Genomic DNA, 54,264 nt, shown 5'->3' with positions numbered 1-54,264 from the left:
CGCAGATCACGACCGGCAAGAGCGACGACTACGAGCCCGCGGAGATCGACTCGCCGGTGCCCGTCGGCGCGGTCGACCCGGACGAGGGCACCGAACCGGCGGCCGCGGATGGCGGGGCCGCGGACGGGGACGCGGTGCTCGACACGGCGGTCGAGGCCGAGCGCGAGCGCGTCGAGGAGCTGCTCGACTCGGAGGGGATCAACCACGCGGAGGTCCGCTCGGAGGTACAGGAGACGATGACGGCCAACGTCAACGTCTTCCGCGAGGAGGAGGGACTCAAGCAGGCGCTCGCGGACATCCGCGACGCCCGCGAACGCTACCAGGAGGTCGGCGTCTCGGACCCCTCGCGGACGTTCAACACGGACCTGATCCACACCATGGAGACGCGGAACATCCTCGACATCGCGGAGGCGCTCACCGTGGGCGCGCTCGCGCGCAACGAGTTCCGCGGCGCCCACTGGCGCAAGGAGAACCAGCACCGCGACGACGAGAACTGGCTCAAGCACACGCTGATCACGTGGAACGACGGCGAGCCGGAGCTCGGCTACAAGCCGGTCATCCTCGAGGGCGAGGACAAGACCTACGAGCCGAAGGTCCGCTCGTACTGAGCGGGCTCCGGGCCGCGCAGGACCGGGCGCCGTGAGAGCGGCTGTCCGTCACGGGTCGAACTTTTCGCCCGCATTGCGGCGATCGCGGCGCGAACCGCGACTAACTCGAACGCGGATTAGTTCTGTATCCCCCGTCAGGCGGCCGCTCGTGGCGATACTCCCGTTTTCGACGTTCGTTGAATAGGGGGTTTATTATCGTCGAACCACAGTGGTCGAGTATGATGATGGAACCCGAGACAGCGACGGGCGCCACGACGCCGGCGCTCCCGCCCGAACTCCAGTCGCCGCGTGCGAAGCTGGTCTATCTCTACCTGACGACGAACGACGGCGCCAGCGTGGCGGACATGGCCGAGTCGCTGGGGATGAAGAAGATCTCGCTGTACAGCATCCTGAAGACGCTCCGCAAGGAGGGACTCGTCGAGGGGACCGACGACCGCTACGCGCTGGCCTGACCGACGACCGAACCGTCGGCGTGTGCCGCTTCCCGGTGCGGTCGATCCTCCGACCGTTCGGGACCGGCTCGACGCGAGCGCCGTACGACGCCTGATTCTCGGCCCGCCACCTGTTCCGGACGCCGTCAGGAGCTCCAGCCGACGGCGTTCCCGGACCGAACCCGTCGGCGCGAACTCAGACCACGGACAGCACCACCTGAAGCGCCTTCGGGGCCACGATCCCGACCGCGATCTGCGACCACATCGTGAACGTCGCGGGGTACTCCTTCGTGGAGGTGATATACTCCACCTGCGTGCGGTATCGCTCGTACTCCGCGGGCGGCTCCGCGACGTCCACGTTCTCGATCCGCCAGGGGTCGTCGATATGCTCGCGGGCCCGGCGGTCCAGCCGGTGGAGCTGCTCGCGCTTCTCCCGGTTCATGTATCGGTGGAGCGCGTAGATGCCCCACCCCATCGTCACCACGGCCGCGGCCCAGACCGCGGTGAATCCGAGGTTCGCGACCGCCCCCGGCCGTTCGAGTGCGGTGTACGCGAACACGCCGCTGAGGAGGAAGGGGCCGTAGAGCGCGACCGCGTAGCCGACGAGCCCGAGCATGAGGTAGTAGTACGCGAACTTCACGAGCTCCCCGAACGGACGCATTCCGCCGAGCTTCTCCGGATCGAGGAAGTCCAGATCCACCTCGGAGCGCAGCAGTCGCCACGGCAACAGCACCTCGACCGAGAGGTACGTCGCGAGGAACGTCGCGAACACCGGCACGTAACCGAGCGGCAGGATCACGGCGAACCGAAGGACGCGCTCGGGCCCGCCCACGGCGTACAGCTCCGGGAGCGTGAGGATCGCCACGGCGTTATACACCGTGAACGCGACGCCGACGAGGACGAGGGCGGCGGTGAGTCGGTCGGGGACGAGCGGCGCGAAGCGCTCGGTTGACGACGCGCGCTCGACGAGGTGGCTTCGCTCGACGGCACGGCCGTACCGCCGATACAGCGCGCCCGTCGCCATCGCCGCGCCGACGAGCATCGCGGCGTTGAGGAGCCTGAGCGGATTCGTGAGGTACACCACCTCGTAGCCCGCCCAGAGGTTGTACAGCTGCAACACGCCGTTCTCGAGCAACACGACGAGCACGCTGTACGCGGTGAGCGCGTTGATCGGTTCCGACGCGAATCGCTCCGGCAGGAGACGCCGGATCCCGATCCGGTCAAGCAACCGGACGAGGACCGGCGTCCCGGTAAACGTCGCTATCGCTCCCCCATCACCCGGATCGGTGGACATGCCTTGGGCTATCGACATGTGCTAATAAATCCTGTTCCGGGGCGCCGCCAGTCCGGACTTTCGCCTCGTCGTGATTCGCGGAGGGGTCGAACGCCGTCGGCGGTCGGGCCGGAACCGGACTGCGACGACCGGTGCGGTTTTGGCTCCGGACGGCGGAGTACGGGCGTGGACGCTCACCAGCGCGAGTTCGCGAACCCCTTCGGGATGGACGCCGACTGCCGCAACTGCGAGGCGCTCTGTGAGACGCGTCAGAACGTCGTTCACGGCTACGGCGACGTGGGCGGCGAGTTCGTGGTGGTCGGGGAGGCACCCACCGCGGGCGCGGACGCGGCGGGCGTCCCCTTCGTCGGCGACGCGGCCGGCGAGCGCGTCCTGTCCGCGTTCGCGGACCTCGGGTTCGTTCGGTCCGGGCCGGGCCTGGAGGGGTCCGGCGCCGCGGAGGCGGCCGATGTCGCGGAGGGGGCCGACGGTGCCGCGGACTCCGACGCGTCGGCCGGCGTCGAGCCCGACGTCCAGAACGTCTTCTTCACCTACCTGACGCGGTGTCGGCATCCCGACCGTGCGCCGGCCGACGACGAGGTCCTCGCGTGCGAGCCGTTTCTGAACGCGGAGATCCGGATGATCAACCCGCAGATCATCGTCCCGGTGGGGCAGCGCGCGCTGGAGGAGTTGGCGGTCGAGTACACCACGCGCCGCCCGGAGAGCTTCGACGCGGCTGCGGAACACGCCACCACGGTCCGCGGCCGCGGGTTCGAGCTCGTCCCGATGGCCGACCCGGAGACGCTGACGGACGACGACGTGGCGGCGTTCGTCGAGCACATGCGGGAGAACGTGCTCAGCCGCGACTACAGACAGACGAAGGGTCGGCAGAGTCGGTGATTCCGTCGCGGTCGACGCGGCCGCGCTCGCACGGCGAGCGGCGCGGTCGGTCCGTCGAAGCGGCGGGTTGAAGGGTCGCCCGCTCCGACCGGCGTTCATGACCGTCGTGGCCGTGCTGGCCGAGCCGCCCCGGGAGGGGCACGTTCTGACCCGCCTCGCGGAGACCTCGCCGCTGTCGGCCGCCGAGGCCGCCGACTGCTACGAGGCCGTGCTGCGCGATACCATGCTCGCGGTCCACCGCTCCGGGGGGGACCTGCTCGTGAACCACCCGACCGCCGACCAGCTGTCGGAGGGGGCGGGCGACGCGAGCGGCGGTGACGACACCGCGAGCGACGGGGCCGACCTCGCGCCGGAGGCCGAACTGCGCGCCATCGCCGCGGACACGCTGGCGTCGCTCGACGACGTGCGGTTCGAGCCGCAGGTCGGCTCGACGTTCGCGGCGCGCGCGGGCAACACCGTCACGCACCTGCTGCGCGAGGAGGGCGCTCGGTCGGTCGCGGTCGTCCGCCCGACGGCGCCGCTCCTGACCAGACAGATCGTCGACGCGGCCGCGATGAAGCTCCGCACCGCGGAGACGGTGCTCGGCCCCTCGACCGGCGGCCGGTGCTACTACGCGGGCTTCACCGACCCGATCGACTTCGCGGACGCGTTCGCGACGCCCGCGGTGACGACGCTCGCGGAGCGCTCCGCGGACGCGGGCAACGAGACCGAGTTCCTGGAGGCGACGCCGACGCTCGCGACCGGCGAGGACCTGGTCGACGCGGTCGCCACGCTGCGCGCCCGGTTCGCGGCCGAGCGCGTCGTCCCGAAACACGTCGCCGGATTCGTCCACGACCTCGGGTTGGACGTGGTCGACGGCGACGACGGCGACCCGACGCTGATCCGGGACTGATCGCGCTTCACGAGGGGAGTCTCGGGAGTCCAAAACGCAGTGGTGAGGGGGACGGTCCGAACGCGCGGGCGTCGTCAAGTTCGAACGCCCCAGCCGGCTCTCCGGACGACGCGTTTTCTGACTGTTCCGTTTCTGTTGCAGATTCCGCTGCTCTCGACAGCAGCATCCAGAAATCCCCACCGCGCCGCACTGCATCGCGGCAGTACCGCCCCGCAACCGCCCCGCAACCGCACGGCAACCGCACAGCAGGCGGCCGCGCCGCCGCCTCCACCGAAAATCGGAGCTTTTCGAGCAACCGGCGTGCAGTAGCGCGCGTTCCTCGCGCACGCCGACGCATATCGCCGGGATGTCGGGATCACTGACGGGAGCGGACAGGCTGACGCTGGAACGATGTCTCGACCCGTCTCCGGCTGCCGTGAGGGGCGACGGTCGCGGCGGACGGATGGCCGCCGGTCGGTCGCCGACCGACATTCATTAGTCGGGGCCCGGCCAACGCGCAGTCGCGGTGGGATGGCAGAGTGGCCCATTGCGCCTGCCTTGAAAGCAGGTAGCCTCACGGCTTCCTGGGTTCAAATCCCAGTCCCACCGTCACACGGTCGGCCGCCGCGGCGCTCCGTTCGGTCCGGTTCTCGCCCCGCTCAGTTCTCGACGGAGATGACGGTCGCGTCCAGCTTCTCGCGGAGGAACGCGTCGATGTCCGGGTCCGAGAGCAGTTTCCGGACCATCCGCCGCCAGCGCCCCGCCTGCTTCGAGCCGATGACGACCACGTCCGCGCCCTCCGCGGCGACCTCGTCGAGGATCGACTCCTCCACGAGGAACCCCTTGCGGACGACGTAGCGCGCGCGGTCGAGCGAGCCGAACTCCCGCTCGACGGCCCGCTTGAGCGCCATCCGGGTGACGTTGTGGCTGTCCTGATAGAGGTCGACGTGCAGCACCGTGAGGTCGGCGTCGCGCTCGTCCGCGATCCGGATCGCCTCGCTGAGGGTCGCCTTCGAGTGGCTCGACAGGGGGTACCGAACGGGAACCACGACCAGCGTCATGCCCGGGCAGTCGACCGGCGCCCTCAAAGAGTCTCCCCTTTCGGCACCGGCCGGCTCACTCCGCGGCGTCGGGGGCGGGGGTCGACCGCGCCCCCTCGACGATCCGGATCCGGCCCTCGATCTCGGGGTCGATGCCGTGCTCGCGGGCGTACTCCGCCAGCACCTCGTGCTGGATGCCGTCCTCGCCCGCGCGGTGGCGTTCCTCCAGCGTCGGGAACTCGTGGTCGGAGTGGAGCAGGTACTCGGAGGTCGCGAGCGTGTAGGTGGTGTTCGCTGCGATCGGGTCGCCGTCGACGGTCGCCTCGACCAGTTCCGCCGCCTCGGCGTCCCAGACGACGCGCGCGCCGGAGACGTGGCCGTGCCACCAGTCGTCCTCGCCGAAGTCCACGTCCGGCGCGGCCATCTCGCGGAGGACCGCGCGCAGTTCGGCGCCCGTCAGCTCGGTCACGACGACCGGCTCCTCGAAGGGGATCAGGCTGATCGTGTCCGCCTTCGTCACCGCGCCCGCGAAGGGATCTCCCTGCCGAAGTCCGCCGGCGTTCGAGAGGCCGACGTCCGCGTCGTGGGCCCACCGGAAGGCGTCCGCGACGAAGTTCCCGATCCGGCACTCGCCGCCGTGGACGACCTCGCCCGCGCGTTCGATGGGCTCGTCCACGTGCGCGACGACCTCGCCGAGGTCCGCCGCGGCCATGCGCCGCTCCAGCGCCTCGCGGAGGTCACCGTGCGGCGCCGCGCCGTCGCGCTCGTGGAAGGTCGCGGCCGGTGCATCTCGGGGGACTCCGTCCTCGGGTGCGTCGGCGGCACCGTCGAGGTCGACCTCGATCACGCACTGGCCGTTGACGCCCGGTCGGACGAGGAGGACGCCGTCGACGTACTCGTGTCTGCGGCTGTGGACGTGCCCGCCGAGAACCGCGTCCACGTCGAGTTCGCGGGCGAGGTCGTCGTCAGCGGAGCCGAGGTGCGAGAGGACGACGACGTGGTCGACGCCCTCGGCGCGGAGCTCCGCGACAGCCTCACGGGCGGCCGGGAGCGGGTCGTCGAACGTCAGCGGCGCCGCGAGGGGGTTCAGCGAGTCGGTCGCGGGGTCGGTGAGGCCGACGAAGCCGACGCGGTCGCCGCCCACCTCGCGGACCGCGTGCGGGACCACGCCCGCCTCGCGGCCGAAGGGGTCCCCGTTCTCGTCGCGGACGTTCGCGGAGACGAAGGTCGGGCCGGCGTCCGCCACGAGGTCGCGGAGCGCGTCCGGGCCGTAGTCGAACTCGTGGTTGCCGAAGGTGTCGAGCAGGGTGTCGGTGGCCGCGTAGAAGTCCGTCACCTGCCGGCCCTTGGCGACGAGCGAGAGGACGCCCGGCGCGGTCGTGTCGCCGGTCGCGACGACCGCCGCGTCCGGGCCGTCGAGCTCGCGGATCCGGCCGGCGAGGCGGGCGGCCCGCTCCGGAGTGTCGTAGACGTTCTCGATGTCGGAGTAGTGGAGGAGCCGAGCCATTCGGCGGAGAGTGGCTCCCCATCGGGTAAAAGGACTCGGAGTGGGCAGGCCCCGCGGGGGGACGTACCGCGGCCGCGACCGCTCGCGACCGGTCAGTCGCGTGACCCGAACCCCGCCGCGTCGGGGCATGAGCCGGTGTCCCACGGCCGGATCGCATTGAAAGCGCTTTTATGGTGTCCCACAGTATTCCGGGGTACAGCCTCTTCGGGGTTGATGATGTGCAGTGTCGTTAGGGATCGGCCACGGCACGAGCACGCGAGCCCACGGGGAGGAAAGGTGAACAACCATGGCAGTTTACGTAGACTACGACACCCCAGCCGACCTCGCAGAACGAGCCCTTGAGGCCCTCGAGGTCGCCCGAGACACCGGTAGCGTCAAGAAAGGAACCAACGAGACCACGAAGTCCGTCGAGCGCGGCAACGCGGACCTCGTCTTCGTCGCCGAGGACGTCTCCCCCGAGGAGATCGTGATGCACCTCCCCGAACTCGCCGAGGAGAAGGGCATCCCGGTCGTCTTCGTCGACACGCAGGACGAGGTCGGTCAGGCCGCCGGCCTGGAGGTCGGCTCCGCCGCCGCCGCCGTCGTCGACGCGGGCGACGCGTCCGACGACGTCGAGGACATCGCAGAGAAGGTCGAGGAACTCCGGTAACCCGCCATGAGCGCAGAAGAGGGCACCGGCGACTCGACGGCCGCGGAGGTCATCGAGGTCGTCGGCAAAACCGGGATGCACGGCGAGGCCATGCAGGTCAAGTGCCGCATCCAGGAAGGCTCGAACCAGGGCCGGATCATCACGCGAAACGTCCTGGGTCCCGTGCGGCTGGGCGACGTGCTCCAGCTCCGCGAGACTCAGCGGGACGCGGACTCCATCGGAGGGCAGTAGATCATGGTAGAGACACGAACGTGCGACTACACCGGCGAGGAGATCGAGCCCGGCACGGGCACGATGTACGTCAAGGTCGACGGCACCGTTCTCCACTTCGTCGACTCGAAGGCGGAGAAGAACTACTTCATGGGGCGTGAGGCCCGCGACCTCGAGTGGACCGAGGCCGGCCGCGCCGCCAAGGGCGAGAACGAATGAGCCACCACGACGAGCGGACCTTCGTGATGGTCAAGCCGGACGGCGTCCAGCGCGGCCTCATCGGCGAGGTCGTCTCCCGCTTCGAGGACCGCGGCCTGAAGCTCGTCGGCGGCAAGTTCATGCAGGTCGACGAGGAGCTCGCGCGCGAGCACTACGCGGAGCTCTCCGAGGAGCCCTTCTTCGAGGGCCTCGTCGAGTTCATCACCTCCGGGCCCGTCTTCGCGATGGTCTGGGAGGGCGCCGACGCGACCGCCCAGGTCCGAAGCATGGTCGGCGAGACCGACCCCGCCGAGTCCGCGCCCGGCACCATCCGCGGCGACCTCGGCCTCGACCTCGGACACAACGTCATCCACGCCTCGGACCACGAGGAAGAAGGCGCCAACGTCCGTGAGATCGACCTCTGGTTCGACGACGACGAACTCGTCGATTACGGCCTCGACACCGCCGCCTGGGTGTACGAGGACGAGGACCACTAGCGGACCGACGCGCGTCGCGACCGACGCGCCAATCCGCTTCGAACGTTTCCGATAGCGACTTCTTCACACACCACGTTTCCGGTGTAACCGAGCGCTTCAGCCGCTACATCCGCCGGAGACGGCGTTCGCGGTTTTCCACATCCGAATCGGGAACTCGGAACCAGCCGAAGTTCGAAACGCCTCGTGACCACGCCGAAACTTAGTGGAGCGGTGTGTTTTTATCTGTTTTTTGTCACTAGGTGGTGTTTTTGTGACTGCGGTCGGTGCTGCTGCCGGGGACAGGAACACCGAGAAAGCCCGAGCAGGCTGCCCCTTTCAGTCCCGCCCACCGCGACCGCACCGCGACCGCACCGCAACCGCCCCGCAACCGCCCCGCAACCGCCCCGCAACCGCCCGCAGGCCTCGCACCTCCCCAACCCCGGCCGCGGGCCGGCCGCGAACCGCACGACACCACAGGCGGCCGTGCCGCCGCCTCCACCGAATCGGAGATTTTCGAGCAGCCGGCGTGCAGTGGCGCGCCGGCGACCTCGCGCGGTCGCGGCGACACGCTCCGCAGTCGCGGCGACACGCTCCGCGGTCGCCGCGGCGCGCGCCGACAGCACCGCAAACACACCGTGACCGCACAGCACCGCCGCGAGTTTCAGAAATGCAAGTGTTCTGGACCAGTCTACACTACTCAGCATCGATCTCGACTGCGAACGCGCCGTGGGAGGCCGTGACGCATCCCGTCGCGGAACGCACCATTTATACGCGCCCCGACGGAACCTCGGGTCACGACTATGCCGAGTTCCAATGGGCCTCAGAAGGCGACCCGAAACAAGCTAGCGAACAAACCGCGGAACCGTGGCATTTCGCCGCCGCAGCGTGCCATTCAGGAGTACGACGAGGGCGACAGCGTCCACCTGAAGATCGACCCGAGCGTGCCGAAGGGCCGCTTCCACCCCCGCTTCGACGGCCGAACCGGGACCGTGATCGGCGAGCAGGGCTCCGCGTACAAGGTGGAGATCACCGACGGCGGCAAGGACAAGACCCTCATCGTCACGGCGGCGCACATGCGCCTCCAAGAGAACTGACGCGATGACGATCTTCAAGGAGAAGCTCGACGAGGAGACGATCACCACGGCGGAAGCCAAGGAGATCCTCGCCGAGATCGAGGCCGAGCGCGCCGACGACGAGGAGCGCGACCTCCGCTACGAGCTCGCGCGCGCCATCGAGCACGCGAACCGGTTCGCGCTCCTCGACGGCGAGGAGTCCCGCGAACTCGTCGAGGAGCTCGTCGAGCTCGAGAAGGTCGACGAGACGACCGCGATCAAGATCGCGGACCTGCTTCCCGAGGACCGGACGGAACTCCGCTCGGTGTTCGCCCAGGAGCGCTACTCGCTGAGCGGCGACGAGCTGGACGACATCCTCGACGTCGTCGCGAAGTACGCCTGAACGCCGGGGCCCACGCCCGGCAGGAACCGGGGCGTCCCGTCCGTGCGGTCGGTCCGGAACGCCGACCGCCGCGGGCGGTTTCTTAAGTATCACCTCCTCGTAGTGACGGGCATGAGTTCTCACGACGCCGGGACCGGCCGGAGCGTCTCGACCGCGGCGACCACCCGCCGCCTCCTCGCGGACGGCGGCGAGGCCGCCGACACGGAGTCCGACGGAGACTCGGCGTCCGGCGCGGTCGCGGACGAGGACACCGCAGACGGGGACGCTGCGGCCGACACGGCCGCGAGTGACGCCGCTTCCGATGGCGAAAGCGGGGAGTATGCCGTCCTGCTCGACGTGCTTCCGCAGGGTCGTCCGGGCGACGACCGCCCGCCATCCCAGAAGTCGCCGGTCGCGTACGCGCTCGGCGAGCCCCAGTTCCAGCTGTACGAGCTGACGCTGTCGTCCGCCGAGGAGCTCTCGGTGGGTGACCGGATCCGGATCGGACCGGAGGCGGCCGACGTGATCGACCGCTTCCGGGAGGTCGACCTCGGTGACCTGACGCACAACGCGGACGCGGAACTGGAGTACGCCGTCGAGGCGATCGTCGAGGCGAACGAGCGCCGCTTCGTCGACTTCTACAACGAGGCGGGACCGATCAGCCTCCGACTCCACCAGCTCAACCTGCTGCCGGGCATCGGCGAGAAGCTCAGGAACGACATCCTCGACGAGCGCAAGCGCGGCCCCTTCGAGAGCTTCGCGGACGTCGAAGAGCGCATCTCCGGACTGCATAGCCCCCGGGAGGTGATCGTCGACCGCATCGTCGAGGAGCTCCGCGAGGAGGACCTGAAGTACCAGCGGTTCGTCGGCTACGAGGGGTAGTGCCGTCCGCGGAGCCGCGGCCCCCTCGTCGAGGAGCCAGCACCCGAAAACGGGGGCTTTACCCGGAATCGTCGCGTAGCCGCGGGCAATGACCGACCCATCGACACCGGCGTCGCCCGACGCGGACGGGGACGGCCGGCCGACGGGCGACCGCGATCCCGACGCGCTGATCCGCCGTGCGGGCCTCGCCGTGGATCCCGATCAGGATCAGCACTTCCTCGTCGACGACCGCGTGCTCGACCGTATCCCGGGCTACCTCCCCGACGGGACCGACACGAGCCGCGTGCTGGAGATCGGCGGCGGTGCGGGCGCGCTGACCGACCGCCTGCTCGCTCTGGTCGGCGGCGGCGAGGGGGTCGGGGACGACGCGGGCGACCGGGGGCAGTCCGACGGTCACGGGACTCTCACGGTCGTGGAGCGCAACGCCGACTACGCCGGCTTCCTCCGCGAGGAGTTCGCGGACGCGGTCGCGGCCGGCCGGCTGGAGGTGGTGACCGGCGACGCCCTGGACGTGGCGCTGCCCGAGTTCACCGCCTGTGTCGCAAATCTGCCGTACGGCGCGTCCTCGGAGATCGCCTTCCGCCTGTTCCCCGAAAAGCGACCCATGGTCCTGATGTTCCAGCAGGAGTTCGCCGAGCGGATGGTCGCGGAGCCGGGGACGAGCGAGTACGGTCGGCTCTCGGTCTCCGCCCAGCACTACGCCGACGTGGAGATCGCGGAGCACGTTCCGCGCGAGGCGTTCTCGCCGCCGCCGGCGGTCCAGAGCGCGGTGGTGCGGTGTACGCCCCGGGACCCCGACTACGAGGTCGCCGACGAGGCGTTCTTCCTCGGGTTCGTGAAGGCGCTGTTCACGCAGCGCCGCAAGACGGTCCGGAACGCGATCCGGAACACCGCCCACATCTCCGGGCTGGGCGCACCCGAGGCGGTCGTCGAGGCGGCAGACGAGGACCTGCTCCGCAAGCGGCCGGGTGACCTCGCGCCCGCCGGCTTCGCGGCGCTCGCGGAGCTGGCGCGCGAGCACGGCCAGCCGGAGTGATCACCGTGACGGACCTCGCGCAACTGTCGCTGAACACGACGACGCGTCTCGCCGTCACCGTCGCCATCGTGATCTCGATCCTCGCCGTGCGGTTCATCGTCCGGCGATACCGCGAGCGCCGTGGCGGCGACCTCGGGGCGGTCCAGCGGCTGGTGTTGTCGACGGCCATTGCGGGGACCACCGCGCTGGGCGTCCTCGGGATGCTCGGCGTCTGGGAGCTGAGCGGCGCCCTCTACGACGCGTACGGCAACCTCGACCTGGCGGGCCAGGTCCCGGAGATCGTCCTCGCGATCGTCATCCTCGGCGGCGCCTACGCGCTGACGGACTTCGTCGGCCAGGTGATCCGCGAGATCGTGAGCGCGGGCGACTCGGTCTCGGACCATCAGCAGGAGGTGATCTACCGGCTCACGCAGCTGACGATCTACGCGGTCGCGTTCCTCGTGGTGGTCGGACTGTTCACCGAGAACCTCGGCAGCCTCCTCGTGGGGGCCGGCTTCCTCGGCATCGTGGTCGGGATGGCCGCCCGCCAGACGCTCGGCGCGGTGCTTGCCGGCATCGTCCTGATGTTCTCGCGGCCGTTCGAGATCGGCGACTGGGTCGAGGTCGGCGAGTACGAGGGCGTCGTCACCGACATCACCATCGTCAACACGCGGATCCGGACGTTCGACGGGGAGCACGTCACCATCCCCAACGACGTGATCGGCGGAAACCCGGTGCTCGACCGCACGAAGGAGGACCGGCTCCGCATCGAGGTCGAAGTCGGCGTCGACTACGAGGACGACCCGGAGCGCGCCGCAGAGGTCGCCGTCGAGGCGGTCGAGGGCGTCGACAACGTCCTGCAGATGCCGTCGCCGCAGGTGGTCGGCAAGCGGTTCGCCGACTCGGCGGTCGTGCTCGGCGTGCGCTACTGGATCGACAACCCCAGTTCCCGGAAGCGGTGGCGCACGCGCACGGGCGTCATCGCCGCGGTCCACGAGGCGTTCGCCGAGGAGGGGATCACCATCCCGTTCCCGCAGCGCACGCACTCCGCCCGCGAGGGCGGCGTCGGGGTCCGCCTCGACGACGCCGACGACCGGGGTCGGGGTGAAGAGGCCTCGGACGGGGGCGGCGACCGATGACCGACCTCGCCGAGCGCCGCGGTGCCGAGACGGCGGTCTACCAGCCCGCCGAGGACTCGGGCCTGCTCGCGGAGGCGGCGCTGGAGCGCGCCGCGGGCCGAACCCTGGAGGTCGGGACCGGCTCGGGGTGGGTCGCGGAGCGCGTCGCGACGGGGACCGACTGCGAGGTGGTCGCCAGCGACCTCAACCCGCACGCCTGCCGCGAGGCGCGCGACCGCGGGCTGTCGGTCGTCCGCGCGGACCTGCTCTCGCCGTTCGCCGACGGCAGCTTCGAGACGGTCCTGTTCAACCCGCCGTACCTGCCGACCGAGCCCGACAACGAGTGGTCCGACTGGATGGAGGCGGCGCTGTCGGGCGGTGAGACCGGCCGTGAGCTGATCGAGCCGTTCCTCGCGGACGTGGGGCGCGTCCTCCGGCCGGACGGACGCGTCCTGCTGCTCGTGAGCTCGCTGACCGGGTACGAGGAGGTGCTGGCGCTCGCGGAGGCGGCGGGGTTCGAACACGAGAAAGCCGTCGAGGAGTCGTTCCCGTTCGAGACGCTCACGGTGCTGGAGCTGACGCGGGAGTAGCGGAAGAACGCGCCGCGTGCCGCTGAGGGGCTCGGGACGACCGCGTCAGGCGAACGACCCGGCGTAGTCCGCGACGTAGCCGAACTGGTTCTCGTAGCCGTGCGCCGACAGCAGCACCGGGTAGAAGTCCTCGTCGGCGACGAGCCGCTCGCCGTCCGCGGCGGCGAACGCCTCGCCTGCCCGCACGCGCTCGAAGTTGCGCGCGAACACCTCGTAGTCCGCCGCCGGGGGCTTCGGGATCCGCTCCAACAGCCGATAGACGTCGATCTCGTCCCGGCCGCCGGCGTCGACGACGCTATCGGTGGCCGGCGCCGGGAGCGCGCCCGTCGCCGCGAGGAACGCCCGCGCGAGCCAGTAGGCGTTGTCCGCGGCCGAGTCGGTCCCCTGCTCGCCCGCCTCCACCTCGATGGTGTGCGGGTGCTCGATGAGGCGCCCCTCGGTGAACCGGTCGGTCTGGATGACGATGTCGACCGGCAGGTGGGGACAGACGCCGCGGGTCACCTCGTCCATCGAGTCGATCACGGCGAACGGCTCCGCGTACGACTGCGTGGAGTGGATCGCCAGCGTCGTACAGCCGGTCAGCTCCTGTTGCAGGCGGTGAGCCAGCCGCTCCTCGTGGGCGTTCCCGTCCGGGTCCCCGGGAAACGCGCGGTTGAGGTCCGTGTCGACGTACCGCTCGCCCGTCGCCAGCGCCTCCTCGTTAGCGATGATCAGTTTCACCGGCCGCTCGACGTCCTCGTCGTCGGCCAGCAGTCGCTCGACAGCTCGGACGCCGCAGGGCTCGTCGCCGTGGATCCCGCCCACGACCGCGATCTCCGGGGTGCCCTCCCCCACCTCGAACACTTCCATGGTGGATCCCAACACCCCGGCGGATAAGTGGGGTTCGGATCCGGCGGCTCCCGCGGGCGCCTCCGCCGGCGCCGGGGGACGCCTCACGGTCCGTGTTCGAGTCGCTCCGCGTACTCGCGGTCGGCCGGGTACGCGTCCGGGCGCGCGCCGTCGAGTTCGATGCGCCACCCGTCGATCGCCGCCGGGTCCGCGAGCGCGGCGTCCAGGGTCGCGCGGACGTCTCCCACGTCGACGCCGTAGAAGTCCGCCGGGACGCCCCGGAGGTACTCCAGCGCGGTCGTAAAGAGGCTCCGCATGCCGTCGTCGTCCGCGAAGTCCGCGCGCTTGTACGCGCCCGCGGCGACCTGCACCATCCCGTGGAGGTAGGCGGACTCGACGCGCCCGGCCCCGTAGTTGTACCACTCGTCCTCGAAGCAGTCGTGGGCGGCGTGGTACTCGCCGGCGTTGAACAGGCGGACGCCGTGCTCGGTCGCGCGCCGGAGGGTCGCGTGCTCCCAGACGCGGTCGTCCGCGCGCCACCCGGAGGGGTCGCCGAGCGGCGGGGCGACGCCCGGATCACGGGTGTGGTCGTCCATGGGCCGTGTTTGGTCCGCGGGCGCCTAACGGTTGCCCCTGGTCGGTTGGCGACTCGGCCGCGCCCCGTCACCCCGGCCGCGGACCGTCCGACTCGGAGACGGAGCGGCCACGAACCGACGAGTTAAACACGCACGCTCCTGTACCGGAACTCGCGTGCGAGGGTAGCCAAGTCTGGAAACGGCGGCGGACTCAAGATCCGCTCCTGTAGAGGTCCATGCGTTCAAATCGCATCCCTCGCATCGCCGGGGTCCACCCCCCGTGATGCGGAAGGGCGCTCTCGGGGCGTTCTTCCCTCGCAAAAACTCTGCACGAACTGCCGAGCGACGGGTGTCTCTCGCCCCCGACTCCCCGTGGTTCCGTTCGGGTCCACGATCCTCCATATGTGGATAAATGTCATCGATTCGTCGAGGGAAAGATACAAGAAAGAGCCTTGAACACGAATTGCCATGGGTGAGACACCCGCGGACGACCGTATCGAGACGCGCCGACGGACCCTGCTCGCGGCGGCCGCGGGTGGTCTGTCGGTCGGGGCGCTCGGCGGGGCACCGGGCGCCGCGGCCGCACAGGACGGCGACACGCTGACCATCGTTCACGACACGCACTTCCACGGTCGGTTCGAGGACGCCTCGGACGCCGAGAAGACCCTCGCGCGCTACTACGTCGAGGCGGCTCGGCTCCGCGAGGAGTACGGCAACAGCGCCTTCATCGGGAACGGCGACGACCTCGCGCCGTCGCTGCTGGGACTGGAGTACGAGGGCGCACACATGATCGAGGCGCTCAACTACATGGAACCGGACGCGGTCGGCGCGGGCAACCACGAGTTCGACTTCGGCATCGACGTGGCCGAGCAGCGGTTCTCGGACAGCGAGTTCCCGTGGACGGTCGCGAACCTCCGGACGCCGGACGGCGACGCCATCCCCGGCACCGACCGCTGGCTGACGATCAACCCCGGCTCCGTCACGCTGGGCGTCTTCGGACTCGTCGTCAACGGTTTCTACTCGATCACCGACTACCCGGAGGAGTACGAGGTCATCGACAACGTGGAGGCGGCCCAGGAGGCGACGACCGCGCTCAAGGAGAACATGGGCGCGGACTTCGTCGTCTGTGCGGCGCACATCTCCAGCGGCCAGCAGGAGCGCGTCGCGGAGGCGGTCGACGGACTCGACGCCATCGTGGGCTCCCACTCCGGGATCACGTTCGCGGGGCCGAAGGTGGTCAACGATACGGTCATCGCCGAGTTCGGCGACGAGTTCGACCACCTCGGCCGGCTCACGTTCGACATGGAGTCCGGGGACCTGTCCGACTGGGAGCGCCTCGACTTCTACAACTCCGAGGCGCTGGGCGACGACGAGAGCCCCCCGGAGGAGACAGAGAACTACACGCCGGTCGACGTGCAGTCGGTCGAGCCGGACCAGGAGCTCGCCTCGCTCTCCGAGGAATACCTCGGTCAGCTAGAGGACCGGCTCGGCGAGCCGATCGTCGAGTCCGAGGTGGAGCTGAACGCCACCTTCGACAACTACGCCATCGAGACCGGCTGGGGGAACCTGATGACCGACCTCGCGCGCGAGGTCGGCGACCTCGACCGCGAGATCGACGTGGCGACCCAGAACGGCGGCGGGATCCGGTCGGGGAGCACGTACGGCCCCGGCCCCATCACCGGCCTCGACGTGATGGACATCCTCCCGTTCCCCAACGAGATCGAGGTGTACGAGCTCTCGGGCGCACAGCTGTACGAGTACCTCGAGGGAGAAGTGCGCCCGCTCCCGAGCCAGTACGGCGCCCAGCCCGCCATCCAGGTGTCGGGCGTCTCCTACGAGTGGACCGGCCACGACGACGAGGGGGAGATCGACAACCTGTTCGTCGGCGGCGAGCCCTACGACGAGGACGAGACGTACCTCGTCGCGACCAACGACTACGTCGCGGGCAACTCCGTCATCGGCGACGGGGAGCTCGTCCTCCAGTCCGGGCAGTTCCAGGGCCCGTACACCATCGACAAGCTGGAGGAGCGCGACACGGTCGCGCCCGAGCGCGAGCACCGCATGATCCGCGTCGACGAGGACCTGGGCGACGCGGAGGTCTCCGTCGACGGCGACACGACGACGGTCACGCTGCCCAACCCCGAGGCCTCCGAGGGCGTCGTCGAGGACACCTACCGCGCGGTCTCGCGCACCGGGGCGGTCGTGCAGGCCGAGGGCGTCTCGGAGACCGACGACGCCGTCGAGGTGACCTTCGCGGCGGACGCGCTCGCGGACCTGGCCACCTCGGCCGAGGAGCCGGTCGTCCGCGTCTTCGGCGAGTTCGAGCCGAACGACGAGCACTACGGCTACGAGTCCGACGGCGAGACGGTCGACCTGCCGAACTCCTCGGGCTACGACGCGTTCAAGCTGAAGGGCCGGATCGACGCCGACGCGGCGGCACAGACCGGCGACGAGGCGACGGAGGGAACCACCGACGAGCCGGCCACCGAGGCCGACACGGCGGACGGCGGTAGCGATCAGGAGACGGACGCCGGCGGCGAGACGGGCGACTCCGCGCCCGGCTTCGGCGTCGGTGCGGGCGCGGCCGGCGTCGCCGGCGGCGCGTACCTCTACGACCGGCTCGCGGACGACGACGCGGCCGACGAGTCGGAGTAACGGCGCACGCCGACCGCCCCGAGTCGGCGGAACGGCGCGTCGGCCCTGTCTCGGCGACCGTCCTTCGTGCGGGCGGGAACGCCCGACGCTCTCATTTATCCGCGACCCCACACCCCACACGCGAATGACCCTCCCGGACCCGACAGACGGCCTCCCCGACCCCTCGGAGACGCCGCGCCGCGAGTTCCTGAAGGCGGCCGTCGCGCTCGGCGGCGCGGCCGGGCTGTCGGCGTGTCTGGAGGCGCCGCGGGCCGGTTCCGGTGCGGACGGCGGCGCCGAGGCGGACGGGACCGACGGGGGCGCGAGCGACCTCGCGGACGTACCGACCGGCGACCCCGCGGCGTTGCCCGACCGGCAGCACGCGTGGAACGACGCGCTCCCGACCGACGAGGACGGGAACGTTCGCCCGCCGCGACACCACGTCCTCCGGTACGCCGGCCTCGCGGTCGACCCGACGGACGACAAGGAGCGCGAAGCGGCCCGCGAAACGCTTCGAGAAGCGCTCTCGGCGCTCGAACGCGCGTTCGCGTGGTCGAACGAGGGGCTCCTGTTCACGGTCGGCTACGCGTCGGCGTACTTCGACCGGTTCGACGCGTCGCTCCCCGCGTCCGTCGACCTGCCCGCGCCGACGGCCCTGACCGACATGGAGGACCCGGCGTTCGACGAGGCGCCACTCCTGGCCCACCTCGCCAGCGACGCGCCCGCGGCGCTTCTGTCCGCGGACGAGGCGCTGTTCGGGGAGGCGACGACCGTGCGGTCGGGCGAGCGCGCGGAGTCGGTTCCGGACCTCTCCGGCGTGCTCGACCCCGTCGACCGCCGAACCGGGTTCGTCGGAGCCGGCCTCCCGCGGGAGCACCGCGGGGTCTCGGGGCTCCCCGAGGACGCGCCGATCCCGGAGGGCGCGCCGCTGATGATGGGGTTCCGGAACGGCTTCCGCGCGTCGCAGGCGACGGAGGACCGCGTGACGATCGCCGAGGGCCCGTTCTCGGGCGCGACCACCCAGCACGTCGCCGCGCTCCGACTCCAGCTCAACGCGTGGTGGCGACAGGAGAGCCACGCCCAGCGCGTCGCGAAGCTGTTCAGCCCGGTCCACGCCGCGGAGGAGCGCGTCGGCGACTGGGGCGAGAAGCTCGGCGCGGACCCCGCGGTCGCTGACCTGCCGGAGGATGCGGTGGCGTACGCCCGCGAGTCGGGCGTCGTCGGCCACGCGCAGAAGGCCGCCCGCGCCCGCGAGGACGGCGCGCCGCTCCTGTTGCGCCGCGACTTCGACACAACCGACGGCGACCACGCGGGCGTCCACTTCCTGACGAACCAGCGCCGGATCGAGGAGTTCGTCCGCGTGCGGGCGGCGATGACCGGCGCGGACATCGCCGACGAGACCGCGGTCGGGAGCCGCGTGAACAACGGCATCCTGCAGTACGTCTTCGTGCGCCGGCGCGGGAACTACCTGCTCCCGCCGCGGCGCCACCGCGCCCTGCCGACGCCGACCCCGGAGTGACGAACGCGACTCTCACGAACGCCGCCTGCCTCGACCCTCACGAATCCCCGCCCCACACGACCACATGACCGACGATGACATTCCGCACGAACCGACCGACGACGCGCAGTCGCCTGACCGACAGACGGGGATCGCCACCCGGCTCACCCGCCGCTGCGCGCTCTCCGCGGGCGCGGCCGGCCTCGCCGGCGCGCTCGCGGGGTGTGCGGGCGACGGGTCGGAAGCGGACCCGGGCGTCTCGAGCCCGGCCGAAACGGCGACGGAGGACACCGGGACGGGCGCCGGGGGCGGCCCGACGCTCGCGCGCGTCGAGGACCCGCCGGCCGCGGTGTACGTTCCGACCCACTTCGAGGCGATGCGACACCTCGACCCGATCCGGGCCGGCCCCTACGAGGTGGTGCCGATGGTGACGTATCCGCACGCCTTCTGGACCGTGACGGGCGAGACCGTCGAACGGACCGAGCCCTCGGGCGCCGAGGACGTCCACCTGATGGTGACCGTCCGCGACCCCGAGACGGGCGCGGTGATCCCCGCCGAGACCGGCCTCGAACTGACGGTCGGTCGCGAGGGCGAGTCCGGGTCGACGCACGTTCCGTGGCCGATGGTCTCACAGGAGATGGGCCTGCACGCCGGCGACAACGTGCCGCTCGGGGAGGACGGCACCTACGAGGTCGCGGTCCGGGTCGGAGCGGTCGACGCACGCCTCACCGGCGACTACGCCGGCCGCTTCGACGAGAGCGGCACGGGGACGTTCACGTTCACCTTTGACGACGAGTTCCGGAGCGAGGTGGTCGAGGGCATCGTCTACGTCGCGGAGGACGACCGCGGCCGCCGCGGCGCGCTGGCGAACGCGATGGCCCTGATGGGGTCGCAGGGGACCGAGGAGAACTCCGACACGGCGGAGGAGCCGCACCCCAACGGCGTCGAGCGCTGGGCGGGAGGCGAGGCGGGGCACAGATACGGCACCTACGAGCGCGCCCCGGACGCCGGGGAGCTCCCGCCCGCGGACGCCCTGCCCGGAACCCTGCAGGGCCGTCCCGTGACGGGCGACGCGGTGCTGGCGACGACCCTGGTCGCGGCGGGATCCCGGTTCGTCGACGGCGACGAGCGGTACCTCGCCGTCTCGCCGCGCACGCCCTACAACCGGAGTTCGCTCCCGATGACGGCGCTCTCGTACGAGCAGCGCCGGGCGGGCGAGGCGGTCTCGTCCGGCTCCCTCACCGCGACGCTGGACCACGAACTCGGGTACCACTACGGCGCCGCGCTGTCGGACGCCCGGACGGGAGACGCGGTGACGCTGACGGTCGACACGCCGCCGCAGGCGGCCAGACACGCCGGCTACCAGACCGCGTTTCGCGAGATGCCGCCGGTCGAGGTCGAGTTGGAGGTACCGGAGTGACCCGCGCCGGCGCTGGCGGGGACGACGGGGCGGGCGGTCCCGAGGTCCGCCGCCCGAGCGTTCGCCCGCTCGCGGCCGCCACACTCGCGTGTCTGCTGTTCGCGGGCGTCGGCCTCGGCGCGGCGGTCGGCCCGGCCGCGGCGGGCGACAACGTCGCCGTGTTCTCCGTGGAGCCGGAGACGACGACCGCGGAGCCGGGCGACACGGTCTCCGTCAGGGTGGGACTGGAGAGCCACGGCGCCTACGGCGACGCCGAGGTGGCGGCGGTGGACCTGTGGCTCGACTACCCGACGAGCCACCTCGCGGTCGAGCGCGTCGAGCCCGGGGACTGGTTCGCCGAGGCGTCCGCGGACGCGGCCGACTCGCCCGACTACGCCGAGAGCGTCCGAAACGCGGAGTCCGGGGTCGTGAGCGTCGACCAGTCGCTCCGGAACCCACGCGAGCAGGCCACGACCGGCGTCGCCCACTTCGCGACGGTTACCTTCCGCGTCCGGGATGAGGCCGACCCGGCGACGGCGCGGATCGACGCCTCGCGGAGCGAGGTCCTGCTGACGAGTCAGTACCCGCAGCCGGTCGCGGACGCCTACGCGGACGTGAACGTCTCCGGCGGCGGCCCCGACGCGGACCCGGCGTACGTCGAGGAGCCGGCGTTCGAGTCGTTCGGCGGCGGGGGGGAGGAAGCGAAGACGACGTCGGCGCCCGCGGAGACCGGTGATGGCGACTCGACCGGCGCCGCGGAGTCCGGGTCGGAGAGCGGCGTTTCGGTGCCAGGGTTCGGGCCGGTCGTCGCGCTCCTCGCGCTGCTGGCCGCGGCGCTGCTCGGCCGGCGCTGATCGCTCGGTTCGGTATCGACGGAAAGGTGAGAAGCCGGCCGCAGAAAGGGGACCAGACGCGCGCCGTCGCGGCCGTTTTTCTCCCCTATCAGGGGTGGAACTCGTCCTCGAACTCCTCGGGGCCCTCCTCGTCCGGCGGGACGAACTGGCCGGTCAGCAGGTAGCTGACGAGGAAGAACACCGCGAACCCGGCCATCACCGCGCCGACCGACTGCACGACGAACGGGATGTCGTTGTACCACGCCCAGCGGTCGACGACGATTATCGTCAGCACCGCGGCCGCGATCGCCTTCTGCTCGTCCGTCGGATCCGTCACGAACCCCTTCACGTCCTCGGCGAGTTCGCCGAAGAAGCCCATCTCAGGCACCCCCGTGGTCCCTGATGACCTCGCGGACGCGCGAGAGACCCTCCTCCAGTTCCTCGGTCGGGAGCCCGAACCCGATCCGGAAGCGGTTCGGGTAGCCGAACAGGTGCCCGGGCGCGAGCACGACGCTGGCCTCCTCGACGACCGTGCGACAGAAGTGTTCCGCGTCGTCGAAGGCGTCGGGGACCGTCACGAACCCGTTGACGCCGACCGGGTCGTGCCACTCCAGCCCGCGGGCCTCGACCCACTCGGCGACGGTGCGGCGGTGCTCGCGCGCGAGGTCGCGGTTCTCCTCGAGGATGCGGTCCTCGCGCCGGCCGAGCGCCTGCTTCGCGACGTGCTGGTCGATGATCCCCGGGGAGATGGTCGTGTAGTCCTTCCAGCCCCACGCGGCGTCGACGACCTCCTGCGGGCCGGCGAGCCAGCCGAAGCGCAGACCCGCGAGCCCGTACGCCTTCGTCAGGCTGGCCGTGGAGATGCCGTGCTCGCCGAAGGACGCCACGGGCGGCAGCGGGTCCTCCGCGAGGAGGCGGTACACCTCGTCACAGAGCAGGTAGGCGTCGTTCTCGGCGGCGACGTCGTACACGGCGCGCATCGTCTCCTCTGAGTGGTAGCGCCCGGTCGGGTTGTTCGGGTTGTTCACGACGACGACGGCGGTGTCCTCGCGGACGGCGTCCGCGACCGCGTCGGGGTCGAGCCGCCAGTCGTCCGCCTCTGAGAGCTCGACGCCGGTCACCTCGCCGAACGCCTCGGGGACGGCATGGAGCGCCTGATAGGTCGGCGTGACGACGACCGCGTGGTCGCCGGCGCCCTTCGCTCCGCTCCCCGCGCTCGGGCCCGACCCGAGGATGGAGAGGAACGCGAGGAAGTTCGCCTCCTGCGTGCCGCAGGTGAAAAGCACCTCGTCGACGCTCCGGTCGTACCGCTCGGCCACCGCCGCGCGGAAGTCGGGGTCGCCGTTGGTCGGGATGACGTAGCCCAGCTCGCCCGGGTTCAGGTCGAACCGCGAGGCGTCGAGCGACCGGATCCCGCTTTCCGCCAGCATGATGTCGGCCTCGTGTTCGTACTCCGCGAACCAGCGCTCGAGGCCGAACGGCGCGATGTCCATACCCGACGTTGGCGGCTGGCGTACGTCAAGCCTGCGGGACGCGACGAGGAGCCCCACGGCCTCGAGGAGCGGTGGCACCGCGACGGCCGCGAACCGCCATCCGTTTATCCCGGCCGCGCGAAGAGCGGCCAATGAGCGAGACCCTCGACGAGGACCTCTACCAGCGGACGCTCGCGCTGATCGAACCGGGCGAGATCGAGCTCGTCGGCTGCGTGGTCCACACCGACCTCGGCGGCGACGAGGATCTGGAGATGCACGAGCTGACGGTCGCGATCAACGACGTGCTCGCGGAGCTTTCGGGCAAGGGCGAGGCGTACATCGAGGCCGGCAACGACGACCCCGACTTCTCCTCGAACCAGTTCCAGGGGCGCACGCTCGACGACGAGGCGTTCGTCTGGGAGTGCCAGCAGCTCCTCCGGCAGGGCACCTTCGACCTCGTCTTCTACTACGAGGCGGACGTCGATCAGGACGCGGTCGTCGCGGAGCTCGAGGCCCTCGACGGCGTCGACCGCGTGACGCAGGTCCCCTGACGCCGCCGCGGCATTTCTGCACCACCACCCATGAGCGAGACCGTCCTGATCCCCGGCGGCCGCGACGTGCGCGCGAGTCTGGACGTCGCCGATTTCGACTCGGTCGACGACGAGTCCGCTGCCAAGTCCGACGCCGACGCCTGCGTCGTCGCCTGCCCGCCCCATCCCCAGCACCGCGGCCACCGCGGCGACGAGCGCCTGCGCGCGGTGAGCGACTTCCTGACGGAGCGCGGGATCGACTGCCTACGCTTCGACTACGGCGACTGGGACGAGGGGTACGGCGAGACGACGGACGCGGACAACGCCGTGGCGTGGGCCCGCGAGCGGTACGACCGCGTCGGCCTGTTCGGGTTCTCCTTCGGCGGCTGCGTCGCGCTCGTGACGGCCGCGAGCAACCCCGACCTCCGCGCGGTCGCCGCGCTCGCGCCCGCGGCCCGGCTCAACCCTGACACGGACGCCGTCGCGGCGCTCGACGCGCTCGCGGACGCCGGCACCCCCACGCGCGTCGTCTACGCGACGCGCGACACGACCGCGGACTGGAAGCCGGTCGTCGAGCGCGCGCGCGAACTCGGGCTGTCGGTCGCGGAGATCGACGCCGACCACTTCTTCGTCGGCAAAAGCGGGCAGGTCGCAAAGGCCGTGGGGCGTTTTCTGTCGCCGCGGTTGGGGAGCGCGGGCGATCCCTGATTGGCGGAGCCGGGCGCGCTTAATCTCTCTTGCGCTTGTGAGATATGACAAATATTTCAAAAATATTTAACCGTACCAGTTTATATCGTCCCAACTTATTGATAGTGCGTACAAGAATGGCAATAATATGACTGTTATCGGAGACATGACAAGAATAAGTGCGGATAATAAGATATAATAGACAACTTTACCGGATACAACCACTGCTTTGTCGAGTGGTTCCCATACTGTCCCTTTATTAGAGAGATAAATATAATAAACTCCGAATATCCAAAACGCGACAAGAATTATCATCGATAGAAATTCTGCAAACATACTGTTCTAATTGATGCATCAGCGTAAATTTGTTATGTCGTCTCTGAGGTCCCCACCACATCCCACTCAAAGACAATTATGGTGTGTGTTCTTGATTAATCTGGGTGTAAATAACTAACTTGACCGAATCTTATTTTAAGTAGACTACTCGGCGGTTAATCTCACCACGGCCTATAACCCGTATCTGTCGAAATACGCAGGCTAAGGTAAGCCTTAGCTATACCCCCGCCACCGCCGGCCGCACTCCTTGCACTTGAAGAATCGCGTCGGGGGCTCGTCGGCGGAGCCGGTCTGTTTGATCGTGTACCACGCCTCGCCGTGGCCGCACTCCTCGCAGACCACGTCGGTCGCGGTCGGCTTCCCCTCGAAGTTGGCGCCCTCCTCGGTCTCGATCACGTCGTCGTCGCTCTGCGCCTCGGTGGAGGTGAACTGCTCGGCGAGGCCCTCCTCCTGCTCGGACGTGGCGCCGCAGTCGTCGTTCTGACAGACCATCTCGCCGTCGACCGACACCATCATCGAGCCGCATTCGTCGCAAAACTGCATGGTCGTCGTAGGGGAGTGGCGCCCTTATGTCCCGCGTCTGGGCGGTGACGGCGGCGCGCCGGCGACCGCGGACGCGGTCAGCCGCGGTCGAACTGCGGCCCCTCCTCCGCGATCATGGGGCAGCCGCGCACCCGGAAGTGGTCCTCGTCTGTCACCTCGACGATCGCCGTCCCCTCGTGCTCGCAGGCGACGGCCGGCGGATCGGTGAAGTACGGACAGCTCTGGCAGTACTGCCGCTTGTCGACGATGTGGTCCGCGCGGTCGCCCCCTTCCTCGTCCTCGTCGACCGGAGTCGCACCGACGCCGGCCTCCGCGGCCGGCGCCGGACCGACCGGCGCCTCCTCCTCCTCGGAGAGCGCCTCCCACACGTCCTCGTCCAGGTCGCCGACCTCCATCTGCTCGAAGGGGTCGGTCTCTGACCCCTCCGCGCCGGCGCCCGCGTCCAGGTCCGCGAAGGGGTCTTCGGACTCGACGTCCGCGTCCACCTCGGCAAACGGGCTCTCGGGGGCGCCGCCCGCGTCGAGTCCGGGATCGACGTCGACTTCGACCTCCTCCGGGTCCAGCTCGGTCAGGTCGCCGTCCCCGTCCGCGTCGTCGGGCGCGGTCCAGCCGACCTCCTCGTCCTCGTCATGATCGCCGTCGTCGCTCCGCGGGTCGTCGTCGCTCCACAGGTCGTCGCGGTCGTCGCGGTCGTCGTCCCACGGCCCCTCACCGTCGGTCATGTGCCGCCCTCGAGGATGTCGTCGGCCTCGGTCGACGGCTCCGACTCGCCTTCCAGCGCCGGGCGGTCGCCGACTATCAACCGCGCGGTTCCGAAGAAGCCGGACTTCGGTTCGACCGACTCGAACGTGCTCTCGCAGTGCGGACACCGCGGCGCCGCCAGCAGGCCGACGTGGACGGTGTTCCCGCAGTTGTCGCAGTCGGCGTCCGTCACCCCGTGGCGGTTCGCGACCGCGGCCAGCTCCGCGGCGGCCTCGCGCTGTGCACGCTCCGTGTCGAGCTTCCCGGTTCGCCGCTGGAGCCGAACCACCGCGCCGGCGAGACGGTTCAGCTTCTCCTCGACTCCGTCGAGCGTCTCCTCGTACTCCGCGACGGTCCCCTCGACCTCGTCGAGCTGGCCGTCGACCCGCGATTCGACGCGGTCGATCCGACTCTCCAGGGCGGCCAGGTCGTCGCGGAGCGAGTCCAACGAGCTCGCAAGCGGTGGGTGGGAGTGGTCCTCGGCCGCCTTCGACTGCACCTTTCGGAGCACCTCGACGACGCGCTCGCGGACGTCCTGTACGTCCCCCTCGAGGGTCGTCCTGAGGTCGTCGACCTCGGCTTCGAGCGACTCGAGGTCGCCCTCCAGCGTCTCGACGTCCGACCGGAGCTCCCCGGCGTCGCCGTCGGTGAGCTCGTCGACGCGCGCCCGAAGCTGCTCGACGGTCTCCGCGTCCGGCACGTCGATGTCGTTCTCGTCGGCAAGCCGGACGACCGCCTGCGCGAGGAGTTCCTCGCGGTCCATCTCCGTCGGGTCCTCATTGCCCCCGGAGAGCTCCTCGGGCAGCGTCATCGTCGCGCACCCACCATCTCTGTGTCCCGTTTACCACGCAGACGTAAGTAAGCTTCCGGGGGGTCCATCAGCGGATCTTCCGTACGTCGCTGATGTCGAGTCCCCCCTCGTGGATGTCCGTCTCGAAGCGGACGATGTTCTCCTCCTCCAGCCGCGAGAGGACGCCGCGGAACTCGCGGACGACCATCGTCCGCGCGCGCTGGGACCCGCCGGTCTCCCACGTGAAGCGGAACGTTCCCCCCACGGCGTCCATCAGCGCGCCCGTCTTCTCGGCCGAGAGCGCGTCCTCGTTGACCAGAAGCAGGATGAGGCCCTCCCAGTGGAACGCCGCCTTCTTGAGTCCCTTCAACAGCATCGCGATGTCGCTCCACTCGATCTCGTCGGAGACGGAGGAGACGAGGTCGGTGATCGAGTCGATGACGACCAGGTTCCCGGCCGCGTTGGCGCTCAGGTAGTCGCCGAGTGCGGTCAGGACGTCCTCGCGCCCGGACCGGTTGCCGAGCTCCTGGAGGGTCGTCGTCTCGCCCATGTACCAGTCCCGCGGGATCGGGCTGAGCTGGAAGTACGCGCCCGAGAGGTCGGCGAAGGAGATCCGGTCGATGGCGGCGTCGACGATCTCCTCGTCCATCGTGTACTCCATCTCGCGCCGGATCGCGGCCTTGTCCGAGGTGAACGAGACGTAGTGGACCTCCGGGGGGACGGCCGAGTCCGGCTCGAGGTCCCCGTAGTAGAGGTCGAACAGCTCCTGGTCGCCGAGCGCGAGCGCGTTCATCGCGGCGCTGGTGTAGAGGAACTCCCGTGCACCCGCACCGGATTCCCCCGACAGCAACACGACGTTGCCCGGCGGCGCGCCGCCGCCCAGGATGGAGTCGAGCCGGGCGACGCCGAACGGAATACTCGCCATGGGTGCACGCCTCTCGCCGGCGGTTTAGCCGTTACGGCACTCACATGCACCGCCCGGCCGCCACCCTCGCCGACGGGACGCGCCGACCGCCGTCACTCCGCGTCGGTCCGTGCGCCGCGATTCCGTCCGCGGACGATCCGCACGGTCCCGTCGACGCCGGCCGCGTCGAGCGCCGCCTCGCCCGCCGCCGCGGCCGCGTCCGCCCGCGAGGCGTCGGTGACGCCGAACACCGCCGGTCCCCACGACGACTGTCCGGCGCCGAACACCGCGGGGTCGTCGTCGAGCGTCGCCACGAGGTCCCCCACGGGCGGGCGGTAGACCCCGCCCTGCTCGTCGGCGTACCACGCGCCGTTGAGTCGGCCGACCTCCGCGACCGCCCCGCCGAACGCCTCCGCGCGTCCCTCCGCGATCGCCGGGAGCACGCGCCGCGTCACCACGCCCGCCACGCGGTCGGCGATTCCCGGCTCCGCGCGCTCGACGGCCGCGCGCATGCTGGCGTCCTCCTCGTCGCCGTTCCGACCCGGCGGCGCGTCGGGCGTGAGAACCAGAAAGCGCCAGTCGTCCGGGACCGGGTGCCGCGCGGCGACCGGCGGCACCTCCCAGCTCCCGACGTCGGGTCTGTCCGTCGTGAATCGGGCGGTGGGGTGGCCGGCGTCGAGGACGAACCCGCCGCGCTCGAACGCCGCGACCCCCACGCCCGACCGCCCCCCGCGGCCGAGTTCCGGCGCTCGCTCGCGGACGGCCGGCGCCCGGTCGTGGGCCCGCGCGACGCCCGCGAGGACCGCCAGGGCGAGTTGCGTCCCGCTCCCCAGGCCGGCGTGGCGCGGCAGCGTCTCGCGGAGCGTCACCGCCGCGCCCGGCACCTCCAGCAGCTCGCAGGCGCGCTCGACGTACGCGTCGAGGTCCGCCGCGAGTGCGTCCGGGTCCCGCGCCGCGCCGTCGAGGCCGAGCGTGGCCGACGGCTCGCCCGAGCGCTCAGCGTCCACGACCACGCGCGGCTCCACGAGCGCAACCCCGAGCGCGCCGTAGAGGCGCTCGTGCGAGAGGCTGAGGTTCCCGAACCCGAAGTGGAGTCGGGCGCCGGCGGTGACGCGAACCATACCCGTACCTCGGCGGCCGGGACAAAAAGGGCCGGCGACGGTGGCCGGGATTGCCTGTGGCGGGACGCGACGCGAATCGGCCGCCGAACGAGGACCGCGGACGCATTTCTGTCCCGGTTCAAAAGGGGGCATTTCTGTCCCGGTTCAGAAGAACCCTCTCCGCGGCGGTGCGTGATGGCGGACTTATCGAACCAGCGGCATGTTGTAGCTCGTCTCGGCGTCCATCACGTACTCCCACGTCGCCTCGCACTCGCAGGAGACCTGATCGAACACCGAGGGGTCCTGCCGGAGGTCGAAGTCCTTGATTGCGGTCTGGACGCGGTCGTCGCACTCGCCGCAGTTGTGGGCGCCGCGCTCGGAGCCGTGACCGACGGGGTCCGAGACGACGATGGCGTCGACGTCCGCGGTCGCCTCCAGCACGTGCGCGACGGTCCAGAGCCACGGCGGGCGGTAGCCGCCCTCGAAGAACAGCTCGTCGACCATCGTGTAGCGCTGGACGTTGCAGGGGTTCATCGAGACGGTGTGACACCCCTCGACGCCGGCACAGCGCTCGATGGAGTCGATCATGTCCGTGGCCGCCTCCGGCTCCGCGAGGAACGGCGGCTTGAGCAGGAGGTACGCCTTCACGCCCGCGCCGACCGACCGCGCTTCAGCGCAAGCCTCCTCGAAGTCCGCGAACTCGAAGTACTTGTTCACGCAGTCGCGGCGCACGCGGTCGGTCGCGGTCTCCAGCCCGACCGCCACGTCCGTCTCCAGCCCGACCTCGGTGAAGTCCGAGACGCGGTCGGCCTCGACGAAGTCCGGCAGCGACTCGACGACGATTCGCTCGCGGTCCGCGAACGTCTCGGCGATGGCTCGCCGAGTCTCGGCGGGCACCTCGCGCTCGTCGAGGAAGGAGCCGGACGTGTAGATCTTGATCAGGTCGGCCGGCTCGTCCGCGTTCTCCGCCTCGTGGTCGAGACAGACCTGAATCTGGTCCATCAGCGCCTCGTGTGCGACGCTGCCGCCCTCGACGGACTCCGCGACGTAGCCGCACATCGTGCAGCCGCCGGCGCGGGCCCACCGACAGCCGCCGGTGTTGAGGATGATCGTGAGCGACTGCTTGACGCCGTCGGGCGTGTTGTCCTCGTCGACCCAGACGCGGGTCGGCTCGTGGGGGTCGTACGTCTCCGACTTCTCCGCGCGGATGTCGCGCATCACCTCGTTGTGGGCGTCCATCCCGCGGCCCTGCTCGAAGGCCTCCGGGCTCGGCTTGCTCATTACCGGAACCGAGGCGGTCGCGGCGTAAAGCCGCTTCGTCCGCGGTCCAGCCGGGCCGCCCGGCGGCGGAACTCACGCTCCGTTCTCGTCACCGCTCCGGGCTCCGCTCCGGGACAACCACGCGGCCGCGAGCCCGGCACCGATCAGCGCCCCCGACGCGTTCACGAGCGCGTCCGCCACCGCGAACGACCGCCACGGGAGCGGCGCCTGCACCACCTCGACGCCGAGACCGAACGCCGTCGCCGCCAGCGCCGCCAGCAGCGCGGCTACCACCGATCTCGGGAGCGCGTCCGCCGATGGAAACCCGATCCGTTCACGGAGAGCGACGCGGACCGGACGAACCAGCGCGGCCGCGAGCGCCGCGTAGCCGAGCAGGTGGAACGGGTCCGTGAGGCCGACGATCCCGGGGTCGGCCGGCGCTTCGCCGGGCACCGGCACCACCGACGCCAAAAGCACCGCCGCGGCGACGGCGACCGCCGGGCGCACGCCCGCACGCGGCGCCTCGGGGGTGTCGCTCGTTCCCGCCCCGTCTGTCGGTACCTGCACCGTCCGTTCCCTTCGACGACGGACGGCAAAACGGCGCCGGTCCCGAAGTAACTGGAACCAATTACGCCCTCGCGAGAACGCCTAACTGGGTACGGCACTAACATAATGAACGACCATTACATGACCGACTACGGCGGATTCCGCGACCGCGTGGCACAGATCGACCTCACCGACGGGGAGGTGACCTACCGGGGGATCAGCGACGAGTACGCCGAGAAGTACATCGGCGCCCGCGGACTGGGGGTCAGGTACCTCTTCGAGAAGGGGGCCGACGTCGACCCCGACTCGCCCGAGAACCGGCTGGCGCTGATGACCGGGCCGCTCACCGGGACCCAGACCGTGATGAGCGGCCGGATCGCCCTGGTGACGAAGTCCCCGCTGACGGGCACCGTCACCGACTCGCACCACGGCGGCTGGTCCGGCGCCCGGCTGAAGTGGGCCGGCCTCGACGGCATCCTGCTGGACGGGAAAAGCGAGGATCCCGTCTACGCGGTCGTCGAGGACGGCGAGGTCGAACTCCGCGACGCCTCCCACATCTGGGGCTACGGCGTCCACGACACCGTCGACGCGCTGGACGACGAGGTCGACGGCGAGGTCGGCAAGAACGTCTCCGTCATGGCCATCGGTCCGGGCGGGGAGAACGGCGTCCGCTACGCCTGCGTCGTCAACGAGGACGACCGCGCCTCGGGCCGCGGCGGCACGGGCTGCGTGATGGGCGACAAGAACGTGAAGGCGGTCGTCGTCAAGGGCGGGACCAGGATGCCGAAGCCGGCCGACCCCGACACGTTCCAGGAGGGGTACCAGCAGGCGATGCAGGTCATCCGCGAGTCCGACGTCACCGCCCCGAACGAGGGCGGCCTCTCGCAGTACGGGACCAACGTCCTGATGAACATCACCGAGGAGATGGACGGGCTCCCGACGAAGAACGCAACGTACACGTCGACGCGCGCCTTCGCCGACGCCGAGGGCGGTTCCGTCGACGCCGAGGAGGTCTCCGGCGAGAACGTCCGCGAGAACATCCTCGTCGACGAGCCGACCTGCCACTCCTGCCCGGTCGCCTGCAAGAAGGAGGTCGAGGTGCAGGTGAACCACAAGGGGACGGACATGAACGTCCGGATGGAGTCGTACGAGTACGAGTCCGCGTTCGCGCTCGGCCCGAACTCCGGCCACTCCGAACGGGACGACATCGCCCTCATGATCGACCGGTGTAACGACGTCGGCGTCGACACCATCGAGGTCGGCAACATGATGGCGATGGCCATGGAGATGTCCGAGGAAGGCAAACTCGACGACTACGGCACCCTCGACTGGGGCGACTCGACGGAGATGGTCGACCTCATCGAGGACATCGCGCACCGCGACGGCGACCTCGCGGAGCTGCTGGCGGAGGGCGCCGAGCGCGTCGCCGACGAGGTGGGCGCACACGACAACAAGCTCTCCGTCAAGGGCCAGACGATCCCGGCCTACGACCCGCGCTGCATGAAGGGCATGGGCATCGCGTACGCCACCTCGAACCGCGGCGCGTGCCACCTGCGAGCGTACACGCCCGCGGCCGAGATCCTCGGCGTCCCCGAGAAGGTCGACCCCTACGAGTGGGAGGGGAAGGGCGAGCTCACCGCCACCTTCCAGGACCTGCACGCGGTGTCGGACTCCTTCGACATCTGCAAGTTCAACGCCTTCGCCGAGGGGATCGAGGAGTACGTCCTCCAGTACAACGGCATGACCGGCCGCGACGTGACTGAGGACGAGCTGTTCGAGGCGGGCGAGCGCGTCTACAACCTCGAGCGCTACTACAACAACCTCGCCGGCTTCGACGGCGACGACGACACGCTCCCCAACCGCTTCCTCGACGGGCACCCGGACGCGATCCCGGGACAGGGCGCCAGCGAGGGCGAACTCTGCGAGCTCGACGAGATGAAGGCGGAGTACTACGACCACCGCGGCTGGGTCGACGGCGTCGTCCCCGACGAGAAACTGGCCGACCTCGACATCGGCGTCGGCCCCGGCACCGGCGTCTCCACGGGCGGCACCGGCGCGCCCGCGGACGACTAAGCTCCGACCTTTTTCGGCGTCGGGTTCGCGCGGCGCAGGCGCCGCGCTCACCCGTCCTTGAAAAATGTCGATCAAAAAGTGGCCGCGGTCGGCGCTGCGGGCGCTTCGCGCCCTCGCGCCGCCGCGGTTCCACAACCTCGACAGAAACCGCGACCGCGACAGCACCGCTACCACCACAACACCGCGACCGCATCCGCACCGCGACCGTATCCGCACCGCGACCGTATCCGCACCGCGACCGCAGCTACAGAAACGTGTGCACAGCACCGCGGGAGTTGACAGAAAACCCCACTAATGAGGTCGCTCGACGACATCTCGGCGAAGAGCGGTACGCTCTGAAACCGCCGCTATCGCCGAAAACCCTAATCTGCTCGGCGGAGAGGCGACGCGCATGTCCCTCTCGCGTACCGCCACCGTTCTCGGCGTCGGCCTGACCGCGTTCCTCGTCGCCACCGTCGTCGTGACGGAACTCGCGGCGTCGGCCGTCGAGTTCTCACTGTTTCTCGGACTCCCTGCGGGCGTCGTCGCGGGGGCCGTAGCGGCCGGACTCGTCCACCGCCGGCTCTCCCGCGTAGCGTCACCCCCGGTTCGGGGCGTGCTGGCCGGCGTCGCCGCGGTGAGCTACGCCGCGTTCGCGCTGTTCGCGGTCCGGTACGCCGTCTCCGCGGCGCGGCCCTTCCTGTCAACCGCGACCGTGGCGATAGTCGCGGTGGCTGTCGGTGCCGTCGCGGGACTCGCTGTGGGCGTTCGCGCCGAGCGAGACGCCGACCCAGCAGACTGACCGCTCCCCCGCTCGGCACCGCCGCATCGCTTAAGTCGGTACCAGCGGATCCCTGGCGACATGGGGTATGCTCCGCTCACCCTCTCGAAAGCCCTCCGCACGCCGCTCGGGACTGCGCTCGCGGCCCTCACGGTCATCGTGTTGGTGTACAGCGTCCTCGTCACGGCCCGCATCCTCGCCGGCGTACTGTTCGTCGCGCTGGTCGCACTCGGCTACATCGCCTACCGGCTGCTCGCGGCGGTCGAAGCGGTCGCCGACGGCCACCAGCGGCTCGCCGACGCCCGCGAGCACGAGGCGTTCTCGCGGTCGTCGAACGCGCCGCCGTCCTCGGACGCGGGCGACGCCAACGACCCGGACGACGCGGCCACGGAGCCGTGACCGACTTCACGCGCTCCGGACCGCGGCGCGGGACCGACGCTCGCGTTCAGAAGTCGGCCGCGACGCTCGTCTGCATTCCGTCGGTGTTGAACGCGCTCCCGGCGCCCGCGTCGTCCGCGACGATGATCCCGGCGCCGGAACCGGTCATCTCGCCGAACTCGGCAAGCGCGCGGTCGGCGGCCCGCTGGGCGCTCAGCCCGTCCTCCAGATACCGCACCGCGCGCCGCGAGAGCGTGACGCGCGCGATGTCCTCACCCGCGCCGGTCGCGCTGGCGCCGCCCGCGGGCGAACAGAAGAACCCGGAGCCGACCTGCGGCACGTCCCCCACCCGGCCCGCGAGCGCGAACGAGCGCCCGCCCGTCGAGGTGGCGGCCGCGAACGTCTCGCCGTTGAACGCGACCGCGCCGACGGTGTCGTGGTCGGGCGCCTCGCGCTCGTCGCGCCCCCCGCTGGCGCGGTCGGCGGCGCCCGCTCCGTCCCCGCCGCTTCCGCCGGCCTGATCGCTCTCGGACCCGAACCGCTCGTGCAGCCAGTCGAGGTGCTCGCGCGGGCCGCCCCCCGGCGGGTTCTCCTCGGCGAACCGCTCGCGCTTCTCGGCGGTCAGCAGGTCCACGCCGGTCTCGACGCCGAACTCCGCCGCGAGGTCGACCGCGTGCTCCCCGGAGACGAACACGTGCGGCGTCTCCTCGAGGACGACGCGCGCCGCGGAGACGGCGTGCTCGACGCCCGGCATCGAGCAGACCGCGCCGACCGCGCGGTCCGAGGTCATCAGGCCGGCGTCCGTTCGCACGACGCCGTCCGACTGGACCGCGCCGCCGACGCCCGCGTTGAACCGCGGGTTCGTCTCCAACACCCGGACCGCCGCCTCCACCGCGTCGAGCGGGCTCGCGGCCTCGGTCCCGGTCGCCGCCGCCTCGTCGAGAACTGCCTGCCTGGGCTCCGGCTCGTCCGGACTGCCGCCCGCGCCGCCGTGAACGATGACTCGCATACGCGGGAGGATTCGGGGGACGGGGTTAAGCCTCGGGGAAGCGGTCGGGGAAGCGGTCGGGGAAGCGGTCGAGGATGCGGTCGGGGGGTACCGTCGCCATCGAGCGATCGCTCCCGCCTCCGGTGAGCGAACCATACCGTAATTTATGTGAGGGAGACGACGACAGTCGAAAGAACAGCGGACTGCCGACAGCATGCCAGACCCAATCCGAGTGCTCCACGTCGAGGACGATCCGAACTTCGGCGATCTGGTCGCCAGCTATCTCGAACGGGAGAGCGACCGGATAACCGTCGCCTCCGCCAGAAACGCGGAAGAAGCCCTCGAACAGTTGTCCGAGAAGCGACCGGACTGCGTCGTGAGCGACTACGACATGCCCGGGCGAAACGGCATCGAACTCCTCGAGACGGTCCGGGACCGGTATCCGAACCTCCCGTTCATTCTCTTCACGGGGAAGGGGAGCGAGGAGGTCGCTAGCGAGGCCATCTCGGCGGGGGCGACGGATTACCTCCAGAAGGGCGGCGGGACGGAGCAGTACGCCATCCTGGCGAACCGCGTCCAGAACGCGGTCGAGCGGCGCCGGTCCTCGCTTCGCGCCGAGAACCTCGAACGGTTGCGACGGCTCGGCGGGCGGATCAATCGAGCGCTCGTCCAGGCGTCCTCGCGCGACGAGATCGAGACGGCAGTCTGCCGGATCGTCGCCGACGCGGAGCCGTACCGGTTCGCATGGGTCGGCGAAGTCGACCCGGAGAGCGACCGCGTCACGCCGCGGGCCGAGGCGGGGACGGCCGACGGCTACCTCGAGGAGGTGTCCGTTCCGGCCGGAGAGGGCCCCGACCAGCCCGGCCCCGCCGCGGTCGCCGTACAGGAGAACCGGGTCGCCGCCTCGCAGCGCGTCGAGAGCGACCCCCTCTTCGATCCGTGGCGCGAGGCGGCCCTCGAGCGCGGCTTTCGGTCGGTCGCCGCGGTGCCGCTCGAGTACGACGGGACCGTGTTCGGGGTCCTCGTCGTCTACGCCGGTCGCGAGCAGCTGTTCGACGAGGCGGAGCAGGCCCTCCTCGCGGAGCTCGCCGCCGACATCGCCCACGCGATCCACGCCTGTAAGGTGCGTCGGGAACTGGAGCTCCGTGATCAGGCGATAGGAGAGGCACCGGTCGGGATCGTGATAACGGGGAACGCCGACGAGGGACAGCCGATCCGCTACGTCAACGATCGCTTCGAAGAGATCACCGGGTACGACGAGGCGGAGATCCGGGGTCGGAACTGCCGGTTCCTGCAGGGGCCGGAGACGCGGGAGGAACCCGTCACCCGGATGCGGGAAGCGATCGACGAAGACGAGCCGGTATCCGTCGAACTTCGGAACTACCGGAAGAACGGCGACCGCTTCTGGAACCGCGTCTCGATCGCGCCGCTCCGTGACGAGGACGGCACGGTGACGAACTACGTCGGCTTTCAGGAGGAGATCACGGACCGAAAGGAGCGCGAACGTCGGCTCGAACGACAGAACGAACGGTTCGACGAACTGGCGAGCATCGTCTCACACGACCTGCGAACACCGGTCGAAACGGTTCGCGGATGGCTCGAACTGGCGGTCGAGACCGGGGAGGTCGAACACGTGAAGCGGGCCCGCGACTCGATCGAACGGCTCGACGACCTCCGCGAGGACCTGGCCGACACGCTCCGGAGCCGGGAGGTCGTGAGCGAGACTCGGCGAGTGGGTCTGGGGCGACTCGCGGAGGACGCGTGGGCGCGCGTCGACGCCGCGGACGGGTCCGATCTCCGGGTGGTAGACCAGTTCGACATCACCGCCGATCCGGACGCGACGCGGCGGCTCCTCCAGAACCTCTTCTCGAACGCGGTCGAACACTCCGAGGGGGCCGTGACCGTCCGCGTCGGGCGCACCGACGGCGGGTTCTACGTCGAGGACGACGGTCCGGGGATCCGACCCGAGAACCGCGACGCGGTGTTCGAGGCCGGGTTCACGACGAAGGCGGACGGAACGGGGATGGGCATGGTGAGCGTTTCGGGGATCGTCGACGCGCACGGCTGGCGGATCGAGGTCGCGGACGCCGACGCGCTGAACGGGACCCGGTTCGAGATCACCGTCTGAACCCCACGTCGGCTCGGTCGGCTCGGGAACAAAGGGAACGCGGACCGCCCGGCCCGCGGAAGCGCTATCCCTGTGAACGACTACCATCGAATATGCCTTCGACGCTGATCCACGCCGGGTTCGCGGCGCTGCTCGCGGCGGCGCTGCTGACGGACGACTTCGACGCTCGCGCGCTGGCGGTCGTGGTCGGCGCCGCGGTCGTCCCGGACCTGGACACGTTCATCGGGCTGTGGCTGATCGACGGCGGCCACCGCGCCGTGCTCCACAACCTGCTGGTGCCGTCCGCGCTGCTCGTCGCGGCGTGGGTCGACGTACGGCGCGGGACCGACTCCCGGATCCTGGCCCGGTGGGGGGCGGGAGGCTGGCGGCTCGCGTGGGTGAGTCTCTTCGGCGGCTGGATCGTCGCCGCGGTGCTGCTGGACGCCTTCTTCAACGGCGCGAACCTGCTGTGGCCCGTCCACGACGAGTTCATCGACCTCTCGGGACACCTGCTCGTCTCCGACCAGCGCGGGTTCGAGCAGACGTTCATCGAGTTCGAGCGCACCGCCGACGGCGGGACCGCGGTCGGGAGCGACCATAGCCGGGGGTCGACGGGCGAGCAGCACTACTGGACCTACGCGGACATGGGCCCGGACGCGGACGAGGACACCGAGCGGATCGGCTACGTCTTCGACCGCGGGACGTACATGGTGATCGCGCTGGCGGGCTACGCGACCGCGGGCTTCCGGCTGTTGGAAGCGCGGCGAGGCGAGTGAGGAACTCGACGCACGCGTCCGTTTGCGGCAGTCTTCGCGGTCGGGAGCGAAAGCGGCAGGCACTTTAGGGCGCTCCAAGAAGCCACGAACGTTCATGAGCTACGACAAGGTCGACGTGCCCGAAGAGGGCGAGGCGATCACGCTCGCCGACGAGGAGACGGGCGAGCTGGACGTGCCGGCGAACCCGATCATCCCGATCCTCCACGGTGACGGTATCGGGACCGACGTCGGTCCCGCCGCCCAGAAGGTGCTCGACGCCGCCGCGGAGGCGACCGGCCGCTCCATCGCGTGGATGCGCGTGTACGGCGGCGAGAGCGCCCGCGAGAAGTACGACGAGAACCTCCCCGACGACACCGTCGACGCCATCCGCGAGTTCCGCGTCGCGATCAAGGGCCCGATGACGACGCCGGTCGGCTCCGGCTTCCGTTCGCTCAACGTCGCGCTCCGCCAGACGCTCGACCTGTACGCGAACGTCCGCCCGACCTACCACCTCGACGGCGTCCCGTCCCCGGTGAAGAACCCCGAGGAGATGGACATGATCACCTTCCGTGAGAACACGGAGGACGTCTACGCCGGCATCGAGTGGGAGGCCGGCACCGACGACGTCGAGCAGGTCCGCGACTTCCTCGAAGACGAGATGGACGTGGCCGACGTCATCCACGACGGCCCCGTCGGCATCGGCGTCAAGCCCATCTCCGAGTACGCCTCCAAGCGGCTCATCCGCGAGGCGTACGACTACGCGCTCGCGAACGACCGCGACTCGGTGACGCTCGTCCACAAGGGCAACATCATGAAGTTCACCGAGGCGCAGTTCCGCGACTGGGGCTACGAGCTGGCCGAGGAGGAGTACGGCGACGAGCTCATCACCGAAGACGAGCTGTGGGACGAGTACGACGGCGAGCAGCCCGACGACAGCGTGGTCGTCAAGGACCGCATCGCCGACAACATGCTCCAGCAGCTCCTGACGCGGACGAGCGACTACTCCGTCATCGCGACGATGAACCTCAACGGCGACTACATGTCCGACGCCGCCGGCGCCCAGATCGGCGGCCTCGGCATCGCGCCCGGCGTCAACTACGGTCACGGCCGCGCGCTCGCCGAGCCCGTCCACGGCTCCGCGCCCAAGTACGCCGGCGAGGACAAGGTCAACCCGACCGCGATGATCCTCTCCGGCCGCGAGATGCTCGACTACCTCGGCTGGTCCGACGCCGCGGACCTGGTCCGCGACGCCGTCGAGGAGACCATCTCCTCCGGCAAGGTCACCTACGACCTCCACCGCCAGATCGAGGGCGGCGAGAAGCTCGCCACCTCCGAGTTCGCCGAGGCGGTCGTCGACAACATCGAGAAGCTGTCGTAAACGGCTTTTCGGGCCGTACCGCGCCGTTCGGCCGTCTTCACGTATTTATCCGACCACTTCGACGGGGACGAGGAGGAAGCAGGTCGCGCCGACCGCGAAGGTGGCGATTCCGACCGCCAGCCGCGGCCAACCGAGCTCCGACTCGTCGACGGGGGTCGCGGGGCCGTTGAACGCGATGAACAGCGCAAAGAGGCCCCAGAAGGCCCACAGGCCGACCGATTCCTGCAGTCCCTTGTCGAGCACCCAGTAGAGGTAGCCCGCGATGGCGAACAGTGCGCCGGGGACGAGCGAGGCCAGCGTCTCCTGCCGCTCGCCGAGCATGGCCCGGGTCATGTGGCCGCCGTCGAGCTGTCCGACCGGAAGGAGGTTCAGGAGGGTGAAGAACATCCCGACCCACCCGCCGATCACGACCGGATGGACCGACGCGCCGGCGTCTCGACCGAGCACGGCCGCGATCCACGACAGCAACGGCGGGTTGTTGAACACGATCATCCGTGAGGACTCGCGGAGCACGTGGTCGGGAACCGCTATCGGGTCGAGCGAGAGGCCGATCGCGGTGACGAGGACCGTCGCGACGAGGCCAGCCACGGGACCGGCCACGCCGATGTCGAACAGCGCCTTCCGGGACGGCATCCGCCCCCGCATCCGGATCACCGCCCCCAGCGTCCCGAAGGGGAAGACGAAGGGGATCACGTAGGGAAGCGACACGTCCACGCCGTGGTAGCGACCGGCCGCGTAGTGGCCCAGCTCGTGGGTGAGGAGGACGCCCAGCACTGCGGCCGTGAACGGCCACGCGCGGAGCAGCGTGAGGGGGTCCTCGGTCAGCGTCGACAGCGGGACGTAGTACCAGCCGTAGGCGCCGACGAACAGCGTGCTCGCGACCGTCGCGAGCAGCATGACGGCGTTGAGCCACGGGATCCCCTCGCGGCCGCTGCCGTGCGGGTGGGCGACCAGCACGTCGGCCTCCGCAGTCGACCGGAAGTCCACCTCGTAGCCCGCCTCGTGAAACGCGGGCGCCACTTCGCGGAGGAGCGCGCGCTCCGGGAGCAGCGACTCCCCAACGTACCGGATCCGGTCGCCGTCGTGCCGCACGTCGTCCACCCGGAAGAACGTACGGAGCGACTCCGGCAGGGGAACCGCCCCTGACGCCGGCGCGCCCTCCTGGCTGTCTGCCATCACCGAAGCCTGGGTTCGGCCGCCAATAAACCCCGCGCCGGCGGCGCTCCGGGCGCGAACGGTCGAGAACGCGTCACTGATCGACGCTTTCGGAGGGGCGGTGCGGTCGAGGCGAGAAAGTCCGGAAGGGCGGGGAGGGCGCTGCCGGGGACCGAGGACCGAGCGCGCTCGCTACGCGGGCTCGACGCGCCAGGTGGTCGCGCCGGTGTAGGACCACTTCTCGACGGTGAGCTCCGTCGCGGAGTCGCGGAGCTTCACCATCAGGGCGCCGATCTCCTTCGGAGAGAGGTCGACGTCCTCGGAGATGAACTTCCCCTTGAAGTACATCTCGCCGTCCTGCGCCCGCTCGAGCAGGTACTCCTTGAGCCGCTCCTCCTTGCTCGCGGTCTCGGTCGTGCCTGCGTCCGTGGAGGGATTGGCGGTTGCGCTCATGACGTACCCCACGCTTACCCCCGCAGGGTGTTATAAACGGAGCAACGTTAGGGGACGTTCGGTCGCTTTTATCGTTCCGCCGACGTAAAACGAGGTGAAGGGACCTTTCACGACTCTTTTAGAACCCTCAAGAACATTCATGCGTCTTTTTGAGACGGTTAGAACGTATCGAGAACCTCCGCGGATTGGCGGCCAAATTCTCCGAGAAGACCCACCATTTCCGGAAATTTTCTCCCCATGATCGCCTGGGAGACCGGGCGCGCGGCGGCGGTCGAGGGTCACTCCTGCCGGTGGACCCAGAACTGTTCCGCCTCCGTGGTCTCCTTTTTGAAGATGGGGACGGTGTCCTTCAGGCGGTCGATCCCGTCCTCGACCGCGCGGAACGCCTCCTCGCGGTGGCCCGCGAGCACGACGACGAAGACGATGTCTTCCCCGTCTTCGATGACGCCGGTCCGGTGGTGCATCAGCACGCGAAAGACGCCGTCGCGGTCCTCGAGGTCGGCCGCGATGGCGGCCATGCGCTCGGCGGCGACGCCCTCGTACTTCTCGAAGGCGAGGTGCGTCGTCCGGTCGTCGTCGGGGTCCTCTCTCCCCCGTACGCGCCCCGTGAACGTGGCGACCGCGCCCGAGAACTCCGCGTCCGGATGGGCGGTCGCGCGCTCGACGAGCGCCTCCAGCGTGATCCACGGTTCGGCATCCTCGAGCGTCGCGATGAGCGCCTCCAGGTCGACGTCGGCGACCGCGTCCGGCGTCGCCACCACGTCACCGGGCACGCCCGTGGGGTCGCGGTCGTCGCCGATCAGGACCGTCGGCACGCGGAGCCGCGAGAAACCGGTCGCGAGCAGGTAGTCGTGGTCCGGCGCGAATCGGTCGAGCACGTCGGTGAAGTCCGACTCGGTGCCGGTCGCGGTCCACGTCCCGTCGGGGGCGAGCGAGGCCCTCGTCGCGCTCGACGACCGTCCGTCCGCCTCGACGGCCGCGTGCTCGACGACGGCGATCCGGCCCTCGAGTCGCGCCGCGAGCGCGTCGACGAGCGTCGCGGCATCCGGCCCCAGCACGGAGAGGGGTTGCATGGTGAAAGCCGAGGGGGCCACGGGCTTAGGGTTTTCCGACGCCGTCCGCGAGACCGGCGGGGACGGCGGCTCTCCCGCGGCCACGCCACGGCCCGCGGACGCCGCCCTTGCGCCGAGCACAATCGCTATTAATCATGAAGGATACGGACGGACGATGCACAAGCCACTGCTCGTGACCGACTTCCTCGACCGGGCGCGGCGCCACTACGCGGACGAGGAGGCGGTGCTGGCGACGGACGGGACGCGGTACACCTACGAGGAACTGGCCGAGCGCGCCGACAGGTTCGCGGCCGCGCTCCAGGCGCGCGGCGTCGAGAAAGGCGACCGCGTCGCGGTGTTGGACCCGAACACGCATTACCACCTCGAAGCCGCCTACGGGATCATGGAGACCGGCGCGGTCCACACCCCCCTGAACTACCGGCTGACCCCCGACGACTACGCGTACATCCTCGCTGACGCGGGCGTCACGGCCGTGTACGCGGACCACGAGTACGCGGGGAAGGTGCAGGCGGTCCGCGAGGAGGTGCCTGTGGAGACGTTCATTACGGACGACCCGGACGCGGTCGAGGGGGAGTGGGAGGACGCCGAGGCGGTGCTGGCCGAGGCGGACCCCGACGCCGCCGAGCGCCCGGAGATGCACGAAGACGAGGTGATCACGATCAACTACACCTCCGGTACCACCGGCGACCCGAAGGGCGTCTGTCGGACCCACCGCGCGGAGACGCTCCACGCGTACCTGATCAGCGTCCACCAGGAGATCGCCGACGACGACGTCTACCTGTGGACGCTCCCGATGTTCCACGTCAACGGCTGGGGCCACATCTACGCGATCACGGGGGCGGGCGCCCGACACGTCTGCGCCCGGGGCGTCGACGCCGGCGAGGTGTTCGACCGGATTCGCGAGGAGGACGTCTCCTACTTCTGTGCCGCGCCGACCGTCCTCAACTCGCTGGGCGAGTACCACGACGAACACGGCGGGGCGACGACCGGCGCCAACGACGTGCGCGTCGCGACCGCGGGCGCGGCCCCGCCCGAGGCGACGATCCGCACCATCGAGGAGGAGTTCGGCTGGTACCTCAAACACGTCTACGGCGCCACCGAGACCGGCCCCCTGATCACAACCTCGGACGCTCGCCGCCACTTCGCCGACGACTCCGAGGACCGCTTCGCGGTGAAGAAGACGCAGGGGATCGGCTACCTCGGCACCGAGATCCGGGTCGTCGACGAGGACGGCGACGACGTGCCCCCCGACGGCTCCACGGTCGGCGAGGTCGTCGTCCGCGGCAACCAGGTGATGGACCGCTACTGGAACAAGCCCGAGGCCACCGAAGAGGCGTTCTCGGAGCGCGCGGAGGACTACTACCACATGGGCGACCTGGCGGTCGTCGACGAGGACGGCTTCATCTCGATCCAGGACCGCAAGAAGGACATCATCATCTCCGGCGGCGAGAACATCTCCTCCATCGAGCTGGAGGACGCCGTCTTCGAACACCCCGCGGTCGCGGACGTCGCCGTCATCCCCGCGCCGAGCGACAAGTGGGGCGAGACCCCAAAAGCGTTCGTCGTCCCCGACTCCGGCGACTCGAACGACCCCGGCGTCTCCGCCGAGGACCTCCGCGCGTTCGTGAAGGAGCGCGTGGCGAACTACAAGACGCCGGGCGAGGTGGAGTTCGTCGAGTCCCTCCCCACGACCGCGACCGGCAAGGTCCAGAAGTACGAGCTCCGCGAGCGTGAGTGGGCCGAGGAGGACCGGATGGTGGGCGAGGGGTAGGCGAAGGGTAAGCGCGACTTCGCGGTCGGAATTTATGTACGAAATATAAGTAGTCTCGGGCGGATTCGAACCGCCGTCATGGGCTCCAAAGGCCCATATGATTGGCCACTACACCACGAGACTGGGCATCAATTTCTAAACGGCGGTCCTACCAAACGGTTGCGGTTTCGGTCAGTCCGACGCCGTCCCCTCAAAGGCCGCCTCCAGACACGCACAGGCGTCGGCCTCCGCGTCGAAGCAGTCGGGACACTCGGGCTCGCGGTCGATGATCGTGTCGAGGCGGTCGGCAACGGTGTCGTCGATGACGGCCTCCAGCTCGCCCGCCTCCTCGCGGAACTCCTCGACGCCGAGGACGTTCGCGAGGAAGCGCTCGATGATGCAGTAGGTCTGGAGCGCGTCGCGGGCGCGGACGATGCCGTCGTCGGTGAGCGTCACCCCCTTGTACTTCTCGTGGTCGGCGAGCCCCCGCTCCTCGAGTTTGCCGATCATCTCGTTGGCGCTCGCCGGACTCACGTCGACCGCGTCCGCTATCGCGCCGGTCGAGGCCGGGCCGTCCGCCTGTTTCTGGATGAGGTAGATCGCCTTGAGGTACTGGTCTGCGGTGTTCACGTGTCGCCTCCCGTCGTCGCCCGCCGGTCGATAGCCGATTCCCCGCCCGTCGACATCATGTTACCGGTCCTCCATGATCCGCGCGACCTCCTCGACGCCCGCGGCCTCGTCGGCGCGGATCGCCCGGAGCACGTCGAGGACCGCCTCGCGGTCGACGGACAGCTCCGCCTCGGTGTCCTCGACCGCCTCGATGAGGTCGTCGTAGAACTTGTAGGCCGTCTCCTCGTTACAGAGCTGGTCGTAGAGGACGCCGTCGAAGTCGTCGGGCTGCGTGCGGCCGTACCGGGCCTCGACGAGCGTCTCGATCTCTTCGAAGGGGACGCTCTCGACGTCGAGGTCGGCGATGAGGTCCTCCAGCCGCTCGCGGTGCTCGGCGGACTCGGTGGCCGCCTCCTCGAGCAGCTCCTCGATCTCGGCGTCCAGCTCCTCGTCGAGGCTCCGATAGTGGTGATACGCCCGCGCCTCGACGACCTCCTCCAGCACGATGCCGATCTGGAGGAGGCGCGCGAGCTGGTCGTCGGAGGTGATCCGGCTGCCGACGCTCATCGGCGGCGGTCACCTCGGGTCGTTGCTCCCGGTCGCATACACGTGCGTCGGGGCGACGCCGACTTAAGGGGTTCCCTCGGCGGTGGGGCGGCGTTAAAAAGTCGAGAGCGAACGGCGGGCGGGGACGTTCAGCGCAGGCGCTCGGCGACGAGCGCTTCGAGGTCCTCGCGGAACTCGTCGACCGCGATCTCCTCGAGGACGGGGACGAAGAAGCCCTCCACGAGCATGTTGCGCGCGGTGATCGGGTCGATGGAGCGGCTCTCCATGTAGAAGAGGTCCTCCGCGTCGACCTGCCCCACCGTGGCCGAGTGGGAGGCCTCGGTGTCGTGGTTGTGGATGATGAGCTTCGGCGACGCGTCCGCCTCGGCGTCGTCCGAGAGCATCAGCGTGTTCTCGCGCTGGTAGGAGGAGGTGTTCCACGCGTCCTCCCCCACGTCCTGGACGCCCTCGTAGACGGAGCGCGCCTCGTCGTCGAGGACGCCGCGCGTCACGAGGTCCGCGGTCGTGTTCTCGGCCTGGTGCCAGACGCGGGCGTTGATGTCGAAGTGCTGGTCCTCGTGGCCGAAGAACGCGCCGACGATCTGGCTCTCGGAGCCGTCGCCGTTGAGGTCGGTCTCGATGTCCGACCGCGTCAGCCGGGAGCCGAGGTTGCCCTCGATCCAGTTGACGGTGGCGTAGGTGTCGGCGTCGCCGCGCTTGAGCGCGTACGTGTACGTCTCCTCGTCGAGGTTCTGGAGCGACCCGAACTGCACGTGGGAGTTCTCGCCGGCCGCGACCTCCACGAGGTTCGAGAAGTAGCGCTCGCCCTCGACGGCGTCGCCCGTCTCGATCCCCTCGAGGATCGTGACCGAGGACGACTCCTCGGTGACGACGAGCGTCTGGCTGAACAGCGAGCGGGAGTTCATCTCCGCGCGGACGGTCACGTCCTCGGCGTCGACGCCCTCCGGGACGTAGACGAACGTGCCGGTCGTGAACAGCGCGACCGACAGCGCCGTGAGGTAGTTCTCCTGCGGGTCCAGTACGGAGCCGAAGTTCGCCTCGATCAGGTCGCCGTACTCCTCGAGCGCCTCCGTGAACGGGAGGACGACCGCGTCGGTGTCCTCGGAGCGCTCGGTCGTGTCCGCCTGGTTGAGCGGGTCGACCAGCGACTCGAAGTCGAGCGACTCCAGGTCGGTCCAGCGGTTGCCCGGCGTCTGGATGACGTCCGGGAGGTCCAGATCGTCGAGCGCCGACAGCGCCGCGAGGCGCGTCTCCAGGAGCCACTCGGGCTCGTCCCGCTCCTCGGCGATGCGCTCGACCGTCTCGGCCGAGATGCTGGCGGGTACCTGCACGGACATTATCCCAGGCTCCCCTCCATCTCCAGCTCGACGAGCCGGTTCAGCTCGACGGCGTACTCGATGGGCAGCTCCTCCGTGATCGGCTCGATGAACCCGGAGACGATCATCTGCTTGGCGTCGTCGTCGTCCAGTCCGCGCGACTGGAGGTAGAAGATGTCCTCGTCGCCGATCTTCCCGACGGTCGCCTCGTGGGCGACGTCGACCTTCGACTCGTTGATCTCCATGTACGGCATGGTGTCGGAGGTCGACTCGTTGTCGAACATCAGCGCGTCACACTCGACGGCGGTCGAGGAGTCCTCGGCGCCGTCCGCGATGTGGACGAGGCCGCGGTAGTTGGTGCGGCCGCCGTCCTTCGCGATGGACTTCGACTCGATGGTCGACTTCGTCTCGGGCGCGTTGTGGTACACCTTCGCGCCGGTGTCGATGTCCTGTCCCTCGCCGGCCATGGCGATGGTGATGTGGTTGTCGGAGGCGCCGCGGCCCTTCAGGATCGTGGAGGGGTACAGCATGGTGGCCTTCGAGCCCATCGAGCCCGAGATCCACTCCATGCGGCCGTTCTCCTCGACGATGGCGCGCTTCGTGTTGAGGTTGTACGTGTTCTTCGACCAGTTCTGCACGGTCGAGTACTGGACGTGCGCGTCCTCGCCGACGAACACCTCGACGCCGCCGGAGTGGAGGTTGAACGCCGAGTACTTCGGCGCCGAGCAGCCCTCGATGTAGTGCATCTCGGAGCCCTCCTCGGCGATGATGAGCGTGTGCTCGAACTGGCCCATCCCCTCGGAGTTCATCCGGAAGTACGCCTGGACCGGCATGTTGACCGTGACGTCCTCGGGGACGTACACGAACGAGCCGCCGGACCAGATGGCGCCGTGGAGCGCCGCGAACTTGTTGTCGCTCGGGGGGACGCACTTCGTCATGAAGTGCTCCTTGACGATCTCCTCGTGCTCCTGGACCGCCTTGTCCATGTCACAGAAGATGACGCCCTTCTCCTCCCACTGCTCCTGCATGTTCTGGTAGACGATCTCCGACTCGTACTGCGCGCCGACGCCGGAGAGCGCCTTCTTCTCGGCCTCGGGGATGCCGAGCTTGTCGAAGGTGTCCTGGATCTCCTCGGGGAGGTCCTCCCAGTTGTCCGCGCCGCCGCGCGTCTCGATGTCGGGGCGGATGTACGGAATGATCTCGTCGATGTCGACCTCGGAGAGGTCCGGCTGGCCGGGCCAGTCGGTCGGCATCGGCATCGCCTTGAACTGTTCGAGCGCGCGGAGGCGCCGCTCGAGCATCCACTCCGGCTCGTCCTTGTCCTCGGAGATGAGCCGAATGGTCTCCTCGGTGAGGCCCTTCTCCGTCTGGAACGCCGACTTCTGCTCCTTCTTGAACTCGAAGCGAGCCTCGGTGTCGGTCTCTTTGATGTGGTCTTCGGAACTCATTGTGTGTTGATTACGTTCGCGTGGACATTATACTGGTGTGTAATCACGAGTAGTTACGCCGCCTCGTAGACTTCCTCGCGGACCCAGTCGTAGCCCTTGTCCTCGAGCTGCTCAGCGAGCTCGGCGTCGCCGCTCTTGACGACCTCGCCGTCCAGCATGATGTGGACGTGGTCGGGCTCGACGTAGTCCAGGATGCGCTGGTAGTGGGTGATCTGGAGGACGCCCGTGCCCTGCTCGTCGCGGAGCGCGTTGATCCCCTTCGCCACGTCCTGCAGGCGGTCGATGTCCAGCCCGGAGTCGATCTCGTCGAGCACGGCGACGGCCGGCTCTAACATCGCGGCCTGCAGCACCTCGTTCTGCTTCTTCTCGCCGCCGGAGAAGCCGGCGTTGAGGTACCGCTGCATGAACTTCTCGTCCATGTCGAGCAGCTCCATCTTCTCGGAGAGCAGCTGCTGGAACTCCGCGACGCCGATCTCGCCCTCGTCCGTGGGGCCCTCCATTGGTGAGGAGTCGTAGCCGGCGTCCTCGTCCTCGTCGGCGTCGGCCTCCGGCTCCTCGTCCTCGAAGAGCTCCTCGCGCTCCTCGTGTTTGGCGTTGATCGCCTGCCGGAGGAAGTTCGTCATCGTGACGCCCTCGATCTCCGCGGGGTACTGGAAGCCGAGGAAGATGCCGAGCGCGGCGCGCTCGTTGGGCTCCAGCTCGAGGAGGTTCCAGGTGTAGTCCTCCTCGTCGATGTCCTCGTCGATGTCGGCCACGTCCGCCTCGTCGAGGTGGAGGAGGATCTCGCCGTCGGTCACCTCGTAGGCCGGATGGCCCGCGATGACCTTCGCGGTCGTCGACTTGCCCGAGCCGTTCGGGCCCATCAGCGCGTGGATCTCGCCGGATTCGACCCGAAGGTCAACACCGCGCAGGATCCGTTCGCCGTCCTCCTCAGCCACTCGTGCGTGGAGATCGTTGATTTCGAGAGTTGCCATGTGTAGTCTCGTGCCTCGTGTGTGTAGAGTGGGGACTGCCGAGGTTAATGGTTACGCATTCACCCCTGCAAATCCCCCGAATCTGGAAAATAATTTTCCGAATCAGAAAGGGCGACGGGTACCCCCGACTAGCGACCACACGGTGTCGGGGGTAGTCGAGATCCGACCGCAACGGGCGCTGGTCGACCGATACAGAAATCTGACTGACATAAACGACGATCCAACACCGTCTCGCCGCGATCGGCGATAGATTCGAGAACATATCGGCCGCAAACCGACTCAAAAACGTAGGTGCCGCGGAGTTGAGGGATCGTCAGGTAGTTACGCTTTTGAGTGCGGATCCGCTGTGACGGGTAATGACACGCGAAACGTGGGCGACGCGAGTCGGCTTCATCCTCGCGGCGGTGGGCAGCGCCGTGGGGCTCGGAAACGTCTGGCGGTTCCCCTGGATGACCGCCGAGAACGGCGGGAGCGCGTTTCTGGCGGTGTATCTCGGCGTCGTGCTCCTCGTCGGCGTCCCCGGCCTCCTCGCGGAGTTCGTGATCGGACGGCGCGCGAACCGGAACCCCGTGGGCGCGCTCCGGGACCTCTCCGGGTCGCGGGCGTGGGGCGCCGCGGGCGGGATCGCGGTGCTCGCCGCGACGGTGCTGCTCTCCTTTTACAGCGTCGTGGGCGGGTGGATCCTCCGGTACTTCCTCGAGAGCCTCGCGGGGCTGGCGGGCGCGGCACCGTACGCGGCCGAACCGGGCGCGCACTTCGCGGCGATCTCCTACGGTCCGTCCGCGGTCGCGTTCCACCTCGCGTTCCTCGCGATCACGGGCGTCGTCGTCGCCGCGGGCGTCCGGCGCGGCATCGAGGTCGCGACGAAGGTGATGATGCCCGCGATCGTCGTCCTGCTGGTCGCACTGGCGGCGTGGGCCGGCACGCAGGAGGGCGCCGCCGCCGGGTTCGCGTTCCTGCTCGGGTTCGACCTCGGGACGCTCCGCACGAACGCGCTCGACCTCCTGCTGCCGGCCGCGGGGCAGGCGCTGTTCACGCTCTCGGTCGGGGCGGGGACGATGCTCGTCTACGCCTCCTACGTCGGGGAGGACCGGTCGCTCGCGGTCGACGCGACGACCATCGCCGCGCTCAACACCGCCGTCGGCGTGCTGGCGGGGCTGGTCGTCTTCCCGCTCCTGTTCGCGCTGGAGGTCGACCCCGGCACGGGCGGCCCCGGCGCCCTGTTCGTGAGCCTCGCGGGCGCGTTCACCGCGCTCCCGTTCGGCACACTCGTCGCCGCCGCGTTCTTCGGCGTGGTGCTTCTGGCGGCACTCTCCTCGTCGATCAGCATCCTCGAGATCCCGGTCGCGTTCCTCGTCGACGAGTTCGAGGTCCCGCGGAAGCGCGCGGTCGCCGGCACCGGCGCGCTGATCGCCGTCACGGGCACGGCGAACGCGCTTCGCCCCGCGCTGTTCGAGTTCGTCGCCGGGCCGGTGGTCGACAACCTGCTCGCGCTCGGGCTCCTCGCGTTCCTGCTGTTCGCCGGATGGACGCTCGGCGACGAGGCGGTCGCGGAGTTGCGCGCGGGCGCGGGACCGATCGCCGCGGCGCTGGCGGTGCCGTGGCGCTACCTGATCGGGACGCTGCTGCCGGTTTTCCTCGCGTTCACGCTGCTGAACGCGCTCGGTGCGGGGCGCGTCGTCGGCGACTGGGGCGTCGTCGGAGTCGCCGTGGCCGCGGTCGCGGTCGCGGCCGCGATGCTCTCTCGCGCGCGGACGCGGTCGGCGGTCTGACCCCGCGGTCGGAGGAGCGGCGGTCCGACGCCGCGTTCAAAAAAGAGCCGGCTCAGACCGCGGTGACCCACGCGCGGTAGTCCGACTCCAGTTCGTACACCTCGCGGAACGCGCGCTCCGCGAAGTCCGCGATCCGGTTCGCGTCCGATCGCGCCGAGACCACCGCGTTCGTCCCCTCCGCCTCCTCCGGGCTCTCCAGTTCCTCGATGCGGAACTCCGGGTACTCCCCCAGCAGATCCTTCAACCGCTCCAGTTCGGCGTCGGTGCAGTCCATCACGACTTCCGTGCCCGCCACCTGTATCCACGGGGGAAACTCCCCGTCGGTCTCCGTGGTGTCGCTGTCGGGGTCGACGTCGATCGTCGTCACCGGACTGGACCGCTTTCTGTGTGCGGTCACGGCCTCCGCGTAGAGCTTTCGCCGCTCCGCCTCCTCGGCGGCGTCGAATCGGGTCATGGGCGTCAGTTGAACGGGACGGGGTAAAAAGCGGCCGACGCGGACCCGCCGCAACCGGGCCGGCGCGGAACCCGCCGTAGCCGGGCCGGCGCGAAACCCGCCGTGACCGGACCGGTACGAGCGCGGCCGACCGCGGGGCGTCGACGCGCCGGCCCCGCACCGCTTTTGAGGCGGGCCCGCGACTGCCGGGTATGAACCGCGCGGAGTTCGCCGCCAGCATCGACCACACCGTCCTCGGCCCCGAGACGACCTGGGGCGACGTGTGCACCGTCCTCGACGAGGCCGCCGCCCACGGGATGAACGCCTGCATCCCGCCCTGTTACGTCGCGGAGGCCGCCGCGGATCCGGCCTACGACGACGTGACGCTCGCGACCGTGGTGGGGTTTCCACACGGCCAACACAGCACCGAGTCGAAACACGACGAGGCGGTCAACGCGTGGGACGACGGCGCCGACGAGATCGACCTCGTGATCAACGTCGGTCGGTTGAAGGCCGGCGAGGACGACGCCGTCGCCGCCGACCTCGCGGAGGTCGTCGCCGCGGTCCCGGTTCCGGTGAAGGTGATCATCGAGACCGCCCTGTTGACCGACGAGGAGAAGCACCGCGCCTGCGAGGCCGCCGTCGAGGCCGACGCCGACATGGTCAAGACCTCGACCGGCTTCGCGGACGGCGGCGCCGCGGTCGCGGACGTGGAGCTGATGAGCGAGTACCTCCCCGTCAAGGCCTCCGGCGGCGTCGGCTCCTACGAGGCGGCGATGGCGATGCTGGAGGCGGGCGCCGAGCGGATCGGCGCCTCCTCCGGCGTCGAGATCGTCGACGGATACCCGGAGTAGCGTCGTGACGACCCGCCGGTCATGACGGCCCGCCGACGCGGCTACAGCGTCCCCGCGCCGTCTCCCGAGACGACGACCACCGGACAGTCGGCGCGGTCGGCCACCGTGGCGGTCGTCGAACCGAGAACGAACCGCTCGACCCGACCCCGCGTGGAGGACCCGAGCACGACCGCGTCGTAGTAGGACGACTGCTCGACGATGGCGGACGCCGGCGTCCCCTCGTCGACCAGCCAGCGGTCGACGCGCTCGAACTCGCCCAGCCGCCCGGCCGCGTCGTCGAGCAGCGCCTCGCCGTCGACGCCGTCGGCCGCGACGTGGAACAGTTCGAGCCACGCGTCCGTCTCCTCGGCCAGCGCCCGTGCGAGGTCGACGGTCGCGACCGCGTGCGGGCCGCTGCCGACCGCGACGAGGATCGAGGAGATGCGTTCGGGTGGCTCGGCGTCCGCCGGACACCTGACCTCGACCGACGCGACCGAGGGGAGCCCGCTCGCGAGACCGCCCGCGTCCGCGAGCGGGTCGACAGCCACCGGTTCCCCCGGGAGCCGTTCCTCGTCGCCCCCGCCGGCGTCCTCGGCGTTCATGGACTCGGGTTCCCCGCTATCCGTGAAAAGTACGGGGGTTCGCGCGCCGCGCGGGGATCAGTCGGCGTCCGCGTGGTCGTCTCCCGGCGCGGTATCGCTCGCCTCGTCCGCATCGGCCGGGTCGTCGCCGTCCCAGTCGGTCGCCTTCGATCGGGCGCCGGAGCCGAACAGCCGGTCTCGGAGGCCGCGGTCGTGGCGCTTCTCGGCCAGCAGCACGGAGCACTCCACGTCGTCGAGCACGCTCAACACGAGCGAGCCGCGGACCAGCCGCGAGAGCAGGCCCTTCTCGGTCGCACCGATGACGAGCATCGTGGCCTCGGCCGCGGCCTCCTCGATGCGCCGTTCCACGTCGCCGGACTCGACGCGCGTCGCGGCGTCGGCGAGCCCGTGGTCGGCGGCCCACTCCGTGAGGAACCGCTCGCCGGCGTCGCGGTCGTCCGCGACGTGCAGCAGGGTCACCTCGGAGCCGAACTCCGCGCGAAGCATGCGGGCGACGGCCGCCGAGAGGTCGGAGTCCGGACCGCCCGCGGTCGGCACCAGGATCCGCGAGGGGTCGAAGCCGCGGTCCTTGAACACGAGGAAGTCGCACGGCAGCGAGTGCGCCAGCTCGTCGATGGCCGACTCCGCGCGGCCGGGCGAACCGTGGGCGTCCGGCCCCCAGCCCATCACTGTCATGTCCGCGCCGAACCGGCGGGCGGCGTCGAACACCTCCTCGAAGGTGCGGTGTGAGAGCACGACGTGCGTCTCCACGTCCACGCCGAACGTCTCGGCGTCGGCTTTCGCGCTCTCGAGCAGGTCGTGGGCCGCGTCGTGGGCGCCGCGCTCGCGGGCCGCCTCGAGCGACGTCTGGTCCGGGACGTTGGCGATGTTCACCGCGACCACGGTGCCGTCGTTCTGGTTGGCGATCGCGGCCGCAAGCGAGATGAGGTGCTCCTCCGTCTTGGGGTTCGACAGCGGCACCATCACGCGGTAGCCGGTCGCGTCCGGCTGGACGCTGGTGGCCGCGGAGACGGCGGCGTCGGGAAGCTCCTCGGAGCGGTCGAGCACCCAGTCGGCCAGCACGCCGGCGTGTTCGACGCTCCGGCGCGCGTACAGCAGGTACCACAGCGCGGCGAACGCGACGAGCCCCGCGGACAGCAAGATGACCAGCGGCTCGATGTAGGCGATCAGCGCGAACGAGGAGATCGTCCCGATCAGCGGGACGATCGGATACAGCGGCACCTCGAAGTCGGGGTCGTACCCCTCCGGCTCCGCCTCGCGCATCACGATGAGCGCGATGTTGAGCAGGCCGTAGACGATGAGGTGAAGCACCGACCCCGCGGTCGCGAGCAGTTCGAGCCCGCCCGCGAGCAGGAACAGGATGATCAGGCCGCCGGTCAGCGCGATGGACTTGTACGGGGTCCCGAAGCGGGGATGGATCTCGTTGAGTTTCGGCGTGACGATCTTGTCACGGCCCATCGCGAAGTTGATCCGCGAGGAGGAGAGGATCGAGGCGTTCGCGGAGGAGGCGGTCGCCAACAGCCCCCCGATCAGCAGCAGCGAGGCCCCGACGGCCCCGAGCGAGTACCCGAGGAGCTCGTACTGACCGAACAGCAGCCGCGCGGCCTCGACGACCGCGGTGTCGTTGTTCGCCACCAGCTCGTTGGGGACCGCCGCGAGCAGGACCAGGAGGAACAGCGCGTAGACGACGGTGACGATGACGACGGAGCCGATGACCGCACGCGGGAGGTTCCGCCCGGGGTCCTGGATCTCCTCGGCGACCGAGGTGATCTGGACGAACCCCAGGTACGAGACGAAGACGACCGCGGTGACGGGGAGGACCTCGGCGGTCGCCCCCGGGGGTGCGATCGGCCGCAGCGAGTCGAGGTCCGCGTTGAACAGTCCGACGACGGTGAACAGGCCGAGGATCGCCAGCAGGAGGAGGACGATGGCGTTCTGGAGCCCGCCGGTCTCCTTGGCGCCGAAGTAGTTGACCCCGATGAAAAGCAGCGCGCCGAACAGGCCGATCACCTGCGCGGCCTCCAGGGAGACCGGACCGAGCGAGACGGGGCCGAGCCCGACGAGCGTGTTGACGTACTCGCCGAACCCGTACATGTAGAACGCGGAGGCGAACGCCAGCCCGAGCCAGTTGGCCCAGCCGGTTATCGACCCGAACAGCGGTCCGAGCGCCCGGTTGACGTAGAAGTACGCGCCGCCGGACTTCGGCATCGCGGTGCCGAGTTCCGAGGCCGACAGCGCGGTGAACAGCGCGATGACGCCGCCGATGACGAAGGTGGCGGCCGCGAGCGGGCCGGCCCGCGCGACCGCGGTTCCGGGCAGCACGAAGATACCGGCGCCGATCATCGTCCCGATGCCGATAGTGAGGGCCGCGAGCGGACCGAGGTCCTTGGCGAGTTCCTCGTCGGTCACGCGTGGAAAGCCCCCCGTAGAGAGCGGAGATGCGACCGGAGCGGAGCGCTCCGAGCGCGTGCAGTTCGGCGACCCCCAGGGTCCGGACCCGGGCGTCGGAGAAGACGATTCATACCGGCACCTCGTGCGCGAGCCGCTTAGTTGGTTCCGTTTGCGGCGAGGGCGGCATCGAGGGGCGCCTCTCGCTACCGTGATGGGTCGCCGCCTCGTGAACAGCGGAGCGGCCGTCGATCCGACCGATGCTCCCGGGACCTGCAGCGACGACACGACCGATACTGATCGGAGCACCGAGAAAGTTTTGTTTTTCTGTCAGGCTGTGCTTCTGTAACTGCTGTTGAGCCTGCTGCTCTAGACAGTAACGTCTAGAAAGCCCCAGCCGGCTCGACCGCGCCGGGTTCCGGCAGACGGTCCGGGCTGCCTGCAGTAGCGGGCTGCCGGGCTGCGACTGCCGTCGTCCCGCTCGTTCCTCGCGGGACCCTCGCTGCGCTCCTCGCTCTCCGCTTGGCGAGACAACCCGCGTCTCGCTAGCCTCCAGCGTGCGGTAGCGCGCTGG

General features: G+C 69.8%; 55 protein-coding genes and 3 tRNA genes (1 of these 58 only partly in view). 31 read left to right on the top strand and 27 right to left on the bottom strand.

Going from position 1 to position 54,264, the window contains the following annotated elements:
- On the top strand, window positions 1–608 hold the final stretch of the coding sequence (locus ACQE3L_RS09580) for an FAD-binding protein (RefSeq protein WP_426963547.1). Its footprint begins 1,225 nt before the window's first position; the window shows 608 of its 1,833 coding nt (coding positions 1,226–1,833); its start codon lies beyond the left edge, outside the window; it ends in the stop codon at window positions 606–608.
- Window positions 609–829: 221 nt separating this feature from the next.
- A complete protein-coding gene (locus ACQE3L_RS09575; protein ID WP_058366062.1) occupies window positions 830–1,060 on the top strand; it encodes a helix-turn-helix domain-containing protein in 231 nt (76 codons plus the stop codon).
- 175 nt (window positions 1,061–1,235) lie between these two features.
- On the opposite strand, the gene ACQE3L_RS09570 is transcribed toward ACQE3L_RS09575, so the two are convergent.
- A complete protein-coding gene (locus ACQE3L_RS09570) occupies window positions 1,236–2,333 on the bottom strand; it encodes a hypothetical protein (protein ID WP_426963546.1) in 1,098 nt (365 codons plus the stop codon).
- A 165-nt stretch (window positions 2,334–2,498) separates the two neighbouring features.
- Between ACQE3L_RS09570 and ACQE3L_RS09565 the strand changes: the two genes are divergently transcribed.
- The 3 genes from ACQE3L_RS09565 (at window position 2,499) to ACQE3L_RS09555 (ending at window position 4,692) form a co-directional block, all read left to right on the top strand.
- Entirely contained in the window at window positions 2,499–3,212 is a 714-nt protein-coding gene (locus ACQE3L_RS09565; RefSeq protein WP_426963545.1) for a uracil-DNA glycosylase, read from the top strand.
- 97 nt (window positions 3,213–3,309) lie between these two features.
- A complete protein-coding gene (locus ACQE3L_RS09560; RefSeq protein WP_426963544.1) occupies window positions 3,310–4,104 on the top strand; it encodes a DUF2064 domain-containing protein in 795 nt (264 codons plus the stop codon).
- 504 nt (window positions 4,105–4,608) lie between these two features.
- Window positions 4,609–4,692, top strand: a tRNA-Ser gene (locus ACQE3L_RS09555).
- A gap of 50 nt (window positions 4,693–4,742) precedes the next feature.
- Here the strand turns inward: ACQE3L_RS09555 and ACQE3L_RS09550 are convergent.
- Both ACQE3L_RS09550 and ACQE3L_RS09545 read right to left on the bottom strand, forming a co-directional pair.
- On the bottom strand, window positions 4,743–5,144 hold the full coding sequence (locus tag ACQE3L_RS09550) for a universal stress protein (RefSeq protein WP_058366110.1): 402 nt from the start codon (window positions 5,142–5,144) through the stop codon (window positions 4,743–4,745).
- 55 nt (window positions 5,145–5,199) lie between these two features.
- A complete protein-coding gene (locus ACQE3L_RS09545) occupies window positions 5,200–6,630 on the bottom strand; it encodes a bifunctional metallophosphatase/5'-nucleotidase (RefSeq protein ID WP_426963543.1) in 1,431 nt (476 codons plus the stop codon).
- A gap of 286 nt (window positions 6,631–6,916) precedes the next feature.
- Between ACQE3L_RS09545 and rpl7ae the strand changes: the two genes are divergently transcribed.
- The 10 genes from rpl7ae to ACQE3L_RS09495 all read left to right on the top strand — a co-directional run bounded on the left by rpl7ae (window position 6,917) and on the right by ACQE3L_RS09495 (window position 13,202).
- Window positions 6,917–7,279, top strand: a complete 363-nt coding sequence (gene rpl7ae / locus ACQE3L_RS09540) for a 50S ribosomal protein L7Ae (protein ID WP_058366108.1) — start codon at window positions 6,917–6,919, stop codon at window positions 7,277–7,279.
- Between the two features lie 6 nt (window positions 7,280–7,285).
- Window positions 7,286–7,510: a 30S ribosomal protein S28e gene (locus ACQE3L_RS09535; protein ID WP_058366107.1), complete on the top strand. Its 225-nt coding sequence runs from the start codon at window positions 7,286–7,288 to the stop codon at window positions 7,508–7,510.
- Window positions 7,511–7,513: 3 nt separating this feature from the next.
- On the top strand, window positions 7,514–7,708 hold the full coding sequence (locus ACQE3L_RS09530) for a 50S ribosomal protein L24e (protein WP_426963542.1): 195 nt from the start codon (window positions 7,514–7,516) through the stop codon (window positions 7,706–7,708).
- Window positions 7,705–8,184, top strand: a complete 480-nt coding sequence (ndk, locus tag ACQE3L_RS09525) for a nucleoside-diphosphate kinase (RefSeq protein WP_426963541.1) — start codon at window positions 7,705–7,707, stop codon at window positions 8,182–8,184. The genes ACQE3L_RS09530 and ndk overlap by 4 nt, the downstream gene beginning before the upstream one ends.
- A 779-nt stretch (window positions 8,185–8,963) precedes the next feature.
- Window positions 8,964–9,257, top strand: coding sequence for a 50S ribosomal protein L21e (locus ACQE3L_RS09520; RefSeq protein WP_426963540.1), 294 nt, complete (start codon window positions 8,964–8,966; stop codon window positions 9,255–9,257).
- Between the two features lie 4 nt (window positions 9,258–9,261).
- The gene (locus ACQE3L_RS09515; protein ID WP_426963539.1) at window positions 9,262–9,618 is read left to right on the top strand and encodes an RNA polymerase Rpb4 family protein; all 357 of its coding nucleotides are present in this window, start codon (window positions 9,262–9,264) and stop codon (window positions 9,616–9,618) included.
- A gap of 111 nt (window positions 9,619–9,729) precedes the next feature.
- Entirely contained in the window at window positions 9,730–10,479 is a 750-nt protein-coding gene (locus ACQE3L_RS09510) for a DUF655 domain-containing protein (protein ID WP_426963538.1), read from the top strand.
- Between the two features lie 88 nt (window positions 10,480–10,567).
- Entirely contained in the window at window positions 10,568–11,515 is a 948-nt protein-coding gene (locus tag ACQE3L_RS09505) for a 16S ribosomal RNA methyltransferase A (RefSeq protein ID WP_426963537.1), read from the top strand.
- Window positions 11,516–11,520: 5 nt separating this feature from the next.
- The gene (locus ACQE3L_RS09500) at window positions 11,521–12,633 is read left to right on the top strand and encodes a mechanosensitive ion channel family protein (protein ID WP_426963536.1); all 1,113 of its coding nucleotides are present in this window, start codon (window positions 11,521–11,523) and stop codon (window positions 12,631–12,633) included.
- Window positions 12,630–13,202, top strand: coding sequence for a HemK2/MTQ2 family protein methyltransferase (locus ACQE3L_RS09495; protein WP_426963535.1), 573 nt, complete (start codon window positions 12,630–12,632; stop codon window positions 13,200–13,202). Before ACQE3L_RS09500 ends, ACQE3L_RS09495 begins: the two co-directional genes overlap by 4 nt.
- Window positions 13,203–13,247: 45 nt before the next feature.
- On the opposite strand, the gene ACQE3L_RS09490 is transcribed toward ACQE3L_RS09495, so the two are convergent.
- Window positions 13,248–14,051 (bottom strand): M14 family metallopeptidase, encoded by an 804-nt coding sequence (locus ACQE3L_RS09490; protein ID WP_426963534.1) that lies wholly within the window; start codon window positions 14,049–14,051, stop codon window positions 13,248–13,250.
- Between the two features lie 83 nt (window positions 14,052–14,134).
- Window positions 14,135–14,626: a DUF309 domain-containing protein gene (locus ACQE3L_RS09485; RefSeq protein ID WP_426963532.1), complete on the bottom strand. Its 492-nt coding sequence runs from the start codon at window positions 14,624–14,626 to the stop codon at window positions 14,135–14,137.
- Between the two features lie 156 nt (window positions 14,627–14,782).
- Here ACQE3L_RS09485 and ACQE3L_RS09480 point away from each other — a divergent pair.
- From ACQE3L_RS09480 to ACQE3L_RS09460, 5 genes are all read left to right on the top strand, one after another.
- Window positions 14,783–14,866 (top strand) — tRNA-Leu (locus ACQE3L_RS09480).
- A 207-nt stretch (window positions 14,867–15,073) separates the two neighbouring features.
- Window positions 15,074–17,260, top strand: a complete 2,187-nt coding sequence (locus ACQE3L_RS09475) for a bifunctional metallophosphatase/5'-nucleotidase (RefSeq protein ID WP_426963531.1) — start codon at window positions 15,074–15,076, stop codon at window positions 17,258–17,260.
- Between the two features lie 124 nt (window positions 17,261–17,384).
- Window positions 17,385–18,758 (top strand): DUF7405 family protein, encoded by a 1,374-nt coding sequence (locus ACQE3L_RS09470; protein ID WP_426963529.1) that lies wholly within the window; start codon window positions 17,385–17,387, stop codon window positions 18,756–18,758.
- A gap of 64 nt (window positions 18,759–18,822) precedes the next feature.
- Window positions 18,823–20,157, top strand: coding sequence for a DUF7350 domain-containing protein (locus ACQE3L_RS09465; RefSeq protein ID WP_426963528.1), 1,335 nt, complete (start codon window positions 18,823–18,825; stop codon window positions 20,155–20,157).
- Complete coding sequence (locus ACQE3L_RS09460) at window positions 20,154–20,990, top strand: PGF-CTERM sorting domain-containing protein (RefSeq protein ID WP_426963526.1); 837 nt, start codon at window positions 20,154–20,156, stop codon at window positions 20,988–20,990. The genes ACQE3L_RS09465 and ACQE3L_RS09460 overlap by 4 nt, the downstream gene beginning before the upstream one ends.
- An 88-nt stretch (window positions 20,991–21,078) precedes the next feature.
- On the opposite strand, the gene ACQE3L_RS09455 is transcribed toward ACQE3L_RS09460, so the two are convergent.
- Both ACQE3L_RS09455 and ACQE3L_RS09450 read right to left on the bottom strand, forming a co-directional pair.
- Complete coding sequence (locus ACQE3L_RS09455) at window positions 21,079–21,348, bottom strand: hypothetical protein (protein WP_426963525.1); 270 nt, start codon at window positions 21,346–21,348, stop codon at window positions 21,079–21,081.
- A 1-nt stretch (window position 21,349) separates the two neighbouring features.
- Entirely contained in the window at window positions 21,350–22,462 is a 1,113-nt protein-coding gene (locus ACQE3L_RS09450; RefSeq protein WP_426963524.1) for an aminotransferase class I/II-fold pyridoxal phosphate-dependent enzyme, read from the bottom strand.
- Between the two features lie 131 nt (window positions 22,463–22,593).
- Here ACQE3L_RS09450 and ACQE3L_RS09445 point away from each other — a divergent pair, with 131 nt between their 5' ends.
- Both ACQE3L_RS09445 and ACQE3L_RS09440 read left to right on the top strand, forming a co-directional pair.
- Window positions 22,594–22,992: a DUF5778 family protein gene (locus ACQE3L_RS09445; RefSeq protein ID WP_426963523.1), complete on the top strand. Its 399-nt coding sequence runs from the start codon at window positions 22,594–22,596 to the stop codon at window positions 22,990–22,992.
- Window positions 22,993–23,022: 30 nt separating this feature from the next.
- Window positions 23,023–23,679, top strand: a complete 657-nt coding sequence (locus ACQE3L_RS09440) for a CocE/NonD family hydrolase (RefSeq protein WP_426963522.1) — start codon at window positions 23,023–23,025, stop codon at window positions 23,677–23,679.
- 528 nt (window positions 23,680–24,207) lie between these two features.
- Here ACQE3L_RS09440 and ACQE3L_RS09435 read toward each other — a convergent pair.
- The 7 genes from ACQE3L_RS09435 to ACQE3L_RS09405 all read right to left on the bottom strand — a co-directional run bounded on the left by ACQE3L_RS09435 (window position 24,208) and on the right by ACQE3L_RS09405 (window position 29,899).
- Window positions 24,208–24,537: a transcription factor S gene (locus tag ACQE3L_RS09435; protein ID WP_426963520.1), complete on the bottom strand. Its 330-nt coding sequence runs from the start codon at window positions 24,535–24,537 to the stop codon at window positions 24,208–24,210.
- A 77-nt stretch (window positions 24,538–24,614) separates the two neighbouring features.
- On the bottom strand, window positions 24,615–25,259 hold the full coding sequence (locus ACQE3L_RS09430; protein WP_426963519.1) for a DUF8135 domain-containing protein: 645 nt from the start codon (window positions 25,257–25,259) through the stop codon (window positions 24,615–24,617).
- Complete coding sequence (locus tag ACQE3L_RS09425) at window positions 25,256–26,089, bottom strand: hypothetical protein (RefSeq protein WP_426963517.1); 834 nt, start codon at window positions 26,087–26,089, stop codon at window positions 25,256–25,258. Before ACQE3L_RS09425 ends, ACQE3L_RS09430 begins: the two co-directional genes overlap by 4 nt.
- 67 nt (window positions 26,090–26,156) lie before the next feature.
- Window positions 26,157–26,993, bottom strand: coding sequence for an RAD55 family ATPase (locus tag ACQE3L_RS09420; RefSeq protein WP_426963515.1), 837 nt, complete (start codon window positions 26,991–26,993; stop codon window positions 26,157–26,159).
- A 92-nt stretch (window positions 26,994–27,085) separates the two neighbouring features.
- A complete protein-coding gene (locus ACQE3L_RS09415; protein ID WP_426963514.1) occupies window positions 27,086–28,093 on the bottom strand; it encodes a beta-ribofuranosylaminobenzene 5'-phosphate synthase family protein in 1,008 nt (335 codons plus the stop codon).
- Between the two features lie 183 nt (window positions 28,094–28,276).
- Window positions 28,277–29,353 (bottom strand): archaeosine biosynthesis radical SAM protein RaSEA, encoded by a 1,077-nt coding sequence (locus ACQE3L_RS09410; RefSeq protein ID WP_426963513.1) that lies wholly within the window; start codon window positions 29,351–29,353, stop codon window positions 28,277–28,279.
- A 72-nt stretch (window positions 29,354–29,425) separates the two neighbouring features.
- Window positions 29,426–29,899: a VanZ family protein gene (locus ACQE3L_RS09405; protein ID WP_426963512.1), complete on the bottom strand. Its 474-nt coding sequence runs from the start codon at window positions 29,897–29,899 to the stop codon at window positions 29,426–29,428.
- A gap of 120 nt (window positions 29,900–30,019) precedes the next feature.
- Here ACQE3L_RS09405 and ACQE3L_RS09400 point away from each other — a divergent pair, with 120 nt between their 5' ends.
- The 3 genes from ACQE3L_RS09400 (at window position 30,020) to ACQE3L_RS09390 (ending at window position 33,110) form a co-directional block, all read left to right on the top strand.
- Window positions 30,020–31,951, top strand: coding sequence for an aldehyde ferredoxin oxidoreductase family protein (locus ACQE3L_RS09400; protein WP_426963605.1), 1,932 nt, complete (start codon window positions 30,020–30,022; stop codon window positions 31,949–31,951).
- A 391-nt stretch (window positions 31,952–32,342) separates the two neighbouring features.
- The gene (locus ACQE3L_RS09395) at window positions 32,343–32,732 is read left to right on the top strand and encodes a DUF8147 domain-containing protein (RefSeq protein WP_426963511.1); all 390 of its coding nucleotides are present in this window, start codon (window positions 32,343–32,345) and stop codon (window positions 32,730–32,732) included.
- Between the two features lie 60 nt (window positions 32,733–32,792).
- Window positions 32,793–33,110 carry a DUF8066 domain-containing protein gene (locus tag ACQE3L_RS09390; RefSeq protein ID WP_426963510.1) on the top strand — a complete coding sequence of 106 codons (318 nt, stop codon included), beginning with the start codon at window positions 32,793–32,795 and terminating at the stop codon, window positions 33,108–33,110.
- Between the two features lie 46 nt (window positions 33,111–33,156).
- Here ACQE3L_RS09390 and ACQE3L_RS09385 read toward each other — a convergent pair whose 3' ends face one another.
- A complete protein-coding gene (locus ACQE3L_RS09385; protein ID WP_426963509.1) occupies window positions 33,157–34,098 on the bottom strand; it encodes an isoaspartyl peptidase/L-asparaginase in 942 nt (313 codons plus the stop codon).
- 193 nt (window positions 34,099–34,291) lie between these two features.
- Between ACQE3L_RS09385 and ACQE3L_RS09380 the strand changes: the two genes are divergently transcribed.
- The 3 genes from ACQE3L_RS09380 to icd all read left to right on the top strand — a co-directional run bounded on the left by ACQE3L_RS09380 (window position 34,292) and on the right by icd (window position 38,317).
- On the top strand, window positions 34,292–36,205 hold the full coding sequence (locus ACQE3L_RS09380; RefSeq protein WP_426963508.1) for a sensor histidine kinase: 1,914 nt from the start codon (window positions 34,292–34,294) through the stop codon (window positions 36,203–36,205).
- Between the two features lie 92 nt (window positions 36,206–36,297).
- Complete coding sequence (locus ACQE3L_RS09375; protein WP_426963507.1) at window positions 36,298–36,960, top strand: metal-dependent hydrolase; 663 nt, start codon at window positions 36,298–36,300, stop codon at window positions 36,958–36,960.
- Window positions 36,961–37,054: 94 nt separating this feature from the next.
- Window positions 37,055–38,317: an isocitrate dehydrogenase (NADP(+)) gene (icd, locus tag ACQE3L_RS09370; protein ID WP_426963506.1), complete on the top strand. Its 1,263-nt coding sequence runs from the start codon at window positions 37,055–37,057 to the stop codon at window positions 38,315–38,317.
- Window positions 38,318–38,362: 45 nt separating this feature from the next.
- Here icd and ACQE3L_RS09365 read toward each other — a convergent pair whose 3' ends face one another.
- From ACQE3L_RS09365 to ACQE3L_RS09355, 3 genes are all read right to left on the bottom strand, one after another.
- A complete protein-coding gene (locus tag ACQE3L_RS09365; protein ID WP_426963505.1) occupies window positions 38,363–39,493 on the bottom strand; it encodes a site-2 protease family protein in 1,131 nt (376 codons plus the stop codon).
- 171 nt (window positions 39,494–39,664) lie between these two features.
- Complete coding sequence (locus tag ACQE3L_RS09360; protein ID WP_058366103.1) at window positions 39,665–39,925, bottom strand: DUF7123 family protein; 261 nt, start codon at window positions 39,923–39,925, stop codon at window positions 39,665–39,667.
- Window positions 39,926–40,203: 278 nt separating this feature from the next.
- On the bottom strand, window positions 40,204–40,998 hold the full coding sequence (locus ACQE3L_RS09355) for a molybdopterin synthase (RefSeq protein ID WP_426963504.1): 795 nt from the start codon (window positions 40,996–40,998) through the stop codon (window positions 40,204–40,206).
- Between the two features lie 154 nt (window positions 40,999–41,152).
- Between ACQE3L_RS09355 and ACQE3L_RS09350 the strand changes: the two genes are divergently transcribed.
- Window positions 41,153–42,769, top strand: a complete 1,617-nt coding sequence (locus ACQE3L_RS09350) for a long-chain-fatty-acid--CoA ligase (protein WP_426963503.1) — start codon at window positions 41,153–41,155, stop codon at window positions 42,767–42,769.
- Between the two features lie 50 nt (window positions 42,770–42,819).
- On the opposite strand, the gene ACQE3L_RS09345 is transcribed toward ACQE3L_RS09350, so the two are convergent.
- The 6 genes from ACQE3L_RS09345 to ACQE3L_RS09320 all read right to left on the bottom strand — a co-directional run bounded on the left by ACQE3L_RS09345 (window position 42,820) and on the right by ACQE3L_RS09320 (window position 47,662).
- A tRNA-Gln gene (locus ACQE3L_RS09345) sits at window positions 42,820–42,892 on the bottom strand.
- 48 nt (window positions 42,893–42,940) lie between these two features.
- Window positions 42,941–43,378, bottom strand: a complete 438-nt coding sequence (locus ACQE3L_RS09340; protein WP_426963502.1) for a metal-dependent transcriptional regulator — start codon at window positions 43,376–43,378, stop codon at window positions 42,941–42,943.
- A 60-nt stretch (window positions 43,379–43,438) separates the two neighbouring features.
- Window positions 43,439–43,924, bottom strand: a complete 486-nt coding sequence (locus ACQE3L_RS09335) for a ferritin family protein (RefSeq protein ID WP_426963500.1) — start codon at window positions 43,922–43,924, stop codon at window positions 43,439–43,441.
- A gap of 128 nt (window positions 43,925–44,052) precedes the next feature.
- The gene (gene sufD / locus ACQE3L_RS09330) at window positions 44,053–45,261 is read right to left on the bottom strand and encodes a Fe-S cluster assembly protein SufD (protein ID WP_426963499.1); all 1,209 of its coding nucleotides are present in this window, start codon (window positions 45,259–45,261) and stop codon (window positions 44,053–44,055) included.
- Window positions 45,261–46,688, bottom strand: coding sequence for a Fe-S cluster assembly protein SufB (gene sufB, locus ACQE3L_RS09325; protein WP_426963498.1), 1,428 nt, complete (start codon window positions 46,686–46,688; stop codon window positions 45,261–45,263). Before sufB ends, sufD begins: the two co-directional genes overlap by 1 nt.
- 53 nt (window positions 46,689–46,741) lie before the next feature.
- Window positions 46,742–47,662: an ABC transporter ATP-binding protein gene (locus tag ACQE3L_RS09320; protein ID WP_426963497.1), complete on the bottom strand. Its 921-nt coding sequence runs from the start codon at window positions 47,660–47,662 to the stop codon at window positions 46,742–46,744.
- Between the two features lie 356 nt (window positions 47,663–48,018).
- Between ACQE3L_RS09320 and ACQE3L_RS09315 the strand changes: the two genes are divergently transcribed.
- Window positions 48,019–49,434, top strand: a complete 1,416-nt coding sequence (locus ACQE3L_RS09315) for a sodium-dependent transporter (RefSeq protein WP_426963496.1) — start codon at window positions 48,019–48,021, stop codon at window positions 49,432–49,434.
- Between the two features lie 52 nt (window positions 49,435–49,486).
- Here the strand turns inward: ACQE3L_RS09315 and ACQE3L_RS09310 are convergent, their stop codons facing one another.
- Complete coding sequence (locus tag ACQE3L_RS09310; protein ID WP_426963495.1) at window positions 49,487–49,888, bottom strand: DUF7975 family protein; 402 nt, start codon at window positions 49,886–49,888, stop codon at window positions 49,487–49,489.
- Window positions 49,889–50,079: 191 nt separating this feature from the next.
- On the opposite strand from ACQE3L_RS09310, the gene deoC reads away from it, so the two are divergent.
- Window positions 50,080–50,721: a deoxyribose-phosphate aldolase gene (gene deoC / locus ACQE3L_RS09305; protein WP_426963494.1), complete on the top strand. Its 642-nt coding sequence runs from the start codon at window positions 50,080–50,082 to the stop codon at window positions 50,719–50,721.
- A gap of 41 nt (window positions 50,722–50,762) precedes the next feature.
- Here deoC and ACQE3L_RS09300 read toward each other — a convergent pair whose 3' ends face one another.
- Together ACQE3L_RS09300 and ACQE3L_RS09295 are read right to left on the bottom strand one after the other, a co-directional pair.
- Window positions 50,763–51,302 carry a universal stress protein gene (locus tag ACQE3L_RS09300; RefSeq protein WP_426963493.1) on the bottom strand — a complete coding sequence of 180 codons (540 nt, stop codon included), beginning with the start codon at window positions 51,300–51,302 and terminating at the stop codon, window positions 50,763–50,765.
- Between the two features lie 57 nt (window positions 51,303–51,359).
- Window positions 51,360–53,711, bottom strand: coding sequence for an amino acid permease (locus tag ACQE3L_RS09295; RefSeq protein ID WP_426963492.1), 2,352 nt, complete (start codon window positions 53,709–53,711; stop codon window positions 51,360–51,362).
- Window positions 53,712–54,264: the final 553 nt, after the last annotated feature.

Source organism: Haloparvum alkalitolerans (assembly GCF_050122995.1).
Lineage (GTDB): Archaea > Halobacteriota > Halobacteria > Halobacteriales > Haloferacaceae > Haloparvum > Haloparvum alkalitolerans.
The sequence above is the reverse complement of the archived record's forward strand: the minus strand, read 5'-3'. Positions and strand labels throughout refer to the sequence as shown.

What these genes read in the sequence shown, in the direction of transcription:
- ACQE3L_RS09445 (WP_426963523.1), top strand. Translation starts at nt 22,594, where the DNA reads ATGAGCGAGACCCTCGACGAGGACCTCTACCAGCGGACGCTCGCGCTG.
- ACQE3L_RS09440 (WP_426963522.1), top strand. Translation starts at nt 23,023, where the DNA reads ATGAGCGAGACCGTCCTGATCCCCGGCGGCCGCGACGTGCGCGCGAGT.
- ACQE3L_RS09410 (WP_426963513.1), bottom strand. Translation starts at nt 29,353, where the DNA reads ATGAGCAAGCCGAGCCCGGAGGCCTTCGAGCAGGGCCGCGGGATGGAC.
- ACQE3L_RS09320 (WP_426963497.1), bottom strand. Translation starts at nt 47,662, where the DNA reads ATGGCAACTCTCGAAATCAACGATCTCCACGCACGAGTGGCTGAGGAG.
- sufB (WP_426963498.1), bottom strand. Translation starts at nt 46,688, where the DNA reads ATGAGTTCCGAAGACCACATCAAAGAGACCGACACCGAGGCTCGCTTC.
- ACQE3L_RS09380 (WP_426963508.1), top strand. Translation starts at nt 34,292, where the DNA reads ATGCCAGACCCAATCCGAGTGCTCCACGTCGAGGACGATCCGAACTTC.
- ACQE3L_RS09475 (WP_426963531.1), top strand. Translation starts at nt 15,074, where the DNA reads ATGGGTGAGACACCCGCGGACGACCGTATCGAGACGCGCCGACGGACC.
- ACQE3L_RS09335 (WP_426963500.1), bottom strand. Translation starts at nt 43,924, where the DNA reads ATGAGCGTCGGCAGCCGGATCACCTCCGACGACCAGCTCGCGCGCCTC.
- ACQE3L_RS09495 (WP_426963535.1), top strand. Translation starts at nt 12,630, where the DNA reads ATGACCGACCTCGCCGAGCGCCGCGGTGCCGAGACGGCGGTCTACCAG.
- ACQE3L_RS09355 (WP_426963504.1), bottom strand. Translation starts at nt 40,998, where the DNA reads ATGCAACCCCTCTCCGTGCTGGGGCCGGATGCCGCGACGCTCGTCGAC.
- ACQE3L_RS09550 (WP_058366110.1), bottom strand. Translation starts at nt 5,144, where the DNA reads ATGACGCTGGTCGTGGTTCCCGTTCGGTACCCCCTGTCGAGCCACTCG.
- ACQE3L_RS09510 (WP_426963538.1), top strand. Translation starts at nt 9,730, where the DNA reads ATGAGTTCTCACGACGCCGGGACCGGCCGGAGCGTCTCGACCGCGGCG.
- ACQE3L_RS09485 (WP_426963532.1), bottom strand. Translation starts at nt 14,626, where the DNA reads ATGGACGACCACACCCGTGATCCGGGCGTCGCCCCGCCGCTCGGCGAC.
- ACQE3L_RS09520 (WP_426963540.1), top strand. Translation starts at nt 8,964, where the DNA reads ATGCCGAGTTCCAATGGGCCTCAGAAGGCGACCCGAAACAAGCTAGCG.
- ACQE3L_RS09490 (WP_426963534.1), bottom strand. Translation starts at nt 14,051, where the DNA reads ATGGAAGTGTTCGAGGTGGGGGAGGGCACCCCGGAGATCGCGGTCGTG.
- ACQE3L_RS09390 (WP_426963510.1), top strand. Translation starts at nt 32,793, where the DNA reads ATGGGGTATGCTCCGCTCACCCTCTCGAAAGCCCTCCGCACGCCGCTC.
- ACQE3L_RS09435 (WP_426963520.1), bottom strand. Translation starts at nt 24,537, where the DNA reads ATGCAGTTTTGCGACGAATGCGGCTCGATGATGGTGTCGGTCGACGGC.
- ACQE3L_RS09535 (WP_058366107.1), top strand. Translation starts at nt 7,286, where the DNA reads ATGAGCGCAGAAGAGGGCACCGGCGACTCGACGGCCGCGGAGGTCATC.
- ACQE3L_RS09400 (WP_426963605.1), top strand. Translation starts at nt 30,020, where the DNA reads ATGACCGACTACGGCGGATTCCGCGACCGCGTGGCACAGATCGACCTC.
- ACQE3L_RS09515 (WP_426963539.1), top strand. Translation starts at nt 9,262, where the DNA reads ATGACGATCTTCAAGGAGAAGCTCGACGAGGAGACGATCACCACGGCG.
- ACQE3L_RS09545 (WP_426963543.1), bottom strand. Translation starts at nt 6,630, where the DNA reads ATGGCTCGGCTCCTCCACTACTCCGACATCGAGAACGTCTACGACACT.
- ACQE3L_RS09365 (WP_426963505.1), bottom strand. Translation starts at nt 39,493, where the DNA reads ATGGCAGACAGCCAGGAGGGCGCGCCGGCGTCAGGGGCGGTTCCCCTG.
- sufD (WP_426963499.1), bottom strand. Translation starts at nt 45,261, where the DNA reads ATGTCCGTGCAGGTACCCGCCAGCATCTCGGCCGAGACGGTCGAGCGC.
- icd (WP_426963506.1), top strand. Translation starts at nt 37,055, where the DNA reads ATGAGCTACGACAAGGTCGACGTGCCCGAAGAGGGCGAGGCGATCACG.
- ACQE3L_RS09395 (WP_426963511.1), top strand. Translation starts at nt 32,343, where the DNA reads ATGTCCCTCTCGCGTACCGCCACCGTTCTCGGCGTCGGCCTGACCGCG.
- ACQE3L_RS09450 (WP_426963524.1), bottom strand. Translation starts at nt 22,462, where the DNA reads ATGGACATCGCGCCGTTCGGCCTCGAGCGCTGGTTCGCGGAGTACGAA.
- ACQE3L_RS09455 (WP_426963525.1), bottom strand. Translation starts at nt 21,348, where the DNA reads ATGGGCTTCTTCGGCGAACTCGCCGAGGACGTGAAGGGGTTCGTGACG.
- ACQE3L_RS09375 (WP_426963507.1), top strand. Translation starts at nt 36,298, where the DNA reads ATGCCTTCGACGCTGATCCACGCCGGGTTCGCGGCGCTGCTCGCGGCG.
- rpl7ae (WP_058366108.1), top strand. Translation starts at nt 6,917, where the DNA reads ATGGCAGTTTACGTAGACTACGACACCCCAGCCGACCTCGCAGAACGA.
- ACQE3L_RS09465 (WP_426963528.1), top strand. Translation starts at nt 18,823, where the DNA reads ATGACCGACGATGACATTCCGCACGAACCGACCGACGACGCGCAGTCG.
- ACQE3L_RS09505 (WP_426963537.1), top strand. Translation starts at nt 10,568, where the DNA reads ATGACCGACCCATCGACACCGGCGTCGCCCGACGCGGACGGGGACGGC.
- ACQE3L_RS09360 (WP_058366103.1), bottom strand. Translation starts at nt 39,925, where the DNA reads ATGAGCGCAACCGCCAATCCCTCCACGGACGCAGGCACGACCGAGACC.
- ACQE3L_RS09570 (WP_426963546.1), bottom strand. Translation starts at nt 2,333, where the DNA reads ATGTCCACCGATCCGGGTGATGGGGGAGCGATAGCGACGTTTACCGGG.
- ACQE3L_RS09300 (WP_426963493.1), bottom strand. Translation starts at nt 51,302, where the DNA reads ATGAACGCCGAGGACGCCGGCGGGGGCGACGAGGAACGGCTCCCGGGG.
- ndk (WP_426963541.1), top strand. Translation starts at nt 7,705, where the DNA reads ATGAGCCACCACGACGAGCGGACCTTCGTGATGGTCAAGCCGGACGGC.
- ACQE3L_RS09430 (WP_426963519.1), bottom strand. Translation starts at nt 25,259, where the DNA reads ATGACCGACGGTGAGGGGCCGTGGGACGACGACCGCGACGACCGCGAC.
- ACQE3L_RS09310 (WP_426963495.1), bottom strand. Translation starts at nt 49,888, where the DNA reads ATGACCCGATTCGACGCCGCCGAGGAGGCGGAGCGGCGAAAGCTCTAC.
- ACQE3L_RS09415 (WP_426963514.1), bottom strand. Translation starts at nt 28,093, where the DNA reads ATGGTTCGCGTCACCGCCGGCGCCCGACTCCACTTCGGGTTCGGGAAC.
- ACQE3L_RS09350 (WP_426963503.1), top strand. Translation starts at nt 41,153, where the DNA reads ATGCACAAGCCACTGCTCGTGACCGACTTCCTCGACCGGGCGCGGCGC.
- ACQE3L_RS09385 (WP_426963509.1), bottom strand. Translation starts at nt 34,098, where the DNA reads ATGCGAGTCATCGTTCACGGCGGCGCGGGCGGCAGTCCGGACGAGCCG.
- ACQE3L_RS09470 (WP_426963529.1), top strand. Translation starts at nt 17,385, where the DNA reads ATGACCCTCCCGGACCCGACAGACGGCCTCCCCGACCCCTCGGAGACG.
- deoC (WP_426963494.1), top strand. Translation starts at nt 50,080, where the DNA reads ATGAACCGCGCGGAGTTCGCCGCCAGCATCGACCACACCGTCCTCGGC.
- ACQE3L_RS09575 (WP_058366062.1), top strand. Translation starts at nt 830, where the DNA reads ATGATGGAACCCGAGACAGCGACGGGCGCCACGACGCCGGCGCTCCCG.
- ACQE3L_RS09315 (WP_426963496.1), top strand. Translation starts at nt 48,019, where the DNA reads ATGACACGCGAAACGTGGGCGACGCGAGTCGGCTTCATCCTCGCGGCG.
- ACQE3L_RS09560 (WP_426963544.1), top strand. Translation starts at nt 3,310, where the DNA reads ATGACCGTCGTGGCCGTGCTGGCCGAGCCGCCCCGGGAGGGGCACGTT.
- ACQE3L_RS09530 (WP_426963542.1), top strand. Translation starts at nt 7,514, where the DNA reads ATGGTAGAGACACGAACGTGCGACTACACCGGCGAGGAGATCGAGCCC.
- ACQE3L_RS09425 (WP_426963517.1), bottom strand. Translation starts at nt 26,089, where the DNA reads ATGACGCTGCCCGAGGAGCTCTCCGGGGGCAATGAGGACCCGACGGAG.
- ACQE3L_RS09420 (WP_426963515.1), bottom strand. Translation starts at nt 26,993, where the DNA reads ATGGCGAGTATTCCGTTCGGCGTCGCCCGGCTCGACTCCATCCTGGGC.